The sequence below is a fragment of the Pseudomonas sp. PF05 genome (assembly GCF_056521845.1).
The window spans coordinates 1-55,961 of the sequence record NZ_JBWLPW010000017.1 but is presented as its reverse complement, the minus strand read 5'-3'; the positions used below and the strand labels follow the sequence as shown (position 1 = coordinate 55,961).

Sequence of the window (55,961 nt, the reverse complement as noted above, 5' to 3'; positions counted from 1 at the left end):
TTACCACCAAACCCTTCGATCGGCGCGCACCTGCATCAGGGGAAACCCTATTCCTGGTCCAAACAATCGAGTCTGGTTCCAAGGTTGTATTCCAGTCTGACCAAGGCGACAGCTCTATCTCAATGCTTTGCTCTGAAACGCCCGTACTAGAGCCTTCTGTAGGAAAAAATTCAATGGTGCAAATTGGCCATCAGCGGCTATGCTAGGGATGGATCCAACTCATAACAGGTAATGCCGGTTTTACGTCTACTCAGGGAATGGGGGGCTTCCTGACTCAACCGGACAGGCCGCGCTGGGGCTTAAATGCGCTATTTGCTGATGTTGTTGTTGTGCTTGTCCCCTCTGGCAAGTGCCCTTGAATTCGATGAATTCACCCAAAACCTGCCGTTGGGCCATGCCCTGCAGGTGTTCGAAGATGCGGACGGCACGGCCACCATTGACGATGTCCTGGCCCAGGCTGGCGCCGGTGCTTTCAAGCCCCACGACCAAGGCACGCTGAACGCCGGTTACTCGCGATCCGCCTTCTGGTTGAAAATCGACCTGCACTATCGCCCTGCCAACCCGGACACCCAGCGCACCTGGCTGCTGGAACTGGCGTACCCGCCGCTGGATCACCTCGATTTGTACCTGCCCGATGCGACGGGGGCCTATCGCCTGGTTCGCCAGACCGGTGATGCGTTGCCGTTTGCCAGTCGCGAGGTCCGCCAGAACAACTACCTCTTCAGCCTGGCTTTCAAACCCGAACAACAGCAGACCCTCTACCTGCGCCTGCAAAGCCAGGGGTCGATCCAGGCGCCACTGACGCTGTGGTCGAGCACCGCTTATCTGGAACAACAGCCGGTGCGCTTGTATGTACTGGGGATCATCTATGGCGTGCTGCTGGGGATGCTGGTCTACAACCTGTTCATCTACCTGAGCGTGCGCGATACCAGCTACCTCTATTACATCTTCTACATTGCCTCGTTCGGCCTGTATCAGTTGTCGGTCAACGGTGCCGCCGTGGAGTACTTCTGGCCGGATAACCCCTGGTGGGCCAACGCCGCGACGCCGTTCTTCATCGGCTGCGCAGGCCTGTTTGGCAGCCAGTTCGCCCGCAGCTTCCTGCAAACCGCCCAGCATAGTCGTTGGCTGGACCGCTTGCTGCTGGCGCTGATCGCCTACAGCGCCGTGGTAGTCGGCCTGTCGCTGATGACCAGTTATGCCCTGGCGCTGCGCCTGGCGACGGCATTGGCGCTGCTGTTCACGGTGACGATCTTTGCCGCCGGGCTGTTTGCCTGGTGGCGTGGCCTGCGGGTGGCGCGTTATTTCATCATTGCCTGGTCGGCGTTTCTGCTGGGGGGCATCGTCAATACGTTGATGGTGCTCGGTTACCTGCCGAACGTTTTCCTGACCATGTACGCCAGCCAGATCGGCTCGGCCATTGAAGTGGCGCTGCTGTCCCTGGCCCTGGCCGACCGCATCAACGCCATGCGCGAACAGCAGGCCCAGACCCTCTTGGATGCCGGGCAGAAGCTCGAAGTACTCAACCAGCAACTGGCCCATGGCAATAAGCTCAAGGATGAATTCCTCGCCACCTTGACTCATGAGCTGCGCACGCCGATGAATGGCGTGATCGGTTCCCTGGAGTTGATGGAAACCGTCGAGATGGACGAGGAACTGACCCAGTATCAACAGACCGCCGCCGGTTCGGCGCGGGACATGATGCGCATGGTCAACGGCATCCTCACCCTGACCGAGTTGCAGGCCGGCAAACTCAAGGTCTATCCGGCACCGTTCAGCCTGCGTGGGATGGTCGATGCGCTGCAGGTGCAGTTCGGCGCCAATGCCGCGGCCAAGGGCCTGGACTTCAAGGTCGACGTGTCCCCAGGCCTGACGGACCGGTTGCTCGGCGACAGCGGCAAGCTGGCCCAGAGCCTGGAATGCCTGCTGGACAACGCCATCAAGTTCACCCGGGTTGGCGGCCTGGCCCTGCGCGTCAGCGGCAGGCCGACAGCGCTCGATCGGCTGATGCTGTCCTTTGCCGTCATTGACACCGGGATCGGTTTTACCGACCTGGGAGAGGCGACCTTGTACCAACGCTTCTTCCAACTCGACGGCTCGATGACCCGCGAATACGGCGGCCTCGGCGTGGGCCTGGCCATCTGCCGGCAACTGGTGGAACTGCTGGGCGGACGCCTGACCCACACCTCCGAACCCGGTCGTGGCAGCCGTTTTCAGTTGGACGTGGAGTTTGACGTGGCCTTGCCGGCGGCGGTCCCGACGCCGTTTTCCTTCGGTGGCCGCCAGGGCTCGCGCCAACCGCAGGATTGCACGGTGCTACTGGCCGATGACAGCAGCATCGATCAGTTGGTCATGCGGGGCATGTTGCTCAAGCTCGGGTATCGGGTGCGCACCGCCGACAGTGGCCGCGCCGCGCTGGATCTGCTGCACGGCGAGCGCTTTGATGCGGTGCTGCTCGATTGCCAGTTGCCGCCGCTGGACGGCGTGTCGCTCTGCTGCCAGATCCACACCTTGTCCGGTTGCGAGCAATTGCCGGTGCTGGTGGTCAGCCCGAACGTGGGGCGCGAGTGCTGTCCCTCGGGCGCGCAGATCGATTACTTGAGCAAACCAGTGAAATTCGAGGCGCTGCAGGCGATGCTCCAGCGTCGGGTGCTTTGTCCAAGGCAGGGTGAAAGCGCCGACATTTAGGCGCATATGACACTTTGTTCGGCCTGGAGGCGGTGCTTAACTGAATCCCTGGCCGATCGAGGAGCCCTGTCATGAACCTGCACCAGTTCGCTGAAACCCACGACGTCACCAACCAGCCGCCGTCCCTGGATGGTGCCAACCTGTACCGGATCGACCTGCCGCTGCAGCAGTGGTCGCAGCGTTTTGGGGCGGGTTGGGCACAGGCGCGGATCGATGCGTATGGGGCGCTGGCCGGCGGGCCGTTGATGGAAGCGGGCTTCCTGGCCAACCAGAACAAACCGGTGTTCTGCAGCCATGATCGTTATGGCCATCGCATCGACCTGGTGGAATTCCATCCCGCTTATCACCAGTTGATGCGCACCGCCGTCGAGCACGGCCTGCCCAGTTTGCCCTGGGCCCATCCGCAACCCGGCGCGCATGTCGCCCGGGCGTCGATGACCTACCTGCACAGCCAGGCCGAAGCCGGCACTGGCTGCCCCCTGACCATGACCTTCGCCAGCGTGCCGGCGCTGCGCTTGCAGCCGGACCTGGCCGAGCGCTGGCTGCCAAAGGTGCTGGCTACCGAGTACGACCCGCGTAACGTCGGCATGGCCCACAAGGCTGGGGTGACCCTGGGCATGGCGATGACCGAAAAACAGGGCGGCACCGATGTGCGGGCCAACACCACCAAGGCTTATCCAGTGGGCGCCAGCGGCCCGGGCCAAGCCTATGAGTTGGTGGGCCACAAATGGTTCTGTTCGGCGCCGATGTGCGACGCCTTCCTCACCTTGGCCCAGACCGACAAGGGCTTGACCTGTTTCCTGCTGCCGCGCCATCGCCCCGACGACACCCGCAATCAGTTCTATATCCAACGGCTGAAGAACAAACTGGGCAACTGCTCCAACGCCTCCAGCGAAGTCGAGTTCCGTGGCGCACTGGCCTGGATGGTAGGTGAAGAAGGGCGGGGCGTGCCGACGATCATCGAGATGGTCGCCATGACCCGTTTCGATTGCATGGTCGGCTCCAGCGCCCTGATGCGCCAGGCGCTGACCCAGGCCAGTCATCACTGCGCGCACCGCAAGGTCGGTGGCAAGTTGTTGAGTGAACAGCCGCTGATGCAAAACGTGCTGGCTGACCTGGCGCTGGAAAGCGAGTCCGCACTGGCCCTGAGCCTGCGCATGGGCCGGGCGCTGGATCACTTGAATGACGAGCACGAGGCCAAGTTCGCCCGGCTGGTGACGGCGGTGGGCAAGTACTGGATCTGCAAGCGCGCCCCCGCGATGATCAACGAAGCCGCCGAATGCATGGGTGGTGCCGGCTACGTCGAAGACAGCATCCTGCCGCGCCTGTACCGCGAAGCGCCGGTCAACTCGACCTGGGAAGGCTCCGGCAACGTGCAATGCCTGGATGTGCTGCGCGCCTTGTCCAAGGAGCCCGGCGTGCTGGAGGTACTGTTCAATGAGTTGGGCGACGGCCACGGCGACAAGCGCCTGGCCGGCCACATCAACCAATTGCACGCCGCATTCAAGGACACCGACGACATCCAGTACCGCGCCCGGCAATTGACCGAAGACATCGCCGTGGGCCTGCAAGCCAGGCTCTTGCTCGAGGCGGGGAACAGCGATGTCAGCGATGCCTTCATCGCCAGTCGCCTGGGTTCGGCCGGCCGGGTGTACGGTGCCTTGCCCCGGGGCTTGAATGTCGAGGCAATCGTTGCCCGCTCGACCCCACACGGCTTTTAGACACATCACATACCCCTGTGGGAGCGGGCTTGCTCGCGAAGGCGTCGGCACATCCAGCTTCTGGGGTGACTGACCCACCGCCATCGCGAGCAAGCTCAGCTCCCACAGAGCATCCCAGAGTCCATGTGGGGGCAGGGAATCGATCGAGTCCACTACGCCACTGTTCCCGTCGGGCGGCGATGCAGGCAAGATGAAGACCTGCAAGTCAGAACACAGGAAGCTGATCGTGACCGAAGCGTTTATTGTCGTTCAAACCGCCGAACAAGCCGTGGATCGGCTGGCGGCCCTGCACGAGCGTGCGACCACCGCGTTGAACCAGGCGCTGATGCGTTATCTCAAGGACCGCGTCGAGCCGGATGCCGAGCAGCGTGCATTGTTTCGCTATCCCGCCTTGCGCCTGACCTACCACTGCCACGGCGAAGTTCCGCAAACCACGCGTGCCTATGCCAAGGTCCAGTTGCCCGGTACCTACAGCGTCACCGTCACCCATCCCGCCGCCTTCCGTAAATACCTGCTGGAACAGTTGGTCCCGCTGATGCACGACTTTACCGTCACCGTGGAAGTGGGCGTCAGCGAGCAGAACATTCCGTACCCGTACGTGGTGGAGCAGGGCGACGAACTGGCCGGCTCCGGTGTGACTGCCGCCGTGCTGGCGCGGGTTTTCCCCAGCACCGACCTGTCGGCCGCCACCGATGGCATCGCCGACGGCCTCTATGACTGGGAAAACACCGACCCGCTGCCCCTGGCGCTGTTCGACGCCGCGCGGGTGGATTTTTCCCTGCGCCGGCTGGTGCATTACACCGGCAGCGACTGGCGCCATGTGCAGCCATGGATCCTGCTGACCAACTACCACCGCTATGTCGACCAGTTCATCGTCCACGGCCTGGAGCAACTGCGCAGCGACCCGCGCTTTATACGCATGGTCCTGCCGGGCAACGTGATCATCGACAAGAACATGGAGCACAGCGAAGCGTCGGCCATCGCCGCCGGCGTGGTCTGGCACCGCTACCAGATGCCGGCCTATCACCTGCAGACCAATGATGGTCATGGCGTGACCCTGGTGAACATCGGTGTCGGCCCTTCCAACGCCAAGAACATCACCGACCACCTGGCCGTGCTGCGCCCGCATTGCTGGCTGATGATCGGCCACTGCGGCGGGCTGCGGCAGTCCCAGACCATCGGTGACTACGTGCTGGCCCACGCCTACATGCGCCGCGACGGCATTCTCGACCGGGTGGTGCCGCCGAACATTCCGATTCCAGCCCTGGCCGAAGTGCAGATGGCGCTTCAACAGGCCGCGGCGAACATCACCGGCGAAAAGGGCGACGAGCTGAAAAAGCGCCTGCGCACCGGCACCGTGCTGACTTATGACGACCGCAACTGGGAGCTGCGCTGGGCCCAGGAACGTCCGCTGATCAACCTGTCCCGCGCAGTGGCGGTGGACATGGAAAGCGGCACCATCGCCGCCCAGGGTTATCGCCTGCGGGTGCCTTATGGCACGTTGCTTTGTGTTTCGGACAAACCGCTGCACAGCGAAATCAAGCTGCCGGGCTCGGCCAACGCGTTCTATGAGCGAGCGGTCAACCAGCACCTGAAGATCGGCATCGAGGCGTTGGACCTGTTGCGCACCGAACTCAACTCGTTGCATTCGCGCAAGCTGCGCAGCTTCGACGAGCCGCCGTTCCGCTGATGCCCCGTTGAAGGGGATGGTGGTTATTTAACGGTCGGGCCACTAGCATGGTCGGCCCTGACCGTTAGATATTGTATTCGCCATGCCCCGTCCTCCACGCCCTGCTTCCCGTCGCCCTGGCGCGAAGCTTCCAGCCTGCGCCCCGCGCCGTGTGGCCAAGGCCCCGCCAGCCGAGCCGAAGCTGATCCTGTTCAACAAACCCTTCGATGTACTGACGCAATTCAGTGACGGTGAAGGGCGGGCGACGCTCAAGGATTTTATCGACGTACCGGGTATCTACCCGGCCGGACGGCTGGACCGTGACAGCGAAGGGTTGCTGTTGCTGACCAACGATGGGCAGTTGCAGGCGCGGATTGCCGACCCCAAGCACAAGCTGGCCAAGACCTATTGGGTACAAGTCGAGGGTGAGCCGAGTGCTGAGCAATTGCAGCGTTTGCGCGAAGGGGTGGAATTGAACGACGGCATGACGTTGCCGGCCGAGGCGCGCTCATTGGACGAACCGCAACTGTGGCCGCGCAACCCGCCGGTGCGCTTTCGAAAAAGCGTGCCCACGAGCTGGCTGGAGCTGGTGATACGCGAGGGGCGCAACCGCCAGGTGCGCCGCATGACCGCTGCGGTAGGCTTGCCGACATTGCGCCTGGTGCGGGTCAGGATCGGCGACTGGACGATCGATGGGCTCGACCAGGGCCAGTGGAAAGAAGTGCCGGCGCGCTTATAACGTCCCGGATTCGATCAGGCCGATCACCACGCTCTTGATGACGAACGCCGCCACGCCGAGGCCCAGTACAAAAAACAGGATGAACGAGCCAAAACGCCCGGCCTTGGACTTCTTCGCCAGGTCCCAGACGATGAAACCCATGAAAATGATCAGGATGCTGACCAGACCGGTCATCATCCACTCTTCGAAAACAGCAGGATCCATCAGGGCACTCCGGCGTGGGCGGGGTTGAAAAGGCGCGGCGAGTATAAGGCATGAGGCACGGACGCGGGATTGGCCTGCGGCGGTGTGTCGCAGCTATTCATCGGCTGGGCTGACGCCATCGTCGGATCGCCGCCCGGAGCAAGCTCGCTCCCACTCGACGCTGTAGGAGCTGTAGGAGCTGTAGGAACTGTAGGAGCTGTCGAGTGCAACGAGGCTGCGATCTTTCCCCAGACGCTTAAATCTCAAGCGAAAGATCAAAAGATCAAAAGATCGCAGCCTTCGGCAGCTCCTACACGCCACCCAGCGGGAGCAGCCCCTCGCCACAAAAGCGGTCAGCTACGCAGATGAGTCAACGGCAGTTCGGTGCTGTTGAGTACCTGGTTCAGCACAAAACTCGAACGCACGCTGGTGACGCCATCGATCCGGGTCAGGTGCCCCAACAGCAGCTTCTGGTAATGATCCATGTCCGGCACCACCACCTTGAGCTGGTAGTCGGCGTCCATGCCCGTGACCAGGCTGCACTCCAGCACTTGCGGCAGGTTACGGATGGCGGCTTCGAAGTTCTCGAAACGCTCGGGTGTGTGACGGTCCATGCCGATCAGCACATAAGCCGTCAGGCTCAGGCCCAGCAGCTTGCGGTCGAGCAGGGCAACCTGGCGGGAGATGTAGCCGTCATCTTCCAACTGCTTGACCCGTCGCGAGCAGGGGGAGGGCGACAGGCCGATGCGTTCGGCCAGTTCCTGGTTGGAGATGCGCGCGTCGCGCTGCAATTCCGCCAGAATGCTCAGGTCGTAACGGTCGAGTTTGCTCATCGGTCGGGCCTTTATCTTGATAATTGCGGCAGATTATCTGTCCGAGGTTAAAAATTGCGCAAGTGGTGTTTATTTCCGCAATCTTCGCAATCATCCGTCGGCACCCCAGGCTTATGCTTACCACCAAGATCACTGCTCGGACAAACAGTCCAGTGCAGCCCGCCCAATCAGGCCGGCTGCGGTCGCAGTACCCACCGGTACTGGCAGACCCCCGAGCTGCACACCGTCCAGAAGACGGCGTGAGGTGGGCCGACGTCATAAGCGTCGAGCACGGACGAAATTCTCAAGGGGAGGCCGACGGGTCTCCCTTTTTTAATGCCTGCGAAATAAACCCCGCGGCTGATAACCTGTCGCAGAACCGGCCTGGGCTTTTCCAGTCTTACCATCAGGTCCTGAACCGTTGTGAGGAATTTCATGAAGTCGCGCATCTGGCGTTTGGCAGGTGTTGGTCTGTTGTGGGCAAGTGTCAGTGCGCAGGGAATGGCCGACGATCAGCAAAACCGTGGCGGCCCCGACGACGGTCGTGGGCAGGATGGGCGCGGTGGCAACGGCCAGGGTTATTCGGGCCAACCGCGGCCGCAGAGCAACGAAATCATTCGCGGCGACAACAGTCGTCAGTTCGAGGTCAAGCCGCAGCCTGGCGGTCAGCACTATGACCGTCCACCTCAAGACCCCAACGCTCAAGGTCGCCCGCCGCAGCAGCCTGGCAACCACCTGCCGATCCAGGGCCGGCCCGACAGCGTGACCCAGACCCGCGAACCGCAACCGGGGTATTACCGCGATGTCCCGCGTCGCAACGACGGTTATCCAAACGGCGGGCCCCGTCCAGGCCATGACAACCGTCCCGGGCAGCATTGGCCCGGTCGGCCGGACGGTCATGGCAATGGCTGGGGCCCGGGGCCGCAATACCGCCCGGGTTATGTGATCGACCGTTTCCCGGACCGCAACTACCGCGTGCCTTATCGCGGCCAGGATTATTTCTACTCGGGCGGCTACTGGTATCGCCCTCAAGGGCCGCGTTACATCGTGGTCGAGCCGCCGCGGGGCATCCGTACTCGTTACCTGCCCGATTACGCCAGGGAAGTGTGGATCGGCAGCTCACTGTTCTTTCTCGCTGCCGGCGCCTATTACATCTACGAGGCCAGCACCCAGGACTACGTCGTGGTCGAACCGCCCGTGGCCAACCCGCAGCCTCAACCGCAAGGCAACAGCTTTGACGTGGTGGCCTACCCGGCCAACGGCCAGTCGCCCGAGCAGGTCAATCAGGATGGCTATGACTGCTATCGCTGGGCAGTGCAGCAGAGCGGTTTCGACCCGCGCAACTACACCTACCCACCGGCACCGGAAGTGGTGCAGACCTATCGCCAGGCCCAGGGCAGTTGCTTGAGCAGTCGTGGGTATCAGGTGACGTACTGAGGCTGGTAGCACACATGCTCTTGTGGCGAGGGGATTTAGCCCCGTAAGTCTCTGTAGGAGCTGGCGAAGCCTGCGATTTTTTGATCTTGATCTTTCGCTTGCGATTCAATAGCCAGGGACAAGATCGCAGCCTCGTTGCACTCGACAGCTCCTACAGGGCCCGGCGGGCGGCGCGACGTTTCGCTAAATCCCCTTGCCACAGGTTATGCGCTGACGCCTTTGACCACTTCCGACGGATCGGCATGCACCAGCACTTCGGCCTTCGGATAAGCATGATGGATCGCATCGGCGGCCTGGTCGCTGATGCCGTGGGCCACTGACAGGGTCAGTTCCCCCGGCAACTCCAGGTGCAGTTGCACGAACCAGTGGTTGCCGGAGATCCGCGTACGCAGGTCATGGGCGCCGAGCACGCCGGGCACCGCGCAGGCCAGTTCCAGCATGTGCTGGCTGACGTTGGGCGGCAGTTCCTGATCCATCAGCACCGCGAAGCTTTCCCGGGCGATCTGGACCGCGCTCCACAGAATGTAAATGGCGATCCCCAGGCCGAACCAGGCGTCGAGCTGATACCAGCCAAGCCCGGCCAGCACCAGCGCCACCAGGATGCTGCCGTTGAGCAACAAGTCGGAGCGATAGTGCAGCGAGTCGGCACGCACGGCGTTGGAGCCGGTGGCGCGGATAACTCGGTACTGCAATGCCAGCAAGGCCAGGGTCAGCGCGAGGGAAAACACGATCACGCCGACGCTGAGCCAGGGTGCCTCCACCGGCACTGGGTTTTTCAGGCGCTCGAAAGCCTGCAAGGCAATCAATACCGCACTGCCGCCGATAAACAGCGCCTGGGCCATGCCGGCCAAAGATTCGGCCTTGCCATGACCGTAGCGATGATCATCGTCGGCGGGGCGCAGCGCGTAATGCACCGCCAGCAGATTGAGCAGCGAGGTGACGCCGTCCAGTGCCGAGTCGGTCAGGCCGGCAAGCATGCTCACCGAGCCGCTCAGCCACCAGGCCAGCGCCTTGGCGACGACCAGTGTGAGCGCCACCGCCACCGAAGCGCGGGTGGCCAGGCGTAGCAGACGAGCATGTTCGGTGCTGGTGGTCATGTCGCGGTCATTCCTTGCGTGGTGTCCGTCAGGCGGCGGGTTTGAGACCGAGGGCGGCCAGTTGTTGCGCGCTGCCCTTGTGTTGGATCAACCGAGGATCGTCCAGCGGGAAGCTGCGGCCCAGCTCGCGTTCCAGGATCGCCTGCAATTTTTGGTTATTGACGGTGCCATCGGGGTTGATGGCCGGCTTGAGTTTCTCTGGCTCGATCTGGACGCTGCGGCCCGGTTCGAAATAAATGGCGCCAGTGGCAAAGTCCACGGCGAACGCGATCAGGCCGGGGATGATGTAGAACAGCAGGCCGACGGCGTCGAGCGCGGCAATCGCCGGGTCGATCTTGCCATCGATCTGGCCGCGACGGTCCGGGTAGAAGATCGAGCCGCAGGCGCTGATTTGGGTCAGCAGGGCGGCGACCAGGACGCCACCGATCACGCGAAAGGGAATACGCATAGCAATCTCCTGAACAGGTAAAGGCGTTGCTGGTTGGAGTCCAGACCACGCTAAACAGTTCGCCGTTATACTCGGCCCTCTGTTTTGGAGCCAGCATGATTTCTTTGCCGATTGATGAAGTTTTACCCACGCTGCGTCAAGCCTTGGCGTCGCGCCACGAAGCCGTGCTCGAAGCGCCGCCCGGTGCTGGTAAAACCACCCGTGTTCCCCTGGCCTTGCTCAACGAGCCCTGGCTGGCCGGGCAGACCATCCTGATGCTCGAACCCCGGCGCCTGGCGGCACGGGCGGCGGCCGAGCGACTGGCCAGTGAACTGGGGGAAAAGGTCGGTGAAACCGTCGGCTACCGGATTCGCCTCGACAGCAAGGTCGGGCCCAAGACCCGCATTGAAGTGGTCACCGAGGGCATCCTCACCCGGCGCTTGCAGGACGACCCGGCGCTGGAAGGCGTGGGGCTGCTGATTTTCGATGAGTTTCATGAGCGCAGTCTCGACGCCGACCTGGCCCTGGCCCTGAGCCTCAACGGTCGGGAGCTGTTTCGCGACGACCAGCCGCTGAAGATCCTGCTGATGTCCGCCACTTTGGAGGGTGAACGCCTGGCCGGGTTGCTGGACAACGCGCCGATCCTGCGCAGTGAAGGCCGCATGTTCCCGGTGACGGTGCGCTGGGGTCGGCCGTTTCAGCCTGGCGAGTTCATCGAGCCGCGACTGGTGCAGACCGTGCTCGAAGCCCTGCACGATGAAACTGGCAGCGTGCTGGTGTTCTTGCCGGGGCAGGCGGAGATCCGCCGGGTTCATCAGCAACTGGCGGAGGCCTTGGGCGAGGGTGGCAATGTGTTGCTCTGTCCGCTGCACGGTGAACTGGACCTCGCTGCCCAACGCGCTGCCATCGATCCCGCGCCGCCCGGCCAGCGCAAAGTGGTGCTGGCCACCAACATCGCCGAAACCAGCCTGACCATCAATGGCGTACGCGTGGTGATCGACGCCGGACTGGCCCGGGTGCCGCGTTTCGATCCGGGCAGCGGCATGACCCGGCTCGACACCCAGCGCATTTCCCGCGCCAGCGCCACCCAGCGGGCTGGTCGGGCCGGGCGCCTGGAACCGGGGGTGTGCTACCGGTTGTGGTCCGAAGACCAACATGAACAATTGGCCGCCTACGCCAGCGCGGAGATTCTGTCGGCGGACCTGGCCGGTTTGGCCCTGCAGTTGGGACGCTGGGGCGTGACGCCGCAGCAACTGGTCTGGCTCGACATGCCGCCCATTGCCGCCTATGCCCAGGCCCAGGATCTGCTGCAACGCCTGGGCGCGCTGGAGGGTGAGCAACTGACCCGCCACGGCCAGGCCATGGCCGAACTGCCGGCCCACCCACGTATTGCGCATCTGCTGTTGCGCGGCCAGGCGTTGGGGCTGGCGGACATGGCCTGCAACGTCGCCGCGCTGTTGGGCGAGCGCGACATTCTGCGGGGCGCCGGCGCGGACCTGCACAGTCGCCTGGCCTTGCTGTCCGGCGAAGAGCGAGCAGCGCGCGGCGCCCAGGGCGGGGTGCAGCGGGCACGGCAACTGGCCCGGCAATACCGCAGTTACCTGCGGGGCAAGGCCGAAGACGCCGTGGCCGATCCCGAACATCCGCGCTGGCTCGGCGCGTTGCTGGCGCTGGCCTACCCGGACCGCGTCGCCCAGCAGCGCCGGCCCGGCGGCGCCGAATATCGTTTGGCCAACGGCCGTGCGGCGCTGTTTGCCGAGGCTGACAGCCTGATGAAGCAAGCGTGGCTGGTGATCGCCGACCTGGGCAGCCGCCAGGGCCAGCGCGAAGAACGGATCTACCTGGCGACGGATTTCGACCCGGCGCTGTTCGATTCGGTGCTGGCCGAACAAGTACGCGTTGTGGATCAACTGGATTGGGATGAGCGCGAAGGCGTGCTGCGGGCCGAGCGCCAGCGCAAGGTCGGCGAACTGGTGCTCAGCCGCGAACCGTTGACCGGCCTGGATGAGTCGGCTCGTAGCCAGGCCCTGGTGAACCTGGTGCGGCGCAAGGGCCTGGAATTATTGCCCTGGACTCCGGAACTGCGGCAATGGCAGGCGCGGGTGGCGCTGCTGCGACGCCTGGACCTGGACGCCAAGGGCGAGAGCGAATGGCCGGATGTCAGCGACGACGCCTTGCTGGGCAATCTCGAACAGTGGTTGATGCCGTATCTGGGCCGCGTCTCGCGTCTCAGCCATTTTGCCAACCTGGACGTGGCGAGCTTCGTTCACAACCTGTTGCCCTGGCCCTTGCCGCAACGCTTGGATGAACTGGCGCCGCACCATCTGAGCGTGCCCTCGGGGTCGTCGATCCGCCTGGACTACAGCGAGCATCCACCGATCCTGGCGGTGCGCTTGCAGGAACTCTTCGGCCTGGCCGACACCCCGCGCATCGCTGGCGGGCGGCAGGTGGTCAAGTTGCACCTGTTGTCACCGGCGCGCCGGCCGGTGCAGGTCACCCAGGACCTGGCGAACTTCTGGCGCAGCACTTACGCCGAGGTGAAGAAGGACCTCAAGGGGCGCTATCCCAAGCATTACTGGCCGGACGATCCGCTGGTGGCGCAGGCGACGGCGCGGGTCAAGCCGCGTAAGGCCTAGTGTCCCGTATCAAAAATACTATTTCAGATGCCTCGAGACGATATCTGCAATCAAGAGGCCTATCTTTTCGGAGAAGGCCACTGATGCCTGGCCATTGGCATACTGGATTCGCGCCGGTGCGAGGGATTCGTCGCTTTCGGTCACGCCCTTTACAACGGCATATCCATTGACCGATACGGTCAGGCGAACTCTCTTGACCGGCAGGCCATGGCCAAAGTCCTTTTGCAGGACGTCCGCTGGGACGATGCCTGAAATTCTGGGGTCCGATAGCGGCGAGCTTGCATCTCTATCGTAGTGGTTGAAGAACCGCTCGATGAGTACCCCATCGACCTGCTCGAATGTGAACGCCAGGTTGTCGAAAAGTCGATGTGGGTCAAATTCTTGTGTTCTCAGGCAGAACGTCAAGACCTTCAAGATGAGTTGCGACCCTTTGAAGTCGGCGTCATCCGCAGGTGGGTGGGTGCTTTCGGAGAAATGGAGCCGAGTCAGATACAGGGCATCGTTCTTGACCAGAATATTCAAGTCGATTCTGGGAGGTGTGGGTTTTATCCCGACAGGTTTAATGCCATACCATTCATAGAATCCGCCGAACCGGTCATGAATGGGTGTATTGGGTTTGCGCCCGTTGTTGATGTCGGATTCGTAATACAGCATGTTGGAACACAAGGATTCCGCCAGTTCTTCAGTCGGCGAGATATGCGCCCAAGACCACTCCTCGATTGAAGTGAAGCGTTCGTCTTCCGTTTCGATCTGACGCTTGAGATGGTGTGTCCCTGAACCGGCGAGATAGCAGGTTCCAAAGTTCTCGGTGGTCATCGTGTCCTCGGGGCGGTGGATATAGGCGCGCTTACCACCTTTCCCATCCAATAAAACGCCCAGCATGTGGAATGCACCCGCAGTCCCGCCCATGCCCATTAGAACCTGGTCGATTGTGTCGGCATCTATCAGGGCATCCGGTTGATAGCCGAGCTTTATATCGACCGACTTGGCGAGCGCCACCCAGAATTCATAAGCCGATCGGCAATCTCCTGCAAAGGCGAGCATGCCGCTGTTGTTCGGCAGGATGTAGGTTTTTCGACCCATGCGCGCGATATGAAACGGTCCGTCGGCGTCACTCCAATCAGTGGGTATAAGCCCCAGCGAAGGAACCCACACGGACATCGACTGGCGTTTGTCTGGACCGTCCGCGCTGATCAAACAGTCGGCGATCAAGTGCGGGTCATTCTCGGGGTTGACCAGGGCGATTACAGTCATGGGTGAAATTCCTTTTAAGGCATTGCCGGTAACAAGAACCGCGCAATCACCGGCAAATGATCGGAGATGCGCAAGGTGTCGTCCTGCCTTACCTGGGCTTCGACCCGTTTGATTCTTGGGCTGTAGAACAGGTAGTCGACGGTGCGGTCGGGGCCGTTGAGGCCGGGGTCGTTCGGGTAGTGGGTCAGCCAGTGCGCGCGGTCGATGCCGCTGGCCTCGTTGTTGGTGGGGATCATCGGGTATTTGTCCCACAGCAGGTGCAGGGGGCTGTCGGCGGAGTAGGGCGTGCGTTGCTCGGCCGGCAGGCGCCGGTATTGGCCCAGGGGTAGCAGGTTGAAGTCGCCGCCGATCAGCCAGGGTGTGCCAGCGGATTCGAATTTATCCAGGGCCTTGGCCACGGCGATGACTTGTTTGGGCAGGGTTTCGCCCGGCTCGGTGGCCCGTTCCAGGTGGGTGTTGAGCACCGCCAGTTGGCCACCGCCGCTCAGCGCCAGATAACTTACCAACAAGGCGTTCTTCGGCTGGAACTGACGGCTGATGACATTGGTGTCGGCCACCGGCAGTTGTATCCGTTCGGCATGGTCGATGCGGTAGCGGCTCAGGGTCGCCAGTTGTCGGCCGACGCTGCCGAAGATGTGCGGGTCAGGGATGAAATCGGCCTTCCAGTCGAAGGCACTGGTGCCGCACGGATAGAGGTCGGCCAGCCGTTCCTGCAACAGCTTGAGCTGGTCCTGGTAATCGCTGGCCTTGGCGCCCTTGTCCAGTTCCTGGAGCAGCACGACGTCTGGCTGCTCGTCGCGGATGACCCGTGCCACTTCGTCGAGGCTGAAGGCCATGTCCTCCAGGGTCGGGCGTTCATCGTCGCCCTGGGCCAGGTCGTGCCAGAACACATAGCGCTTGCCGGCGAGGAACTGCACGTTCCAGGTCATCACCTTCAAGGCCTGGCCGGGCACCAGCGGTGCTGCGTTGGCGGTGCAACTGACTGGCAAGGTTTCCCGGGGCTGTGGCCGCCAGGTCAGGCCGTAGATCGACAGGACGGCCAGGCTGAGGATCAACAGCAGGCCCAGCAAGGTGTAGCGCAATAGACGGGTCATGGCTCGGCTTATGGGCGAAACGCGAAAGTGATCCCGAGCATAACCGAGAGCGCTTCTCAAGCCCAAGGCCCAGGGTCGTCGTTGTGTTCGGTCAGCGCCTGTCAGGCTTGGCTTCGATCAACATGAACAGGCGGAACAGTACCACGCTGGTGAACAGTTGCAGGAAACTGTGGACGCTGTCGATCAGCAGGCTGAGCACAGGGTTCTGAGGCGACGGATACACCGAGACGCTGACGCCCTTGAGCAGCCACAATGGGCCCATCACACAGAGAATGCACAGCAGGACCCGCCAGAAGTTGCCCCGGGACATGTTCAGGCTTTCCTTCATCGCCGCCAGGGGTGTCAGGCCCCTGAGGACCACCAGGTATTCACTGAAGGCCAGGGTCACCATCAGCCACAGGCCCGGCAGGATGTACAGCGAAATACCCACCAGGATCAACAGCGTGTTGAGAGCCGTCAGCAGGGCAAAGCGTGGCCACAGGGTCAGGGCCGTTGCGAGCAAGTCACGGGTGCGTGGTGCTTCACCGCGGCTGCGGGCGTCGAGAAACAGGATCAACGCGGCGGTGTACAAAGGGTACACCAACAGCCCGACGATCACGCTGTAGCCGGGGAAGCCCTCGGGGCCGAGGGCAGTGTCCACGCCTTGCTGCAGCAAAGCCTCGAGTATGACCAGCGGCAGGCACAGCTGGGCGATCCGGCCCAGATGGCGCTTGAAAAAATACAAAGAGTCACGCAGTACTTCTAACGGATTCATGGGTCGGTATCGCAGTTCAAAAAAGCGGTCCGACACTTTACCCATCAGGTGACCGCATAAACAAACGTAAACATCAGGTAAAGACCGTTGAAACCTTTGCGGCGAGCCCCATTACTGGTGGGCACCGGTCTTCAGGATCGGAATGGTTTCTACCCGGCAATCTGATGAGGTCGCCATGAACAGCGAAGAACAAACCCTGATCGATGGACTGTTTTCACGGCTGCAACAGGCCGAGAAGGATTCAGCCCCGCGCGACGCCCAGGCCGAGGCGCGGATCAAGGAACACCTGGCCAGCCAGCCAGCAGCGGGCTATTTCATGGCCCAGGCGATTCTGGTACAGGAGGCCGCGATCAAGCGCCTCGATGAACAGAACAGGCAACTCACCCAGCAACTCGAGCAACTGCAGGCTGAGCTGCAACGGGCCCGCACCCAGCCATCGGCACCCAGCGGTGGCGGAGGCTTTCTGTCGAGTATTTTTGGTGGCAGCGCGCGGGATTCACGTCCGGCAAGCGCGCCGCCTGCCAGCGGCGGTGGCTGGCGCGAACCGGCACAGCCGTCCTTCAATGCCCAGCCCCAACAGGGCTTCGGTGCGTCACCCGGCAATTATGCTGCGCCGCAGCAGCAGGCCCCGGCCGCGGGCAGCTTCCTCGGTGGCGCGCTGAAAACCGCGGCGGGCGTGGCCGGCGGCGTGATGCTGGCCCAAGGCATCAGCAGCCTGTTCCACAGCAATCAGCAACCGCAGGAAATCGTCGAGGTCATCAAGGAGGAGCCGGCGCAACCGGTCAACGACACCGCCAACAGCGGCGACAACGGCTGGGGCGATGACCAGCGTGTGGCCGATAACGACAGCTACGGCAACGACCCGGGCGGTTTCAGCGACGCGGACTACAGCGACGATTCTTCTTTCTTCGGCGACGACGACTCCTTCGTCTGACCTGCCATTCGTCCGGGGCGCTCTGGCGCCTCGGGCCGATTATTCGCGGAACAATCCTTCTGGCTGGCATACTGGGCGACTTTTCGGCCCTGGTGGTCAGCGTGCGTGTGCATCCAAGAGGAAACGCGGTGAAAAAAATTGCAGTGTTCGCCGATGTCCAGAACCTCTACTACACCGTGCGCCAGGCCTACGGTTGCCATTTCAACTACGCCGCGCTGTGGGCCGATGTCAGCAAACAGGGGCAGATCGTCGAGGCCTACGCCTACGCGATCGATCGCGGTGACAGCAAGCAGCAGCAATTCCAGCAGATCCTGCGCAACCTGGGTTTTGTCGTGAAGCTCAAGCCCTACATCCAGCGCAGCGACGGCTCGGCCAAGGGCGACTGGGACGTGGGCATCACGCTGGACATCATGGACGCCGCCGACCACGTCGACGAAGTGGTGCTGGCCTCCGGCGATGGCGATTTCGACATGTTGCTCGAGCGCATCATCCAAAAACACGGTGTACAAGCCGTGGCCTATGGCGTGCCGGGGTTGACCGCCAACTCGCTGATCCGCGCTGCCAGCCGCTACGTGCCCATCGAAGGCGCGTTGTTGCTCAAGAATTGATTTTCACGGAGTTCAAAAGGTTTGGAACGCATCGCAGTCATCGACTTTGAAACCACCGGGATCACCCCGAGCAGCAGTTGCCGCGCCACTGAAATCGCGGTGGTGATGCTTGAGCAAGGCCGGATCGTCGACCGCTACCAGAGCCTGATGAATGCCGGTGTGCGCGTCCCTGCGTTTATCGAGCAACTGACCGGCATCAGCAATGCCATGCTGCGCAGCGCCCCGTCGGCGGAAAAAGTGATGAACGAGGTCAACGAGTTCGTCGGCATCACGCCACTGCTGGCACACAACGCCGCGTTCGACCAGAAGTTCTGGGATTTCGAACTGGGGCGAATCAAGCGCACCCGCCTGCAGAATTTCGCCTGCTCACTGTTGCTGGCCCGACGCCTGATGCCGGCGGCGCCGAACCACAAGCTCGGCACGCTCAACACGTTTGCCGGCCTGCCCCACACCGGCCAGGCTCACCGGGCCATGGCCGACGCCGAAATGGCCGCCAACCTCACCGCGCACCTGGCTTCGGAACTGCGGCAAAAGCACGGGCTGCGGGAGTTGTCCCATGATTTGCTGTGCAGTTTGCAGAAAGTGCCAGCGGCGAAGATCAACGAGCACCTCAAGCGGCATCGCGGGTTCTGAATACACCACAAGACAACTGTGGGAGCGGGCTCGCTCCCACAGGGTTGGTCGGTGTTGAGCAGATTATTTCCCGTTACCTTCCAACTGCCCCAACGGCACGCGCTTTTCAATGGCGCTGGACAGCACGATCGAGGTCTTGCTGAAGCCGAACTTGGCAATGCGGTTGATCAACTCTTCCAGTTCCGGCATTGAGCCGACCGCCGCTTGCATGATCACGCACGGGTCGCCGGTGACCCGGTGGCACTCGGTCAGTTGTGGGATCTTGCACAGTTCGTCGTAGGTCTTCTGGTTGCCGTGCTGGTTCATGCGCAGTTCGATGACGCACTGCACCGGCAGGCCGATCTTCGCCATGTCGACTTTGGCTTGATAACCGGTGATGACGCCGCTGGCTTCCAGTTTGCTGACCCGCTCGGCCACGGCCGGGGCTGACAGGTTCACTTTGCGGGCCAGTTCGGCGTAGGACGCACGACCGTTTTCCAACAGGGCGCCGAGCAACATGCGGTCGTATTTGTCCACAGGAGAGGTTCCAAATGACGTGGCTTTCGAAAGCTTGGTTTATAGCGCTGATCTCCGTGTTTTGAAAAGTGTATGGCTCGGATAAACAGGTTTTGTAACTTATTTTCCGTCTGTCGCCTTTCTAGAATAGCGTCTCTCCTTGTCCTGACTTCGAGCTGAACATGCCTGGCCCACGCCGCTTTCCCCTGCCATTGATCGCTGCCTTTTTTGCCTTGTACGTCATCTGGGGTTCGACCTACCTGGTGATTCGCATCGGTGTGGAGCATTGGCCGCCGCTGTTGCTGGCCGGGATTCGTTTTGTGCTGGCCGGTTCGCTGATGTATGGCTTCCTGCGCTGGCGCGGGGCACCGGCGCCGACCTGGGCGCAATGGAAGGCCGGGGCCATCATCGGCGTGCTGTTGCTCAGTTTCGGTAACGGCGCGGTCAGTGTCGCCGAACACACGGGCGTGGCGTCCGGGGTGGCGGCGTTGGCGGTGGCGACGGTGCCTTTGTTTACCTTGCTCTGTGGCTATTTCTGGGGCGCGCGTAATACCCGTCTGGAATGGGCGGGGATTGTGCTGGGGTTGATCGGCATCGCGATGCTCAACCTGGGCTCGAACCTGCAGTCCAGCCCGTTGGGTGCGACCTTGCTGGTATTCGCGGCGGCGTCCTGGGCCTTCGGTTCGGTGCTGAGCAAACATTTGCCTTTGCCGGCGGGGGCGATGGCCAGTGCCGTGGAGATGCTGGTGGGCGGCGTGGTGCTGTTGATCGGCAGCGTGGCCAGCGGCGAGCACCTGGACAGCATGCCGCCGCTGGAAGGTTGGCTTGCCTTGGCTTACCTGACCTGCTTCGGCTCGATCATCGCCTTCAACGCCTACATGTACCTGCTCAAGCACGTGCGTCCGGCGGCGGCCACCAGTTATGCCTACGTCAACCCGGCCGTGGCGGTGTTGCTGGGCATTGTGTTCGCCGGTGAAACCATCGGCATCGAGGAGGCCTTGGCGATGCTGGTGATCATCAGTGCCGTGGTGTTGATCGGGTTGCCGCAGTGGCGCAAACCCAAGCCTGCGCCGGCCGTATCCTGATTTAGGGTAAACTGCCGCGCATTGCACACCTTGCGCTGATTTTTCCTACGGTACTCCCATGACTTTCGCCACCCTTGGCCTGATCGAACCCTTGCTGCGCGCCCTCGAGACGCTCGGCTACCAGACCCCGACCCCGGTGCAGGCCCAAGCCATGCCGGCGGTGCTGGCCGGTCGTGACCTGATGGCCGCGGCCCAGACCGGCACCGGCAAGACCGCCGGTTTCGCCGTGCCGCTGTTACAGTTGCTGACCACCGAAGGGCCGAAGGTCGCGGCCAACTCGGTGCGCGCGCTGATCCTGGTGCCGACCCGTGAATTGGCCGAGCAGGTCCATGAAAGCGTGCGCCAGTACGCGCAAAACCTGCCGCTGAGCACCTACGCCGTGTACGGCGGCGTCAGCATCAACCCGCAGATGATGAAATTGCGCAAAGGCGTCGACCTGTTGGTCGCCACGCCGGGGCGTCTGCTCGATTTGTTCCGCCAGAACGCACTGAAGTTCAATCAGTTGCAGACCCTGGTGCTGGACGAAGCCGATCGCATGCTCGACCTGGGTTTCTCCGAGGAGCTGGCGAATATCTATAAGGCACTGCCGAAGAAGCGCCAGACCCTGCTGTTCTCGGCGACCTTCTCCGACGCGATCCGCCTGCTGGCCGGGCAGATGCTCAACGATCCGCTGAGCATTGAAGTGAGCCCGCGCAACGTCGCCGCCAACACCGTCAAGCAATGGGTGGTGACGGTGGACAAGAAGCGCAAGCCGGAATTGTTCGTGCACCTGATGCGCAAGAACAAGTGGAAGCAGGTGCTGGTCTTTGCCAAGACCCGCAACGGCGTCGATGCGCTGGTGGAAAAACTCCAGGGCCTGGGCGTCAACGCCGACGGCATCCACGGTGACAAACCCCAGGCCACCCGCCAGCGCGCGCTGGACCGCTTCAAGGCCAGCGAGGTGCAGATCCTGGTGGCCACCGACGTCGCCGCCCGTGGCTTGGATATCGAGGATTTGCCGTTGGTGGTGAACTTCGACCTGCCGATCGTCGCCGAGGACTACATCCACCGCATTGGCCGTACCGGTCGGGCGGGCTCGACCGGGGAAGCGATTTCCCTGGTCTGCGCCGACGAAGTGAACCTGCTGTCGGCCATCGAAATGCTGACGCGCCAGACGCTGACTCGTCAGATGGAACAGGACTTCGAGCCTGAACATCGGGTACCGGACACCGATGCCAGCGGCCAGGTGATCAAGAAACCGAAAAAGCCGAAGAAACCGAAAACCTCCGGCGGTGGCGGCAAGCGCAACCTGGGCAAGTGGGTGGACAGCGGCGATGCCGCGCCTGTGGAGCCTTCGGTCAAGCCTGTGCGCAAAGTACCGGTGTTCAATACCGGGCCGCGCAAGCGTAAGCCTTGATACCCAAGGTCACTTGGGCGCTGTAGGAGCTGTCGAGCGAAGCGAGGCTGCGATCTTTTGATCTTTCGCTTGAGACTCAACTGCTTGGGGAAAGATCGCAGCCTCGTTTCACTCGTCAGCTCCTACGGGTTCAACCGTTCAAGAATTCCAGGATTCCTAAACCCGCTGCGCGGCCACTGGCAAAACACGCCGTGAGCAGGTAGCCGCCGGTCGGTGCTTCCCAGTCGAGCATTTCTCCGGCGCAGAAAACGCCAGGCAATTGCTTGAGCATCAGGCGTTCATCCAGGGCTTCGAAGGTCACGCCACCGGCGCTGCTGATGGCTTCGTCCAAGGGGCGGGTCTTCACCAGGGTGAGCGGCAGGGCCTTGATCGCCTGGGCCAACCGCGCCGGGTCAGTGAAACACTCGGCCGGCGTGAGCTCGCGCAACAGCGCAGCCTTGACGCCATCGATTCCCAACTGGCTGTGCAAGTGCTTGGCCATCGAGCGTGAGCCGCGAGGCTTGTTCAGGGCCTGGAGGATTTTATCCACAGGCCGGCCCGGCAGCAGGTCCAGATGGAGGGTCGCGCTGCCATGTTGGTTGATGGCTTCGCGAATCGCTGCCGACAGGGCGTAGATCAGGCTGCCTTCGATGCCGGTGGTGGTGATCACGCATTCGCCGAGGCGCGGCACGTCGTCGTTCAGGCCGATGGCGATGTTTTTCAGCGGGGCGCCAGCGAATTTGCTGAGCATCAGGTCGCTCCAGGCCTCTACCTCAAACCCGCAGTTGCTCGGTTGCAATGGCGCCAGGGCCACGCCGCGCTGTTCCAGTGGCAGCATCCAGGCGCCATCAGAGCCCAGGCGCGACCAGCTGCCACCGCCCAGCGCCAGCAAGGTGGCCTTGGGTCGCAGGTTTTTTTCGCCCTCCGGCGAAGCTATTCGCAAGCTGCCGTCGGGGTTCCAGCCGAGCCAGCGATGGCGCGTGTGGATCGCCACGCCGGCATCACGCAGGCGCTTGAGCCAGGCGCGCAACAGCGGGGCGGCCTTCATGTCGGTAGGAAATACCCGACCGGAGCTGCCGACAAAGGTGTCGATGCCCAGCCCGTGAATCCATTCGCACAATTGCCCTGCGCCGAATGCCCGCAGCAGCGGGGCAATGTTTGGTGCACGTTCGCCGTAGCGGGAGAGGAAGGCCGGGAAGGCTTCGGAGTGGGTGATGTTCATGCCGCCCACGCCGGCCAGCAGGAATTTGCGCCCCACCGAGGGCATGCCGTCGTACAGGTCGACCCGCAGGCCCGCCCGGCTCAACACCTCGGCTGCCATCAGGCCAGCGGGGCCGCCGCCGATGATGGCGATGTTTGAGGGAGAGGGCTTGGAAGCTTGAGTCATGGCGAGCGATGTCTGGAGGATCAAGGCGGGCATTCTATCAGCTTGGTCCACATGATCTGAGGCCGGAATCCGTGCAGGAGCTGTCGAGCGAAGCGAGGCTGCGATCTTGCCCCAGACAATTGAGTCGCGAGCGAAAGATCAAGATCAAAAGATCGCAGCCTTCGGCAGCTCCTACGGGTTATCCACAGGCCGTAAAGCCCAGGTTTCAGTGACAACCTGATGACGTCCAGACCCGTTGCGCGCTGTGGTGCAGGATCCCGTGGCGGCGGGCCAGGGCCTTGCGGTCCTTGCTGTAGCCGCCCCCGATCACGCCGACCACCGGGATGTCGCGTCCCAGGCAGTGGCGCATGACGCTCTCGTCCCGGGCGGCGAGGCCTTCGTCGGTCAGCTTCAGGTAGCCGAGGGCGTCATCCTTGTGGACATCGACACCGGCGTCATACAGCACCAGGTCTGGCTGATAGAGCGGCAGCAAGTAGTTGAGCGCATCATCCACCACCTTCAAATAAGCCGCGTCTTCCATGCCCATCGGCAGGGGGATGTCCCAGTCGCTTTGCGCCTTGCGTGCAGGAAAATTCTTTTCGCAGTGCAAGGAAACTGTCACCGCGTCCGGGGTGTCATGGAGTATTCGGGCGGTGCCGTCGCCCTGGTGCACATCGCAATCGAAAATAAGCACCCGTGAGACCCGGCCGCTGGCCAGGAAATAGCGGCTGATCACCGCCAGGTCGTTGAAAATGCAGAACCCGGCCGGGTGGTCGTAGTGAGCGTGATGGGTGCCGCCGGCCAAGTGGCATGCCAGCCCGTGCTCAAGGGCTTGTTCGGCGGCCAGGAGCGAACCACCCACGGCGCGCACCGTTCGGCGGGCCAGGGCCTCGCTCCAAGGCAAGCCAAGTCGCCGTTGGTCTTCGCGGGACAACTCGCCGCCCATGTAGCGTTCGATATACGCACGGTCGTGGGCCAGGGCGAGAATGTCCGGCGGACACAGCGACGGGCGCAACAGGTCGGCGTCGCGGGTCAGGCCGCTCTCCACCAGGTGATCGCGCAGCAGGCGAAACTTGTCCATGGGGAAACGGTGTTCCGCCGGGAAGTCGGGGCTGTAGTCTTCGTGATAGATCAGTGGCAGCGACATGGTGTTTTCAGTGACGATTGAGTGACGGATCCTACCAGCGATGTAGACTCTGGGGCATGGAAAGGGAGTGAAGATGGAGCCGATACTGGAACTGGAAAGCGCACGGCTGCTGTTGCGGCAGTGGCGCGATGATGACTTGCCGGAATTTGCCGCCATGTGCGCAGACCCGCAGGTGATGCGTTATTTTCCGGCGCGCCTGAGCCGTCTGGAAAGCGCTGCCCTGATCGGTCGTGTGCGGGGGCATTTCGCCGAGCATGGTTTTGGTTTGTGGGCCCTGGAACGCAAGGACACCGGCGCCTTCATTGGTTTCACTGGGCTGGGTGTGGTCGGGTTCGACGCGCCGTTCACGCCGGCCATCGAGATTGGCTGGCGCCTGGCCCGCGAGCACTGGGGCCTGGGGTACGCCAGCGAAGCGGCGTGGACCGCCCTGCGTTGTGCCTTCGACCAGTTGGCGCTGGACGAAGTGGTGGCGTTCACCGCCGTCGATAACCTGCCATCGCAAAAGGTCATGCAGGCCATTGGCATGCAGCACGACCCGGCTGACGACTTCGAACACCCGACACTCGCCGTCGGTCATCCATTGCGTCACCATGTGCTCTATCGCATCAATCGTGAGCAGTGGTTGCAGACCCTGCACGGTTAGCCGACACGGACGTTTACAATGCCCGCCCAAATGGCCCGGGCCAACAATCGATCCACCGCCCAGCGTAGACTGCGCGGTATTGCGCTGTGTGAGGAAAGTCTGAATGAGCCACGTGTTGGAAGATCTGGTCGACCTGCTGACCCTGGAACCGATCGAAGAAAACCTGTTTCGCGGGCGTAGCCAGGACCTGGGGTTTCGCCAGTTGTTCGGCGGCCAGGTACTGGGCCAGTCGTTGTCGGCGGCCAGCCAGACCGTGGAAGAGGCGCGCCATGTGCATTCGATGCACGGTTATTTCCTGCGTCCAGGCGACGCCGCATTGCCGGTGGTCTACCAGGTGGACCGGGTGCGCGACGGTGGCAGCTTCAGCACTCGCCGGGTGACGGCGATCCAGAAGGGCAATCCGATTTTTACCTGCAGTGCGTCGTTCCAGTACGACGAACAGGGTTTCGAGCACCAGAGCAGCATGCCGCAAGTCGTCGGGCCGGAAAACCTGCCGTCCGAGCTGGAACTGACCCAACAGCGCGCGCACCTGCTGCCCGAGCACATGCGCGAAAAACTGCTGTGCGCCAAGCCGATCGAGGTACGCCCGGTCACCGAAAAAGACCCTTACAACCCGCAACCGGCCGATCCGGTCAAATACGTGTGGTTCCGCGCCGATGGCGCCCTGGCGGATTCGCCCGCCTTGCACAAATACCTGCTGGCCTACGCGTCGGACTTCGGCCTGTTGACCACTTCGCTGCTGCCCCACGGCAAATCGGTGTGGCACAAGGATATGCAGGTCGCCAGCCTCGACCACGCCTTGTGGTTCCATGCCGACCTGCGTGCCGATGACTGGTTGCTCTACGCCATGGACAGCCCATGGGCCGGCAACTCCCGCGGGTTCTCCCGTGGCAGCGTGTTCAATCGCGCCGGGCAACTGGTGGCGTCGGTGACCCAGGAAGGCCTGATTCGCCATCGCAAGGACTGGGCATGAGCCTGGCCGATGTCCGCCACTGGGTGTTCGACATGGATGGCACGCTGACCATCGCCGTGCATGATTTCGCGGCGATCCGCGTGGCCCTGGCAATTCCGGCCGAAGACGACATCCTCACGCATCTGGCCGGGTTGCCCGCTGAGGAAGCGGCGGCCAAGCACGCCTGGCTGCTGGAACACGAAAGGGACCTGGCGCTGGGCTCCAGGCCCGCGCCGGGGGCGGTTGAACTGGTGCGAGAGCTGGCCGGGTGCGGTTATCGCCTGGGCATCCTCACCCGCAACGCCCGCGAGCTGGCCCACGTGACCCTCGAAGCCATCGGCCTGGCGGACTGTTTCGCCATGGAGGATGTGCTGGGTCGCGACGAAGCGCCGCCCAAGCCGCATCCCGGTGGCCTGTTGAAATTGGCCGAGGCCTGGAACGTGGCGCCCGAGGCGATGGTGATGGTGGGCGATTACCGCTTTGACCTGGACTGCGGGCGTGCGGCGGGGGCGCGGACGGTGCTGGTGAACCTGCCGGACAATCCATGGCCGGAGCTGACGGATTGGCATGCGCGCGATTGTGGGGAATTGCGGCGGATGCTGTTGGCTTGAGCGCTGGGTTGACTGATCGATCGCTATCGCGAGCAAGCTCGCGATAGGTCCCTGTCATTCACTACAAAACTCACTGACCAAACAACACCTTCAACCCTTCAGGCGAAGTCAACATCCCATCCCCATCATGCCCGACCCCAGGCACTTCGATCAGCCGCTGGTTCAACCCCACGGGATGGCGCCGGGTCAGGTAGTCAAAAAAGAAATGCCCGCGCAATAACCGATACGGCCCCTGGGTTTGTGCTTCGCAGCCTTTATCCAGTGCTGGATGTTCCGGGTTGGTGTCTTGCTGCCCGAGCAAATAGACGATGTCGCGCTTGACGTAGTTATCTTCCAGTTGCGCAGGCGTTTGCCCCGCCGCATAGGCTGGCAAGTTCTGCAGGCCGTACTTCCAATGATTGAAGCCAGGGCAACTGGCAGGGTCGAACGCCATGGGCCGTTGCGCATCGAAGTAGGCATAGGACGACGGATTGGCGATGACAAAGCGCGGGTTGATCCGGTATTGGCCGTGGGCGAGCAGGGCATAGCGCTGCACGACCTGGGCGCCGCCGGAATGGCCGGCGATGACGATTTCTTTCACTTCGGGAAACTGCTGCCGGTCACTGACTCGCGCAATGATGTCATCCAGTACCTGGAAGGAACTGACTGGACTCGGCCCTGTGGATAAACCACCGGCCATCCAGTCGTTGCCTTGCCAGCGCAGGAGGTCATTGGGCAATTGATGGCGCGCCACGTCCTGTTCGTTGAGAAACTGCGGGGCGATGATCAGGGTGGTGCCCAGTTGCCCGGCCTGCCCGGCAGCCTTTTCGGCGCTGTGCAGGTAGGTATCGGCATTGCGCAGCCGGCCGTGGAGGATGATTAGCACGCGCTGGATGGACGCCGGCGGTGGGCTTACGCCGACGGCCATGGCGCCGCCCTTGAACTGTAGTCGCCCTTGGGCGACCACGTTGACGCCGTGTTCATCGGCCTGGGCGACGGCGCAGCACAGCACCAGCCCGATCAACGCCCCCCACTTCATCTACAGGGCTTTCGCCGCGAACGTGTCGCACTGGTTGACCTGGCCCTGGGCGAACCCGGTCTTGAACCAGCGCACGCGCTGCGCCGAAGTGCCGTGGGTGAAGGAGTCCGGTACCACGCGGCCCTGGCCTTGTTGCTGCAAGCGGTCATCGCCGATGGCATTGGCGGCGTTCAAGGCCTCCTCGACGTCTCCCGGCTCCAGCCAGTTCAGGCGTTTTTGCGCATGGTTGGCCCACACACCAGCCAGGCAATCGGCCTGCAACTCCTGGCGTACCAACAAGCCGCCATCGCCCTCCATCTGCCGGCCTTGCTGGCGCGCTTCCTGGATTTTCGCCGACACGCCGAGCAGCGTCTGCACATGGTGTCCGACTTCGTGGGCAATGACATAGGCCTGGGCGAAGTCCCCGGCGGCAGCGAAGCGTTGGGACATTTCCTTGAAGAAACTCATGTCCAGGTAGACTTGTCGGTCTGCCGGGCAATAGAACGGACCGGTCGCCGATGAGGCAAGGCCGCAGGCCGAGTTGACCCGACCGCTGAACAACACCAGTTTGGGTTGCTGGTATTGGCGTCCGGCCTGCTGGAAGACCTGGCCCCAGGTGTCTTCGGTGTCGCCGAGGATCGAGCGCACGAACTCGGCCTGTTCATCGTTGGCCGGCGGTGCCTGGCGGGTTTGTGAAGTGGCAGGCGCGGACGAGTCCATCTGCCCGGCCAGTTGTCCGAGAATCTGCATCGGGTCCTGGCCGGTGATCCAGCCGATGCCGACGATCAGGAGGACGGCCGTCAGGCTCAATCCCTTGCCGCCGCCGAAACGCATCCCGCCACCACCCCCACCCCCACCGTCACCGCGAGCGTCCACCACGTTGTCACTGCGGCGACCTTTTTTCCATAACATGTGGAAGTCCTCTGAATGACCCTGCAAAAAATGACTGCTGTGGCGGTGAGTCTAGCTTTCAGGCGCCCAAGGCGCGCGCCGCGTTTGATGAGTTGTCAGGCAACGGACACGGGTTTTGGTTCAGCGGTGAGCCAATCCTGCCTGGCTGCGCAATTTTCATTACACTGCGGATTCAGAACTTATCGGTATTCTCGCTGGCCCAAAAACTGCACCGTGCGCCACGGCCCTTATATCAAGCAACGCAGGTTTCCCTCATGACCGTCAGCACTCCGCTCTCCGGCGTCAATCAGCCTTTCAAGGGCATCGTGCTTATTCTGGTCGCAACGTTCCTGTTCTCCAGTCATGACGCCTTGGCCAAATATCTTTCGGGTTTTTATCCGATCATCATGGTGGTCTGGGCGCGTTACCTGGTGCATACCTTATTGATGGCGGGCATTTTCCTGCCGCGCTCGGGGCTGCGGGTCCTGCGTACCAAGCGTCCTTTGTGGCAACTGGCCCGGGCGCTGTGCCTGCTGGGCACCAGCCTGTTCTTCACCACCGCGTTGTTGTATATCCCGCTGGCCGAGGCGACGGCGGTCAACTTCCTCGCGCCTGTGCTGGTCACCGCGTTGTCGGTGCCATTGCTGGGCGAACACGTGACACGCGGCCAATGGATCGCGGTGATCTTCGGCTTTATCGGGGTGTTGATCATCGTCCATCCGGGCGGGGACCTGTTCACCCCGGCGGTAATATTGCCGTTCTGTTCGGCGCTGTTCTTCTGTTTCTACCAGTTGCTCACGCGCAAGCTCAGCGAGATCGACAGCCCGACCACCAGCAACTTCTTTGCCGGCCTGTGCAACACCTTGGTGATGAGCGCGCTGGTGCCGTTCTTCTGGCAAGTGCCGAGCCTGTTGCACGGTGCGATGATGCTGGCGCTGGGAGCTTGCGGGATGACCGCGCACCTGATGTTGACCCAGGCCTTCCGCTTTGCCGCCCCGGCGCTGCTCGCGCCGTTCGGGTACTGCCAGATCGTGTTTGCCGGGTTGCTGGGCTGGTTGCTGTTCAACCATACGCCGACGCTGACCACCGTGGTGGGCATCACCTTGATCTGCTTGAGTGGGTTGGCGGCGGCGTGGCAACAGCGGCGGGCGTAATACGGATTGGGAAGGGATCAATTGTGGAAGCAAGATCAGTTGTGGGAGCAAGGCTTGCCCGCGATGAAGACGATGCGGTCCCAAGTGAACCGAGGCGCCTGCATCGCGGGCAAGCCTTGCTCCCACAGACTGGAATCAGTTTTCCAGCGTAGGCACCTTGCGCGGTGCCATGAAGTACAGCCAGGTCAGGGCAATGAAGTACATCGCCGGGATCAGGGTGAACAGCACGGTGTAGTTGTTGTGGGTGATCGTGAGGATGTGGCCCACCAGTTGGGTCATGAACATCCCGCCGATGGCCGCGCACATGCCGCCGAAACCGAACACCGTACTCATCATGTGCTTGGGCGTGTAGTCCATGACCAGGCTCCAGATGTTGGCGGTCCAGGCTTGATGCGCGCCGATGGCAAGCGAAATGGCAAACACCGCCACCCACAGGTCGCTTGCGCCTGCGGCCATGATCACGCCGATGATGCAGCAGGCGAACAGCAGCATGGACATCAGTCGCGCCTTGATCGGGTTGAGACCACGGCCGATCAGGAACGAAGACAGGATGCCGCCGCCCACGCTGCCGAAGTCGGCGGTGAGGTAGATGATGATCAGTGGGATGCCCATCTGGGTCACGTTGATGCCCAGGTTGTATTGCTGGTTCAAAAACGGCGGCAGCCAATAGAGGTAGAACCAGAACACCGGGGCGGTGATCGAGTAGGCCAGGGCGAACGCCCAGGTGCCGCGCATGCGCAGGATGCGTGAGAACGGCACGCGGACCTGGTCCGGTTCGTCCTGGGCCTGGATGTAGTCCAGTTCCGATTGCTTGACGCTGGGATGGTCTTCGGGGTTGAAGTATTTCAGGCCCCAGAACAGCAGCCAGATCCCGCCCAGCGCAGCCATGCACAGGAACGCGGCCTGCCAGCCCCACACGTGCAGGACCAACGGCAGCAGCATCGGGGTGAACATCGCGCCGACGTTGGTCCCGGCGTTGAAGATACCGGTGGCCACGGCTCGCTCGCCCGCCGGGAACCACAGCCGGGTGGTCTTCACGCAAGCGGGGTAGTTGGCGGCTTCGGTGAGGCCGAGGATGAAGCGGCAGACCATGAAGCCCACCGCCGAAGTGGCCAGGCCATGGGCACCGGTCGCCAGGCTCCAGAGCAGCACGGCGCAGAAGAACACGCGCTTGACGCCGATCCGGTCGATCAGCCGCCCTTGCAAAACGAAACCGACGGCATAACCGACCTGGAACCAGAAGTTGATGTTGGCGTAGTCCATCGCCGTCCAGCTCATTTCCTTGGCCAGGATAGGCTGCATGACGCCCAGGGCAGCGCGGTCGATGTAGTTCAGGGTCGTGGCAAAAAACACCAGGGCGAGCATGCTCCAACGGGTCTTGCCCACGGCCATGGCGCCGCGGATCTTGTCACCGATGCTGCCGGTGGCGGCTCCCAGGCCGGGGGCCAGGCGGGAACTTTGGGAAGGGATCATAGCGTGTACCCGTTTTGAAATTCTTATGGTTGGTCTGGGTCTGTCCATCGAGGTCGGCAGGGCCGGCATCAATGTGGAAGCGATGGTGCGCAGTGAGCAAAAAATCGTCAATTCGGCAATCGGCATTTTGTTCGATAATCGCCCAAAAAACTAACCGAATGGTACATATTAAATTGCTGAAAAAAACCTGCAGCACAATAATCGGCTCACTCTTTCAAGAGCATTTCTCAAAAACGGCGCAGCTTCTGTAGCCGATGCCTGTCCCGGGAGCCGAAGTCATGCAGCGTTCCATTGCCACCGTATCCTTGAGCGGTACCCTGCCGGAAAAACTCGAAGCCATTGCCGCCGCCGGTTTTGACGGGGTGGAAATCTTCGAGAACGACCTTCTCTACTACGATGGCAGCCCTCGGGAAATCAGGCAGATGTGCGCCGACCTGGGCGTCGCCATCACCTTATTCCAACCGTTTCGCGACTTCGAAGGCTGCCGCCGCGATCGCCTGTCGCGCAACCTGGAACGGGCCGAGCGCAAGTTCGACTTGATGCAGGAACTGGGCACCGACCTGGTGCTGGTGTGCAGCAACGCCTCGGCCGACAGCGTCGGTGACGAACAGATGCTCATCGATGACCTGCGCCTGCTGGCCGAACGGGCCGGTGCGCGGGGCTTGCGTATCGGTTATGAAGCGCTGGCCTGGGGCCGGCACGTCAATACTTATCAACAGGTCTGGAACATCGTGCGCCAGGCCGACCACCCCAGCCTCGGCGTGTTGCTCGACAGCTTTCATACTTTGTCCCTCAAGGGCGATCCAAGCGCGATCGCCGAGATTCCCGGCGACAAGATCTTCTTCGTGCAAATGGCCGACGCGCCGATCCTGGCCATGGACGTCCTGGAATGGAGCCGGCATTTCCGTTGTTTCCCGGGGCAGGGCGAGTTCGACTTGCCGGGTTTCCTGGCGCCGATCATCAAGAGTGGCTACACCGGGCCGCTGTCGCTGGAAATCTTCAACGACGGTTTCCGCGCCGCGCCGCCACGGGCCAACGCCGCCGACGGCCTGCGCTCGCTGCTGTACCTGGAAGAAAAGACCCGCCAGCGCCTGGCCGAAGAGGCGTGCGCCATAAGCAATGCCGATATCCTGTTCGCCACACCGCCGGCCAGCGAGTACGAAGGCATCGAATTCCTCGAGTTCGCCGTGGACGATAACCTCGGCGCCAAGCTTTGCCATTGGCTGGAACGGCTGGGGTTCGTCAAGGCTGGCCAGCATCGTTCGAAGAATGTGAGCCTGCTGCGCCAGGGCGATATCAACCTGATCCTCAACAGCGAACCGTACTCGTTCGCCCACAGTTTTTTCGAAGCCCACGGACCTTCGTTGTGCGCCACCGCCGTGCGCGTGAAAAACAGCGCCAGCGCCCTGGAGCGGGCCGTTGCCTACAAGGGCCAGCCTTATCGTGGGTTGGTGGGGCCCAATGAGCTGGAGCTGGCGGCGGTGCGCGCACCGGACGGCAGCCTGATCTACCTGGTGGACCAGCAGGCCGATGTCTATGGCACCGATTTCAATCTGCAACCGGGGGCGGTCATTGGGGCCGGGCTCAAGCGCATCGACCACATGGCGATGGCGCTGCCGGCCGACAGCCTCGACAGTTGGGTGCTGTTCTACAAGAGCCTGCTGGATTTCGAGGCCGATGACGAAGTGGTCTTGCCCGACCCTTACGGCCTGGTAAAAAGCCGTGCGCTGCGCAGCCGCTGCAGTTCGATCCGCTTGCCGCTGAACATTTCCGAGAACCGCAACACCGCGATCTCACACGCGCTGTCGAGTTATCGTGGCTCCGGCGTGCATCACATCGCCTTCGATTGCGATGACATCTTCGCCCAGGTCAGTCGTGCCAAAGAGGCCGGTGTGCCGTTGCTGGACATTCCGCTCAACTACTACGACGACCTGGCCGCGCGTTTTGATTTCGACGACGAGTTCCTCAGCGAATTGGCTTATTTCAACGTGTTGTACGACCGTGATGCCCAGGGTGGCGAGCTGTTCCACGTCTACACCGAGCCGTTCGAGGGGCGGTTTTTCTTCGAGATCATCCAGCGCAAGAATGGTTACGCGGGCTACGGCGCCGCCAACGTCGCGGTGCGCCTGGCGGCCATGGCCAAGTCGCGCAGCGGTGGCCTGCGGCACGCCAAGTTGTAGGGAAATCGTAAACGCTGCGGTAAAGGGCAGTGCCGTGGCTTCCTTCACTGCGCGGTGCGGCCCATAATCGCCGATCTGTGCAGTGATGGCCGTGAGCCCCGCAATGACTATGAATTCAGAACTTTCCGCTGCCCTCGACGAACCCGTCGCCACGCCGCGCAAGAGTCGCAAGAACAACCCGGAGAAAACCCGGGAGAACATTCTTCAGGAAGCCATCGTCGAGTTCGTCCAGCAGGGCCTGTCCGGAGCCCGGGTCGACGCCATCGCCGAGCGCATCCACACCTCCAAGCGCATGATCTACTACTACTTCGGCAGCAAGGAGCAGTTGTACGTCGAGGTGCTGGAAAAACTCTATGGGGATATCCGCACCACCGAGAGCCGCCTGCACCTGGCGGAACTGGCCCCGGTCGATGCGATCCGGCGCCTGGTGGAGTTCACCTTCGACCACCACGACCGCAACGTGGATTTCGTGCGCATCGTCTGCATCGAGAACATCCACAACGCCGAGTACGTGAAGCAGTCAGGCGCGATCAAGGCGATGACCAATACCATCCTCGATTCCCTGGGCGTGATCCTGCTTCGCGGCGCTGAAGAGGGCGTGTTCCGTGCCGGCCTCGAGCCGCTGGATGTGCATCTGTTGATCAGTTCGTTCTGTTTTTACCGCGTGTCCAATCGCCAGACGTTCGGTGAGATTTTTCAGATCGACCTGTCGGATGAAACGGTCAAGCAGCGGCATCGGCAGATGGTCTGTGAATCGGTGTTGCGATACTTGCAGGCCTGATTCTGGAACCCCTGTGGGAGCGAGCAGGCTCGCTCCCACAGGGGGAATATCACCTGGATTTTAATGATTCATGCTTTGGAAATGCGCCAGCATCCGCTGCGCATCGGGCGCCACGCCGCTGAACAGTTCGAACGCCTTCACGGCCTGGAACACCGCCATGTTGCCGCCATCCAGGGTGCGGCAGCCGACTGCGCGGGCGTTGCGCAGCAGTTCGGTTTCCAGCGGGAAGTAGACGATTTCCGCGACCCACAATGCGCCGCGCAACAGCTCGACCGGCACTGGCATGCCCGGTAGTTTTGCCATGCCCATGGGCGTGGTGTTCACCAGGCCGTCGGCCTCGGTCATGGCGGTGGGCAGGTCATGCCCGGGGCGGGCGCGGCCAGTGCCGAAGTGTTGATTCAAGTTGTTGGCCAGCGCCTCGGCACGGCTGACCTCGACGTCAAAAATGCTCAGGGTTTCTACGCCTTCCATCAACAACGCATGGGCCACCGCCGCGCCGGCACCACCGGCGCCCATCTGGACCACGCGCCTGCGCGCCACATCCCCAAGGCCGCGCCGAAAACCTTCGGCGAATCCCAGGCAGTCGGTGTTGTGGCCGATGCGCTTGCCGTCCTTGAGCACCACGGTATTGACCGCGCCGATACCACGGGCCTCGGGTGACAACTCATCGAGCAGCGGGATGATCGCCTGCTTGCAGGGGAAGGTGATGTTCAGGCCGGTGAAGTCCATGCGTTCGGCGGCCACCAGTAGATCGGCCAGGGCGCCGCTGTCGAGTTTCAGCGCATCGAGGTCGATCAGCCGATAGAGATAACGCATGCCTTGGGCATCGCCCTCATGTTCATGCAGCGCAGGCGTGCGAGAGGCCTGGATGCCCGCGCCGATCAGGCCGGCCAGCACAGTGATATTCGACATGCTCATCAACCCTTCAACCGCTGACTGAAATGTTCAAGGGCCAGGCGATAACCATGGCTGCCAAACCCGCACATCACGCCAATGGCGACGGATGAGACGAAGGAGTGATGACGGAAGGTTTCCCGGGCGTGAACGTTGGACAGGTGGACTTCGATGACCGGTACCTCGCTGGCCACCAAGGCATCGCGGATCGCCACGCTGGTGTGGGTCCAGGCCGCCGGGTTGATGACGATACCGGCGCATCGGCCACGGGCGCCGTGAATCCAGTCCAGCAGCTCACCTTCCTGGTTGGTCTGGCGAAACTCCACCGCCAGGCCGAATTCTTCAGCGGCGCGACCGCACAGTGCCGAAATGTCAGCCAGGGTTTCATGGCCATAGGTCGCCGGCTCGCGGGTGCCGAGCAGGTTCAGGTTCGGGCCGTTGAGCACCAGAACGATCGGAGGCATCGCAATTTCTCCACATTTTTATTGTTGGTGTCGGCGAGGTTTCAGCCGCTGGAGATAAATTGTACTAGATGGTTAATTTGGTCAAATAAAGCCGCCGACATCGGCCAATAAGTGTTCGATGATCGAACATGACCTTGCCAAGAGAGGAGGGAGGGCAATTGTGGCGAGGGGATTTATCCCCATGTAGGAGCTGCCGAAGGCTGCGATCTTTTTGATCTTCGCTTGAGACTCAAGTGTCTGGAGAAAGATCGCAGCCTCGTTACACTCGTCAGCTCCTACCGCCGAGTCAGCAACACCCCGGACTCCATGTGATGGGTCCAGGGAAATTGATCGAACAACGCGCAGCGCGTGATGCGATGGGTATCGTTCAGTTGCGCGATATTCGCGGCGAGGGTGTCAGGGTTGCAGGAGATGTACAGGATGTTGTCGAAACGCCGGGTCAGTTCGCAGGTGTCCGGGTCCATACCGGCGCGAGGCGGGTCGACGAAGACGCTGCCGAATTCGTAGCTTTTCAGGTCGATGCCCTGCAGGCGACGGAACGGCCGGACTTCGTTCAGGGCTTCGGTCAGTTCTTCGGCGGACAGGCGTACCAGCGTGACGTTATCCACCGCGTTTTCGCTGAGGTTGCTCAGCGCGGCGTTCACCGAGGTCTTGCTGATCTCGGTAGCCAGCACTTTGCGCACGCGGGTGGCCAGGGGCAGGGTAAAGTTGCCGTTGCCGCAGTACAACTCCAGCAGATCGTCATTGCGATCGCCCAGTGCGTCATAAGCCCAGTTGAGCATCTTCTGGTTCACCGTGCCGTTGGGCTGGGTGAAGGCGCCTTCGGGTTGGCGATAGCTGAAGGTGCGCGCGCCGACCTCGAGTTTCTCCACCACGTAGTCATGGCCGATCACCTCGCGCTTGCCCTTGGAGCGGCCAATGATGCTCACGCCCAGGTCAGCCGCCAGTTTCGAGGCGGCAGCGTGCCAGTGCTCGTCCAGCGGGCGGTGATAACACAGGGTGATCATCGCATCACCCGCCAGGGTGGTCAGGAACTCCACCTGGAACAGCTTATGGCTCAGGGGCGCGCTGGCTTGCCAGGCGGCCTTGAGTTGCGGCATCAACTGGTTGATGCGCAGGCTGGCGATGGGAAACTCCTCGATGAGGATCGGTGTGCGCTTGTCGTCCTGGGAGAACATTGCGTAGTGCCGTTCACCGGCCTCGCGCCACAGACGGAACTCGGCGCGCAGGCGGAAGTTCTTCAGGGGCGAGTCGAACACCGCAGGTTCTGGCGCATCGAACGGCGCCAACAGGTCACGCAAGCGGGTGACCTTGTCCTGGAGCTGGGCGGCGTAGCCTTGGGAATCAAAAGTCATGCGTTGAACCAACCCAACTTGATCACGAACAGGATCGACAGAATGACCAGCGCCGGGTTCAGCTCACGGCCACGGCCGGACACCAGTTTGATGGCGGTCCAGGCGATGAAGCCGAAAGCGATGCCGTTGGCGATGGAATAAGTGAACGGCATCGCCAGGGCGGTCACCACCACTGGCGCGGCGACGGTGATGTCGTCCCAGTCGATTTCCGCCAGGCCCGAGGTCATCAGCACGGCGACGAACAACAGGGCTGGGGCGGTGGCGAAGGGTGGGACGCTGGCGGCCAGTGGCGAGAAAAACAGCGCCAGCAGGAACAGGATCGCCACGACAACGGCGGTCAAGCCGGTGCGGCCGCCGGCGCTGACGCCCGCCGCCGACTCGATGTAGCTGGTGGTGGTGGAGGTGCCCAGCAGCGAGCCGGCCATGGCGGCGGTGCTGTCGGCGATCAGCGCACGGCCCATCTTCGGCATGTGGCCGTCCTTGCCCATCAGCCCGGCGCGCTTGGCGACGCCGATCAGGGTGCCGGAGTTGTCGAACAGGTCGACGAACAGGAAGGCGAAAATCACGCTCACCAGGCCGATGTCCAGGGCGCCCTTGATGTCCAGTTGCAGGAAGGTCGGGGCCAGGGACGGCGGCATGGACATCACGCCGCCGAACGGCGTGAAGCCCATCAGGATCGAGACGAGGGTGACCGCCAGGATGCCGATCAACACTGCGCCGCGTACTTTCAAGGCTTCCAGGGCAACGATCAGGACAAAGCCGAGGGTCGCGAGGATCGGCGCCGGTTGTTTCAAATCGCCGAGGCCGACCATGGTCGCCGGGTTTTTCACCACGATGCCGGCGTTATTCAAGGCGATCAGCGCCAGGAACAGGCCGATACCGGCGGCAATGGCTGAACGCAGCGGCAGCGGGATGCTGTTGATGATCCATTCGCGGATGCGAAAGATCGACAACATGAAGAACAGCACGGCGGAGATGAATACCGCGCCCAGCGCCACTTGCCAGGTGTGGCCCATGTGCAGGACCACGGTGTAGGTAAAGAAGGCATTCAGGCCCATGCCCGGCGCGAGGGCGATCGGGTAGTTGGCGATCAGGCCCATGACCGTGGAGCCGATGGCCGCTGCCAGGCAGGTGGCGACGAACACCGCGCCCTTGTCCATGCCGGTTTCGCCGAGGATGCTCGGGTTGACGAACAGAATGTAGGCCATGGCCAGGAACGTTGTGACGCCCGCCAGGATCTCGGTCCGCACGTTGGTGTTATGTGCCTTGAGTTGAAACAGCCTTTCCAGCATGTCTGCTCCCCGTGGCGCGCCCGGCGCCGTGAATGTATCGACCTCAACAGCAAAGCACAGGTCGCCAGCGGCGCCCGGGAATTTTCTGTGGGTCGGAAAAAGCCGCGCATCATACCAGCAGCGTAGCGTTGTGGCTGCGATCGTCGTCGATGTTTTGCCAACGCGCCAAGTGGGCCATACTGCGCGCGGTCCCGGGAGGTCTCTATGTATTGCATGAATAAAATGCTGATGGCGGCGATGGGCTGCATGCTGGGCCTGTGGTTGCCCGGGCAGGCGGCGGATGCCGCGTCGGCGCCACCCCTGAGCGAGGTCAAGGTGCTCAAGGTCGAGTCGCCGGGCTGTGGCTTCGAGGACATCGTCCCAGGGCAGGCGCAGACGCGTTGCGATCACAGTGGCCCGAATATCAAGGTCTACGTGCTGGAGGTCGGTTACGGCCGCCAGCCCCATGTCACCCTGGACGGCTTTGAAGTCGACGGCACCCGCTCGCCCGTGTGTGCGTACAGTAATGGCAACCTCAACGACTGTTCCGTGCGGACCAAAGTTGTCGGCTATGTGTACATCCTCGACCTGAAGGGCAAGCAGGAAGGCACCTTCAGCTTCAGCAACATCTCGATCAACGCACCGGGCAACCGGATGTCGACCCAGCTGTACATCAAATAACCGCTGTGCCCGTTAGGCGCCGTGTAGGAGCTGTCGAGCGCAGCGAGGCTGCGATCTTTCCCCCGGACGCTTGAATCTCAAGCGCATATCAAAAGATCGCAGCCTTCGGCAGCTCCTACACTACAAGCATCACCCAGCGGAGAGCGCCCATGATTCCTGGAACCAAGATCCCCCGAGCCCTGATTGTCGTCGCCGAGGGTGTCGACGATTTGCAGACGGTCACCCTGATCGATGTGCTGCGTCGAGCGCAGATCGAAACCGTGGTGGCGAGCATCGAAGGGCGGCGGATGCTCACCTGCGCCCGCGGCACGCGCCTGACGGCCGATGGCATGCTGGTGGACGTGCTCGTGCAGGACTTCGACCTGGTCGTCCTGCCGGGCGGCATCATCGGCGCCCAACACTTGGCTGCCCATCAGCCGCTGCAACAACTGATCAAGGGCCAGGCCGCCACCGGACGGTTTTTCGCCGCCATCGCCGAAGCCCCGGCCCTGGCGCTGCAGGCATTCGGCGTCCTGCGCCAGCGGCGCATGACCTGCCTGCCGGCGGTGAGCCAGCAACTGTCCGGTTGCAGCTTCGTGGATCAACCCGTGGTGGTGGATGGCAACTGCATCACGGCCCAGGGTTCGGCCGCCGCCCTGGCGTTTGCCTTGACGCTGGTGGAACAACTCAGTGGCAAGGGCGTGAGAGGCGTGTTGGCGGCGGAATTGCTGGCCTGACATTCTTCAGCGGGCATCGGTCTGTGGCGAGGGCGCTTGCTCGCGATGGCGTCAGCGCATTCAACCTTGATGCGAGCGGACCCACTGAAGGCGCTGGCTTCCAACGTCAATCATTTGCCTTGAACGCTTCGCCTCACCCTGAAGTCGTACCCCTTATGACGGCGGTTTCCCAAAACGCCGCGAGTACGACCAACCGTGAGGTGTTCCATGAGCGCGACCCTGTCCGAAGCGACGCCGGCGTCCTTCGTCCGTCATCCGATCCGCCTGACTCTCAATGGCCAGGTGCGTGAGTTGCAAGTGCTGGCCTGGACCACATTGCTGGACTTGCTGCGTGAGCAACTGGACCTGGTGGGCAGCAAGAAAGGCTGCGACCACGGCCAGTGCGGCGCCTGTACGGTGCTGCGCGATGGCAAGCGGATCAATGCCTGCCTGACCCTGGCGGTGATGTGCGACGGCGCCGAATTGACCACCATCGAAGGCCTGGCCGGTGATGACGCATTGCATCCCATGCAGCAGGCGTTCATCACCCATGACGCGTTCCAGTGCGGTTACTGCACGCCAGGGCAGATCTGTTCTGCGGTGGGGCTGGCCAACGAGGGCAGGGCGCAAACTCGCGCGCAAATCAGTGAACTGATGAGCGGCAACCTGTGCCGCTGCGGGGCCTACACCCATATTTGTGATGCCATCGAAGAGGCATTGCCGCTCTGCCGGCAACCGGGAGGTGATCAATGAATCCCTTCCAGTACAGCAAGCCCGACACCGTGCAGGCGGCCGTCGACTTGTCGAGCCCGGTTTCCCGCTTCATCGCCGGCGGCACCAACCTGCTGGACCTGATGAAGGAAAACCTCACCCGCCCCGAGCACCTGATCGACATTACCGGGTTGCCCCTGGCGGACCTCAGTGAAACCCCTTCCGGTGGGGTGATGATCGGGGCCTTGGTGAGCAATGCCGACCTGGCCTGGCACCCGTGGATCGAGCGCCGTTATCCGCTGCTGGCCCAGGCCATCCTGGCGGGCGCCTCGCCGCAACTGCGCAACATGGCCAGCACCGGCGGCAACCTGTTGCAACGTACTCGCTGCTATTACTTCTATGACGCGAGCGTACCGTGCAACAAGCGTCGACCCGGCAGCGGTTGTCCGGCCCGGAACGGTCTGAACCGGATCCACGCGATTTTCGGTGCCAGCGATCAATGTGTCGCCACCCATCCCTCCGACATGTGCGTGGCCCTGGCGGCCCTGGAGGCGGTGGTCCATGTCCTGGGGCGGGGCGGGGCGCGGACCATCGAGTTCGCCGACTTCCACCGCCTGCCCGGCGACGCCCCGGAGCGCGATAATCAACTGGCTGACGATGAGTTGATCACCGCCATCGAGTTGCCTGCCGCCGGTTTTGCCGACCATAGCCACTACCTGAAGATCCGTGACCGCGCCTCCTACGCCTTCGCGCTGGTCTCGGTGGCGGCGGCGCTGGAACTGGATGGGCCGGTGATTCGCCGAGCGCGCCTGGCCCTGGGGGGCGTGGCGCACAAACCGTGGCGCGACCGGGCCGTGGAGAGCTGGCTGGTCGGACAGACCGTCAGTCGCGAAACTTTCACCGTCGCCGCCGATGCATTGCTGCAACACGCCGAGCCGTTGGCGCACAACGGCTTCAAGGTCCGATTGGCGCGCCGGGCAATTGTCCGCGCCTTGAGCGATGCCGCGTTGGGTGGCGCACCGCAGGGAGGACAAGCCTGATGAACGCTCCGAGCAAATCCATAGGGCAACCACTCGACCGGGTCGATGGCCTGCTCAAGGTGACGGGCCAGGCCCGTTACGCCGCTGAATACCCCGAGGACGGCCTGCTGCACGGCAGCGTCGTGTCCGGCACTATCGCCCGTGGCCGTGTGCTGCGCATCGATGCTGCCCGCGCCCTGGCGCTGCCTGGCGTGGTCGCGGTCATCGACCACACCAACCGGCCGAGGATCGCCAGCTACGACGAGCCCTACCAGGATGCCGATGCGGCGGACGGCTCACCGTTCCGTCCCCTATACGACGATCAGGTGCTCTACAACGGTCAGCCACTGGCCTTGGTGGTGGCGGAAAATCTTGAGTTGGCCCGGTATGCCGGTTCGTTGATAGACATCGAATACGCGGCCGAGGATCATCAGACCGATCTGATAACCCTGCAAAACGACGCCCATCCGGCACCGGCAGAATTACCCAAGCCCCGTGGGAATTTTCAGGGCGAGTACGCCAGCTCCGCGCTCAGCGTGGACGTGTCCTATAGCACGCCGATTGAACACCACAACCCGATGGAGCCGCACGCCTCCACCGTGCTGTATCAGCCTGACGGCAGCCTGCACATCCACGACAAGACCCAAGGCACGCAAAACGGCCAGGCCTATGTGCAAAAAGTCTTCGGGCTCGAAAAAGAGCAAGTGCGAGTGTTTGCCGCGTTTGTCGGCGGCGCCTTCGGTTCCGGGCTGCGCCCGCAATATCAATTGCCATTGGCCGTGATGGCGGCACTGGCCCTCAAACGCTCGGTGCGGGTCAGCCTGACGCGCCAGCAGATGTTTACCTTTGGCTATCGGCCGCGAACCCTCCAGCGCGTGCAACTGGGGGCAGCGGCCAACGGTCGCCTGCTGGCCGTGGCGCACACCGCCGTCGGCCAGACCTCGCGTTTCGAGGATTTCACCGAGCATGTGGTGGAGTGGAGCGGCATGCTCTATCACTGCGACAACGTCGAGTTGACCTACAAACTGGTGCCCCTGGACGTCTACACGCCTTTGGACATGCGCGCACCCGGTGCCGCCCTTGGTTTGATTGGCCTGGAGTGCGCCATGGATGAACTGGCCTGTGCCCTGGCGATCGATCCGGTGCAATTGCGCTTGATCAACTACGCCGAACGCAACGAGAACGAAGGCAAGCCGTATTCCAGCAAGGAGTTGCGTGAGTGCTATGCCCAAGGTGCCCGTCGTTTCGGCTGGGACAAGCGCAACCCGGAACCGCGCAGCATGCGTGAAGGCCGGCAACTGGTGGGCTGGGGCATGGCCGGCGGCGTGTGGGAGGCCATGCAGCAGAAGGCTAGCGCCAGGGCGTCGCTGGATACCCATGGCAAGCTGACCGTCAGCAGCGCCACCACTGACATCGGCACCGGGACCTACACGGTCATGACCCAGATCGCCGCCGAGGCGTCAGGCGTTTCCCTTGGGGACGTTACGTTTGTCCTGGGGGATTCGTCGCTGCCCACCGCGCCGCTGCAGGGCGGCTCGTTCACTGTCTCGTCGGTGGGCACCGCCGTGCAGCAGGCCTGTGAAGCGCTGAAGGAAAAACTCCTGGCCGTGGCCCGTCAGGCGTGTCCGGCCTTCAGCGGCGCGACCCTTGAGCAAGTGATGTTTGTCGATGGTCAGCTGCTGCTGGGCGAAGCGAGTGTTGCATTGGCGCAGCTGGCGCAGAAAAGCGGCGAGACGCCGTTGCAGGCCCAGGTCACCGCCGAGCCGGACGCAAAACGCCAGGCCTGCGCCACGGCCACTCACTCGGCGGTGTTCGTCGAAGTGCTGGTGGACGAAGACCTGGGCACGGTGAAGGTCAATCGCGTGGTCAGCGCCATCGCCGCTGGCCGGGTCGTCAACCCGAAAACCGCCCGCAGCCAGATTCTCGGTGGCGTGGTGTGGGGCGTCGGCATGGCCTTGCACGAAGAAACCCTGACGGACCACGCCTTGGGTCGCCACATGAACCACAACCTGGCCGAGTATCACATGCCGGTCAACGCCGACATCGGTGACATCGAGGTGATTTTCGTCGAAGAACATGACGAGATCGTCAATGCGCTCGGGTCCAAGGGCGTGGGTGAAATCGGCGTCGTCGGGGTGGCAGCGGCGGTGGCCAATGCGATTTACCATGCCACCGGCAAGCGGGTGCGGGACTTGCCCATCACCCTCGACAAGTTGCTCTAGGCTTTGGCTTCATCCATTGCTTCGTGCATTCGGTCGCGGTTGGCCAGGGTCGGGAACAATTTGATCCAGACCCCGGTCACCAGCAGCGTACCGATGCCGCCCATGACCACCGCCGGTACGGTGCCGAACCAGTGGGCAGTGAGGCCGGACTCGAACTCGCCCAACTGGTTCGAGGCGCCGATGAACAGCCCGTTCACCGCGCTGACCCGGCCGCGCATTTCATCGGGTGTTTCCAGTTGCACGAAGGAGGCGCGGATCACCATGCTGATCATGTCCGCCGCGCCCAGCACCACCAGCACCGCCAGGGAAAACCAGAACGAGGTGGAAAGGCCGAACGCAATGGTGGCGACGCCGAACACGCCCACCGCGGTGAACATCACCCGGCCGACCTTGCGCTCCACGGCAAACCGCGCCAGCCACAGCGACATCAGCAAGGCCCCGACCGCCGGCGCCGACCGCAACAGGCCCAGGCCCCAGGGACCGGTGAGCAGGATGTCCTTGGCAAACACCGGCAGCAGCGCCGTCGCGCCGCCGAGCAACACCGCGAACAGGTCCAGGGAAATCGCCCCGAGAATGTCCGGGCGGCTGCGAATGAAGCGAATCCCGGCCAGCAGCGAATCCAGCGTCGCCTTGCCTTTGTTCAGCGGCGTCTGCCGGGCGGGTAGGTTGAGCATCAGGCAGCAGGCAATGAGGTAAAGCACTACGGTCGGCCCATAGACCCAGACGCTGCCGAAGGCGTAGAGCAAGCCGCCGAGCGCCGGGGCGACGATGGTGGCCGACTGTTGGGCCGATTGCGCGGCGGCCACGGCACGGGGAAACAGGCCGGCCGGCACGATGCTCGGCAGCAGCGCCTGGGTGGTCGGCATTTCGAAGGAGCGGGCGGCGCCCAGCAGGAAGGCGAGGATGAAGATCATCTCCCGCGTGACATGGTCGGTGGCGCTGCCGATCACCAGCGCCAGGGCAATCATCGCCTGCAATGACTGGCAGATGGCCGCGACTTTACGGCGGTCATAGCGGTCGGCCACATGCCCGGTGTGGAGCATGAACAGCACGCGCGGGGCAAACTCGACCAACCCCACCAGGCCGAGGTCCAGGACGTTGCCGGTCAGTTGATAGAGGTTCCAGCCGATGGCCACGGTGAGCATCTGGAAACCGCTGGCGGTGAATATCCGGGCCAGCCAGAAGGCGATGAAGGGACGGTGGTGACGGAGCAGCAGCGGCGCTTGGCTGGGCATCTATGACGGGTCCGGTGATGAAGGCATCGAGATTATCACCGAGCTGTAGCTGGAAGTTGCGGTGTCGGGAAAAATAGTTAGCCAAGCATCGATCTTTCACATCGCACCGTTTTTGTGGCGAGGGGATTTATCTGTGGGAGCAAGGCTTGCCCGCGATGGACGCGACTCGATTTCTGAAAGACCGCATCGCCTTCATCGCGGGCAAGCCTTGCTCCCACATATCCCCTCGCCTCAGTCAGCACTGAGACAACCTGTCACGCGACAAACGACCACGCCGTTCATCGACGAGAATGCGGCTACTCTTTGAGCATTGCTTGATCCAGGTCAATACCTTTCGGGGCGTTGGGCTGGCGGCCATCCGGCCAGAGTCCTGCGTTGTGACGGTTATAAAAAGAACGATTTGAAAAGCATCGCACTCCATATCCCTGGGGATTGTGATGCAGGCCCCACCCGCAGCCGGTTTTACCTGACAGAGGAAGACTTATGTTCGGTTTGGAGGCGCTCGATCTCGCCCGAATCCAGTTCGCGTTCACCATCTCGTTCCACATCCTGTTCCCGGCCATCACCATTGGCCTGGCGAGTTACCTGGCGGTACTCGAAGGCTTGTGGCTCAAGACCCGCGATGACACCTACCGCGACCTGTACCACTTCTGGTCGAAGATATTTGCCGTCAACTTCGGCATGGGGGTGGTGTCCGGGTTGGTCATGGCCTATCAGTTCGGGACCAACTGGAGCCGTTTCTCGGACTTCGCTGGTGCGGTGACCGGGCCGTTGCTGACCTACGAGGTGCTCACGGCGTTTTTCCTCGAGGCCGGTTTCCTGGGTGTGATGCTGTTCGGCTGGAATCGCGTCGGTCGCGGCCTGCATTTCTTTTCCACGGTCATGGTGGCGATCGGCACCCTGATCTCGACCTTCTGGATCCTGTCCTCCAACAGCTGGATGCAAACCCCCCAGGGTTACGAAATCATCGACGGCCGGGTGATCCCGGTGGACTGGCTGGCGGTGGTGTTCAACCCTTCGTTTCCTTATCGATTGCTGCACATGTCCACGGCAGCGTTTGTCGCCACGGCGTTTTTCGTCGGCTCGTCGGCGGCCTGGCATTTGCTGCGCGGTCGCGACAACCCGGCCATCCGCCGGATGCTGTCGATGGCGATGTGGATGGCCTTGCTGGTGGCGCCGATACAGGCGGTCATTGGCGACTTCCATGGCCTGAACACCCTCAAGCATCAACCGGCGAAAATCGCCGCCATCGAGGGCCACTGGGAAAACGTCGGCAATGAACCGACCCCGCTGATCCTGTTCGGCTGGCCCGACATGAAGGCGGAAAAGACCAAATACGCCGTGGAAATTCCTTACCTGGGCAGCCTGATCCTGACCCACAGCCTGGACAAGCAGGTGCCGGCCCTCAAGGAGTTCCCGCCTGAGGACCGACCGAACTCGACCATTGTGTTCTGGTCGTTCCGGGTCATGGTCGGCCTCGGGTTGCTGATGATTTTCACCGGGCTGTGCAGCCTGTGGCTGCGCCGCAACGATCGGATCTATCAATCCCGGCCGTTCCTCTACATGGTGCTGTGGATGGGGCCGTCCGGACTGGTCGCGATCCTGGCCGGCTGGTTTACCACGGAAATCGGTCGCCAGCCGTGGGTGGTCTATGGGCTGATGCGCACGGCCGATGCTTCGTCCGGCCACAGCTTCGCCCAGATGAGCATTACCCTGGTGCTGTTCGTCGTGGTGTATTTCGCGCTGTTCGGCGCCGGCCTGAGCTACATGATGCGTCTGGTGCGCAAGGGGCCGGAGGCCCACGAAACCGAGCCGAGCGATGGTGGCCCGGGCCAGAAACGTACGCCGGCCCGGCCATTGTCGGCCGCCGACGACGGCGACGATATGGACCATAACGAACGCTCGAACAAGGGGAATTGAATCATGGGTATTGATCTTCCGCTGATCTGGGCCGTGGTCATCATCTTCGGCATCATGATGTATGTGGTCATGGACGGCTTCGACCTGGGGATCGGCATTCTCTTCCCCTTCATCAAGGGCGAGCGCGACCGCGACGTGATGATGAACACCGTGGCACCGGTCTGGGACGGTAACGAAACCTGGCTGGTGCTGGGCGGTGCCGGGTTGTTCGGGGCGTTTCCGCTGGCTTATTCGGTGGTGCTCTCGGCGCTGTACCTGCCGTTGATCCTGATGCTCATCGGCTTGATCTTCCGCGGCGTGGCCTTTGAGTTCCGCTTCAAGGCCAAGGCTGAGAAGCGTCATCTCTGGGACAAGGCATTCATTGGCGGTTCGCTGACGGCCACCTTCTTCCAGGGCGTGGCGCTGGGAGCGTTCATCGACGGCTTCGAGGTGGTCAACCGCCAGTTCGCCGGCGGTTCCTTGGACTGGTTCACGCCATTCACCATGTTCTGTGGCCTGGCGTTGATCGCCGCCTACGCGCTGCTCGGTTGCACCTGGCTGATCATGAAGACCGAGGGCAAGTTGCAAGAGCAGATGCATGACCTGGCCCGGCCGCTGGCGATCGTGGTGCTGGCGGTGATCGGCATCGTCAGCATCTGGACACCACTGGCCCATGCGGACATCGCGGCCCGCTGGTTCACCTTGCCGAATCTGTTCTGGTTCTTGCCGGTGCCGATCCTGGTGCTGGTGACCATGTACGGTTTGTTCCGCGCGGTGGCACGCAATGCCAACTACACGCCCTTCATCCTGACCCTGGTACTGATCTTCCTCGGCTACAGCGGCTTGGGCATCAGCCTGTGGCCGAACATCGTGCCGCCGTCCATCTCGATCTGGGACGCCTCGTCACCGCCCCAGAGCCAGGGCTTCATGCTGGTGGGCACGCTGTTCATCATCCCGTTGATCCTGGTGTACACCTTCTGGAGCTACTACGTGTTCCGCGGCAAGGTGACCCACGACGACGGCTACCATTGAGGGCGTCGAGCATGGCCAAACCTGACTTGAAAGACATCGAGGCCGCCGAACGCAAGCCACTCTGGCAGCGGCTCGGCTGGCTGGCGCTGATCTGGACCGGCAGTGTGCTGGCGCTGTTCATCGTCGCCAGCCTGATGCGGATGTTCATGAATGCCGCAGGCCTGACCACTCACTGAAATTTTTGTGGGAGCAAGCGTTTGCTCCCACAAAGGACCCTTTACTTGCGGGCCTTGAGGATCACGAATTTCGGTGTGGCGGCCACTTGCTCGACGCCGCGGAACAGCCGCGCCAATTTGCTGTGGTAACCCAGGTGCCGGTTGCCGACGATGTACAACGCGCCGCCTACCACCAGCGCTTCGCGAGCCTGCTGGAACATCCGCCAGGCGAGGAAATCGCCCACCACCTGCTGCTGGTGGAAGGGCGGATTGCACAACACCACGTCCAGTGACTGCGCCTCTTGCCCAGCCAGGCCATCACCGGCTCGGATGATCACTTCGCGTTCGCCCAGGGCCGCACGCCAATTCTCGGCGGCCGATTGCACGGCCATATAGGACTCGTCCACCAGGGTGTAGAGGGCCTCGGGGTTTTGCAGGGCACTGGCGATGGCCAGCACGCCGTTGCCGCATCCCAGGTCCGCGACCCGGGCCGTCCCGAGGTTTTTCGGCAGATGTGGCAGGAACGCGCGGGTGCCGATGTCCAGGCCTTCGCGGCAGAACACATTGGCATGGTTGAGCAGTTCGATCTTCGGCTCGTCCAGCCAGTAGCGCGTGGGATAGGGCGATACGGTCGGTGCACTGCTTTGTGAGGAACTGGCTTGTGGCGTGGCAATCAACAGCCGCGCTTTTTTCACCGCCAGGGAGGCCTGCACCGGGCCGATATACCGCTCCAACAAATCGCCAGCGGCCCGGGGCAGGTGCTTGATCATGGCCCCGGCAATCACTTGGGCGCCTGGCGCGAGTTGGCCTTGCAGGCGAATCAGTTGTTCTTCCAGCAAGGCCAGGGTTTTCGGAACTTTGACCAGGACGCGATCGAACGGGCCAGTCAGCGGTTCGCTGGCAGGCAATGTCGGCACCGCATCGAAGGGGCGGCCGTTGCGCACCAGGTTTTTCTCCAGCGCCTGCAATGCCAGGAAGGAATCGCCGCTGCTGGTCACCAGGACGTTGCCCGCCAGGCTGGCCGCCAGGGCGCCAAAGCCGTCATTGAGCACCAGGACCCGAGTCTGCACGCTCGGCTGTTGTTCGGCCAGGTACGCGAGCAGGTATTCATCGGCCGCATCGAAGGCTTGCAGCGGTTCGTTCTGCTGTTCGGGTTGGCGGATCAGGTCGAGTTGGGCGAAGGGACTGTCGAGCAGGGGCATGGCTGGGGACTCTGGAGATCAACGAATGTCCCGCTGCCTGGAGGTAGGTGTCTGTGCGGGACCGCCTGAATGAACTGCGTCGCGTGCAAGAAGCGGCATCATCCAAGTGGAGCCGTAAATGGTACGTTTTTTTGTTGCACATTACTCGCGGGTTTTTTTGCCCGGCACTGTCACTCCACTGTTCAGATCACATGGATCTGGGCGGCTTTTGCCACCGCTGAAATTTTATTGCTGACGTTCAGTTTTCGCATGCAACTGCACACATGGAAATTCACGGTCCGTTCGGAAAGACAGAGAATCCTGCCCACTTCCGACGCCGTCTTGCCTTCGGCAGACCATCTCAGCACTTCGATTTCTCTCGGTGACAAGTGATAGTTCTGCTTGACCACGATGGCGTCGGACAGTTTTTTGCTGGCAAGTGCATGCAGCCGCTGACTGGCAAAAATGGCGTAGCCGAGATTTGCATAGTGCTCCTCGATATCGATGGGACAATGGGTTCGTGCGAGACTGAACAGACTGCACTGCATCCCTTGTTCGTCATGAACGGACTGGGTCCAGCCGTGCTTGAGTCCCTGTCTATTAAGTTCTCGCCACAACTTGGGGGCCTGGGCAAAGACAGTCTCATTCCACAGGATTGGAAGCGATGATTGATTGCAATGTGCTACTAAGGGGTCGTTCGAGACATAACCATTTTGTTCATAAAGTCTATCCCATCCATAAGGGTAGTTATTGAGGCTCACCTTGCTGGTGTGCTTGTCGGGATTTCCGAGATAGGCTGCGAATGCGCAATATTCAAATCCTTGATTGTTAAAGAAATTAAGTACCAGACGATAGGCCGTCTGAAGGTCTTTTTCACAGGATAACTTTCTCAGTGTCAAGTCTTTCCACTTGTCCATCGCTGTCTCCTGGGTTGATTAATCCTTGTGGATCCAATCCGTAATGCGAAATTTTAGTGTAGGACTTTTCTTACTTTGTAGTGAGATTTTTTTGTTTTCTTACAGTTGAAATGTTTAAGCAAATAAGTTTTTTTAGTCGATTTTTTTACAGAATTTTGCAGTTTGTATAAGTTAGGAAAAAGTTTTTATTGAGCAAGCGCGGTTTGCGGTCAAAGTGCCATTATTCGTCATCGGTGGTGAAGACGCTCGCTTTGCGGGACACTGCAAGTCTCGACCCATTGGAGTGACTCATGACCGATAGCGCAGAGAAGTTCACCCGCCAAACCCTGCTCGATGTCCAGCCGTTGACGCCTCATTTGTTTACTTTGCGCGTGACCCGGGACCGCGGCTTTCGCTTCCGGGCCGGTCAGTTTGCCCGGCTGGGGGTCGTCAAGGCGGACGGGACCACCGTCTGGCGGGCGTATTCCATGGTGTCTTCGCCGTTCGACGAGTTCCTCGAGTTCTTTTCCATCGTGGTTCCCGATGGCGAGTTCACCAGTGAGCTTAGCCGCCTGCAGCCAGGTGACGAACTGTTGGTCGATCGTCAGGCTTTCGGCTATCTGACACTGGATCGCTTTGTCGATGGTCGGGATTTGTGGCTGTTGTCTACGGGAACAGGTGTGGCGCCGTTTCTTTCCATCCTCCAGGATTTTGAGGCCTGGGAAAAATTCGAGCGGATCATCCTGGTATATAGCGTGCGCGAGGCGCGGGAACTGGCGTATCAGGAGCTGATCAAGGAACTGCCCCAGCGCGACTACCTGGCCGAGTACGCTCATAAGTTCCGTTTCATTGCGACCGTCACCCGTGAGCAGCATCCGGGGGCGCTCAGTGGGCGCATCACCACGCTGATCGAAAATGGCGAGCTGGAGCGGGCAGCTGGCGTGGCACTGACGCCGGAACATTCGCGAGTGATGCTGTGCGGCAATCCGCAAATGATCGATGACACGCGCAAGTTGCTCAAGGCCAGAGGGCTACAACTGAGCCTGACCCGCCGGCCAGGCCAGGTGGCGGTGGAAAACTACTGGTAGGAAAAGACGGGTTGCCCCATGCATGTAGGCGCAGTGTAGGAGCGGTCTAGGAGCGGTCTAGGAGCTGTGTAGGAGCTGTGTAGGAGCTGTCGAGTGCAACGAGGCTGCGATCTTTCCCCTGGCGCTTGAATCTCAAGCGAAAGATCAAGATCAAGATCAAGATCAAGATCAAGATCAAGATCAAAAGATCGCAGCCTGCGGCAGCTCCTACACCCGGCGGGAGCAAGAGGTGTCAGTGACTGACTGCCTCAGGGCCGCTCGTTCTGGGCCTTGAGCAGATCGCGAATCTCACTGAGCAGCAGTTCTTCCTTGGTTGGAACCGGAGGCGCGCTGGGGGCTACGGCTTCTTCGCGCTTGAGGCGGTTGATGGCCTTGACGCCCATGAAAATGGCAAACGCCACGATGATGAAGTCGATGGTGCTCTGGATGAATTTACCGTAGGCCAGGAGCACGGCGGGCGCATCACCCTGGGCGGCCTTGAGGGTGATGGCCAGGTCACTGAAGTCCACCCCACCGATCAGCAGGCCGAGGGGGGGCATGATCACATCGCCAACGAATGACGAAACGATTTTGCCGAAAGCGGCACCGATGATGATCCCGACGGCCATGTCGACGACATTGCCTTTGACCGCGAAGGCCTTGAACTCGCTTAGCACGCCCATGAGCTATTCCTTGTGACAGATGAAAGATGAGTGGCAGTGTAAATCAGCCCAACGAGTCCTGCTCGAAACGCCAGCTTACAAAGCTTCAGTTATCGACCCGGTCCCGGGTGAAAAGTTTTCAAAGTGCCATCAATCGCGCGTGATACGCGGTTTCAGCCTGGCGCCCCTCAACGTTTTTTCTATCGGCGCGGTACGGTATTTCTATTTAGGTTTTCCTTTTTCGAGCACTAGCCTCTGGATGGCGCACATGGATGCGCTCTATAACATCAGAGGAACACGCCTATGAACACTTCCCTTGGCCACGGGGCTTATTCCCATTGCCGCGCTTTTTTTGTGCTGACCGCGAGCCTTTTGTCCTTGTCTGTCAACGCGGCCACCCTGACCCGGGACAACGGTGCGGCTGTCGGCGACAACCAGAACTCGCAAACGGCAGGCCCCAACGGCCCGACCCTGTTGCAAGACGTGCAGTTGATCCAGAAGCTCCAGCGCTTTGACCGTGAACGCATCCCCGAGCGCGTGGTGCATGCCCGCGGCACCGGCGCCCACGGCACCTTCACGGTTTCCGACGATCTCAGCGACCTGACCAAGGCCAAGGTCTTTGCCGCAGGCCAGGTCACGCCAGTGTTCGTGCGTTTTTCTGCCGTGGTGCACGGCAATCATTCGCCGGAAACCCTGCGCGACCCCCGTGGTTTCGCCACGAAGTTCTACACCGCCGACGGTAATTGGGACTTGGTAGGTAACAACTTCCCGACCTTCTTCATCCGCGACGCCATCAAGTTTCCAGACATGGTCCACGCCTTCAAACCTGACCCACGGACTAATCTGGACGATGATTCACGCCGATTCGATTTCTTCTCCCATGTTCCAGAATCGACCCGTACCCTGACCGAGTTGTATTCCAACTCCGGGACACCGGCCAGTTATCGTGAGATGGACGGTAATGGTGTGCATGCCTACAAACTGGTTAACGCCAAGGGTGAAGTTCATTACGTTAAGTTTCATTGGAAAAGTTTGCAGGGCTTGAAAAATCTCGATCCGAAAGAAGTTATGAAAGTTCAGGGTCAAGATTACAGCCATATGACAAATGATCTGGTGAGTCATATTGATAAGGGCGACTTCCCGAAGTGGGACTTGTACGTCCAGGTACTCGATCCACAGGACCTTGCCAAGTTCGACTTCGACCCACTGGATGCGACCAAAATATGGCCGGGCGTGCCTGAGCGAAAAGTCGGGCAAATGGTCTTGAACCGCAACCCGGCGAATGTCTTCCAGGAAACCGAGCAGGTGGCCATGGCGCCGGCCAATCTTGTACCGGGTATCGAACCTTCCGAGGATCGTTTGCTCCAGGGGCGAGTATTTTCCTACGCTGACACGCAGATGTACCGGATAGGCGCCAATGCCCTGCAATTGCCGATCAACGCCCCCAAGGTGGCGGTGAACAACGGTAACCAGGACGGTGCGATGAACCCAGGCAGCACCAGCACCGGGGTGAATTATCAGCCGAGTCGCCTGATGTCGCGTGAAGAACCACAAGCGGCACGCTACAGCCAGGCCGCGCTGAGCGGTAGCACTCAGCAGGCGAAGATCCAGCGTGAGCAGAACTTCAAGCAGGCTGGTGATTTGTATCGTTCATTCAGCAAGAAAGAGCGCGATGACCTGATCGACAGCTTCGGCGGCTCTCTGGCGACCACCGATGACGAGAGCAAGCACATCATCCTGTCGTTCCTCTACAAGGCTGACCCCGAGTACGGCACTGGCGTGGCCCGTGTCGCCAAAGGCGACTTGGCCCGGGTCAAGGCCCTGGCGGAAAAACTGACCGACTGATCCACCGCCGGGCAGGGGCATGACCTGTGGGAGCAAAGCTTGCTCGCGAGACAGGTGCTGGGGACTGAAACCAGACCGAGTTGTCGGCATCGCGGGCAAGCCTTGCTCCCACAACCATGCCCCCACAGTCATCTGCCAGAGGAGACGTCATGATGCGCAGATTTCTTTTATCGATGTTCGCGACCTGGTCACTGAGCGTACTGGCCGATCAGCCAATACCCACCGAACCGGCCGCCGTACAAGAACAGTTGCACAACTATTACTTCGACGCCGCTCGCCGCGGCGATATGCCGATGCTCGAGACCTTTATCGAGGCCGGTTATTCGCTCGATACCCGGGATGAGAAAGGCTACACCGCGTTGATTCTGGCGGCCTATCACGGCCACGGCCCGGCGGTGGAGCGGCTGCTGGCCGCCGGCGCCGATGCCTGTGCCCAGGACAAACGCGGTAACACGGCGTTGATGGGCGCCATTTTCAAGGGCGAAGTGCAGATTGCGCGGCGTTTGTTGTCCACCGATTGCAGCCCGGACCAACGCAATGGTGCCGGACAGACCGCGGCGATGTACGCCGGTCTGTTCAAACGTGATGAATTGCTCGATGCCTTGAAGGCCAAGGGCGCCGATCTGCAGGCCCAGGACCCGTTGGGCAACACCGCGGTGGATCTGGCCAAGGGTGAAATCAGAATGCCGGCCCCTCAGTGAACCTTGGCTGGGCTATCATCGCGGTTTTTATCCCGGAGTTCAGATGGCCAAGGCAAAGCGCATGTACGGCTGCACCGAGTGCGGCTCGACCTTTCCCAAATGGGCCGGCCAGTGCAGCGAATGCGGGGCCTGGAACACCCTGACTGAAACCATGGTGGAAAGCGGCGGAGCGGCGGCACCCACCGGTCGCACGGGCTGGGCTGGTCAGCAGGCGCAGATCAAGACCCTGGCCGAAGTCAGCGTTGAAGAAATTCCGCGTTTCTCCACCGCCTCCGGTGAGCTGGACCGCGTGCTGGGCGGCGGCCTGGTGGACGGTTCGGTGGTGCTGATCGGCGGCGATCCGGGCATCGGCAAATCCACCATCTTGTTGCAAACCTTGTGCAACCTCGCCACCCGCATGCCGGCACTGTATGTCACTGGCGAAGAGTCCCAGCAGCAAGTCGCCATGCGCGCCCGACGCCTGGGCTTGCCCCAGGACCAGTTGCGGGTCATGACCGAAACCTGCATCGAGACCATCATCGCCACGGCGCGCCTGGAAAAACCCAAGGTGATGGTGATCGACTCGATCCAGACCATTTTCACCGAACAGCTGCAATCGGCCCCGGGCGGCGTGTCCCAGGTGCGCGAAAGCGCGGCGTTGCTGGTGCGCTACGCCAAGCAGAGTGGCACGGCGATTTTCCTGGTGGGCCACGTCACCAAGGAGGGCGCACTGGCGGGGCCGCGGGTGCTGGAACACATGGTCGATACGGTGTTGTATTTCGAGGGCGAATCCGACGGACGCCTGCGTTTGCTGCGGGCGGTGAAGAACCGCTTTGGCGCCGTCAACGAGTTGGGTGTGTTCGGCATGACCGACAGAGGCTTGAAAGAAGTCTCAAACCCTTCGGCGATCTTTCTGACGCGTGCCCAGGAAGAAGTCCCCGGCAGCGTGGTCATGGCAACATGGGAAGGCACCCGGCCGATGTTGGTCGAAGTGCAAGCGCTGGTGGACGACAGCCATCTGGCGAACCCGCGCCGGGTCACCCTGGGCCTGGATCAGAATCGGTTGGCCATGTTGCTGGCGGTGTTGCATCGACACGGCGGGATTCCGACGCACGACCAGGATGTTTTCCTCAACGTCGTGGGCGGGGTCAAGGTGCTGGAAACCGCATCCGACCTGGCGTTGATGGCCGCGGTCATGTCCAGCCTGCGCAACCGGCCGTTGCCCCACGATCTGTTGGTGTTCGGCGAAGTGGGGCTGTCGGGGGAAGTGCGGCCGGTGCCCAGTGGCCAGGAGCGGCTCAAGGAAGCGGCCAAGCATGGCTTCAAACGCGCCATCGTGCCCAAGGGCAATGCGCCGAAGGAAGCGCCGGCGGGGTTGCAGATCATTGCCGTGACGCGCCTGGAACAGGCGCTGGATGCGTTGTTCGAATAGCGCTGGCAATTGCGCAAGGAATGTATGTGGGAGCAAAGCTTGCTCGCGATGCAGGCGACTCGATTTTGAAGGACCGCATCGCAGCCATCGCGGGCAAGCCTTGCTCCCACATGGAACCCCTCGCCAAAGAGGCGGGGTAGCTCAAATCTGGATCAACGCCGCCAATTCCCGCTCCAGCTCATCATGATCGGCCAGGTTCAGCTCCACCAGCCGGCGCAGATGGGCGATGGAATCCAGGTCGATATGCTCGCAGACGAAGCCCAGGTGGCCGTGGTCGTCGTGGGCCAGGCGAACTTCCATCTTCACTTCCACCTCATTGCTCAGGTGAATGTCGGCGATAAAGGTTTTCTCGGGATTGCCCAGCCAGGGCTCGGGTTTTTTGATCAGCAGCCCCTTGAGGGACAGGTCCAGCAGTTCAACCGGCCATTTGAATGGAGCCTGGATCAGCTCGGTCTTGGCATGGAATTCTATTCGTACGAAGCGGCGACGTTCGCTCATTACGTGTTCCCTCTGGAGATTCACTGACTATAGACCCAACTGAGCGAGCATCGTCACCGTTCGGCAACACAGAGACAAATGTCGAGTATGGCCTTTGTCCGGGTTAAGGCTAGACTCCAGTGGCTATCTTTCTTGTCCACCCTGGCTGGAATATAAAAATGAAAAACAACAATAGCCTGCTACGCCATCTACCCTGGCTACTGCTGGCCGTCCTGGGAGCGTGCGCCCTGG

The 55,961-nt window shown here is 61.8% G+C and carries 51 protein-coding genes and 1 pseudogene; 30 read left to right on the top strand and 22 right to left on the bottom strand.

The genetic code is table 11. The annotated features are described in order from the left end of the window. The first annotated feature begins 303 nt into the window (after nucleotides 1-303). From AC09SL_RS23945 to AC09SL_RS23930, 4 genes are all read left to right on the top strand, one after another. Complete coding sequence (locus tag AC09SL_RS23945) at nucleotides 304-2,688, top strand: hybrid sensor histidine kinase/response regulator (RefSeq protein WP_058546739.1); 2,385 nt, start codon at nucleotides 304-306, stop codon at nucleotides 2,686-2,688. 71 nt (nucleotides 2,689-2,759) lie between these two features. Further along, nucleotides 2,760-4,409 (top strand): acyl-CoA dehydrogenase family protein, encoded by a 1,650-nt coding sequence (locus AC09SL_RS23940; protein ID WP_058546740.1) that lies wholly within the window; start codon nucleotides 2,760-2,762, stop codon nucleotides 4,407-4,409. 190 nt (nucleotides 4,410-4,599) lie between these two features. Continuing rightward, nucleotides 4,600-6,099, top strand: a complete 1,500-nt coding sequence (amn, locus tag AC09SL_RS23935) for an AMP nucleosidase (protein ID WP_165826004.1) — start codon at nucleotides 4,600-4,602, stop codon at nucleotides 6,097-6,099. A gap of 151 nt (nucleotides 6,100-6,250) precedes the next feature. After that, entirely contained in the window at nucleotides 6,251-6,817 is a 567-nt protein-coding gene (locus AC09SL_RS23930) for a pseudouridine synthase (RefSeq protein ID WP_165826064.1), read from the top strand. On the opposite strand, the gene AC09SL_RS23925 is transcribed toward AC09SL_RS23930, so the two are convergent. Further along, on the bottom strand, nucleotides 6,812-7,021 hold the full coding sequence (locus tag AC09SL_RS23925) for a DUF2788 domain-containing protein (RefSeq protein WP_007937369.1): 210 nt from the start codon (nucleotides 7,019-7,021) through the stop codon (nucleotides 6,812-6,814). The two genes, AC09SL_RS23930 and AC09SL_RS23925, sit on opposite strands and share 6 nt — an antisense overlap. Before the next feature lie 332 nt (nucleotides 7,022-7,353). Then, complete coding sequence (locus AC09SL_RS23920; protein ID WP_057451850.1) at nucleotides 7,354-7,833, bottom strand: Lrp/AsnC family transcriptional regulator; 480 nt, start codon at nucleotides 7,831-7,833, stop codon at nucleotides 7,354-7,356. A gap of 414 nt (nucleotides 7,834-8,247) precedes the next feature. On the opposite strand from AC09SL_RS23920, the gene AC09SL_RS23915 reads away from it, so the two are divergent. After that, nucleotides 8,248-9,249, top strand: a complete 1,002-nt coding sequence (locus tag AC09SL_RS23915; RefSeq protein WP_058546743.1) for a DUF6515 family protein — start codon at nucleotides 8,248-8,250, stop codon at nucleotides 9,247-9,249. Between the two features lie 203 nt (nucleotides 9,250-9,452). On the opposite strand, the gene AC09SL_RS23910 is transcribed toward AC09SL_RS23915, so the two are convergent. After that, nucleotides 9,453-10,346, bottom strand: a complete 894-nt coding sequence (locus tag AC09SL_RS23910) for a cation diffusion facilitator family transporter (RefSeq protein WP_058546744.1) — start codon at nucleotides 10,344-10,346, stop codon at nucleotides 9,453-9,455. Between the two features lie 28 nt (nucleotides 10,347-10,374). Then, the gene (locus AC09SL_RS23905) at nucleotides 10,375-10,794 is read right to left on the bottom strand and encodes a hypothetical protein (RefSeq protein WP_058546745.1); all 420 of its coding nucleotides are present in this window, start codon (nucleotides 10,792-10,794) and stop codon (nucleotides 10,375-10,377) included. A 95-nt stretch (nucleotides 10,795-10,889) separates the two neighbouring features. On the opposite strand from AC09SL_RS23905, the gene hrpB reads away from it, so the two are divergent. Further along, nucleotides 10,890-13,409 carry an ATP-dependent helicase HrpB gene (hrpB, locus tag AC09SL_RS23900; RefSeq protein WP_058546746.1) on the top strand — a complete coding sequence of 840 codons (2,520 nt, stop codon included), beginning with the start codon at nucleotides 10,890-10,892 and terminating at the stop codon, nucleotides 13,407-13,409. An 18-nt stretch (nucleotides 13,410-13,427) separates the two neighbouring features. On the opposite strand, the gene AC09SL_RS23895 is transcribed toward hrpB, so the two are convergent. The 3 genes from AC09SL_RS23895 to AC09SL_RS23885 all read right to left on the bottom strand — a co-directional run bounded on the left by AC09SL_RS23895 (nucleotide 13,428) and on the right by AC09SL_RS23885 (nucleotide 16,511). Continuing rightward, nucleotides 13,428-14,663: a hypothetical protein gene (locus AC09SL_RS23895; RefSeq protein ID WP_058546747.1), complete on the bottom strand. Its 1,236-nt coding sequence runs from the start codon at nucleotides 14,661-14,663 to the stop codon at nucleotides 13,428-13,430. Between the two features lie 14 nt (nucleotides 14,664-14,677). Further along, nucleotides 14,678-15,757: an endonuclease/exonuclease/phosphatase family protein gene (locus AC09SL_RS23890; RefSeq protein WP_058546748.1), complete on the bottom strand. Its 1,080-nt coding sequence runs from the start codon at nucleotides 15,755-15,757 to the stop codon at nucleotides 14,678-14,680. Between the two features lie 91 nt (nucleotides 15,758-15,848). Beyond that, complete coding sequence (locus AC09SL_RS23885; protein ID WP_058546766.1) at nucleotides 15,849-16,511, bottom strand: YciC family protein; 663 nt, start codon at nucleotides 16,509-16,511, stop codon at nucleotides 15,849-15,851. A 175-nt stretch (nucleotides 16,512-16,686) separates the two neighbouring features. Between AC09SL_RS23885 and AC09SL_RS23880 the strand changes: the two genes are divergently transcribed. From AC09SL_RS23880 to AC09SL_RS23870, 3 genes are all read left to right on the top strand, one after another. Next, nucleotides 16,687-17,445 carry a DUF2076 domain-containing protein gene (locus tag AC09SL_RS23880; protein ID WP_058546749.1) on the top strand — a complete coding sequence of 253 codons (759 nt, stop codon included), beginning with the start codon at nucleotides 16,687-16,689 and terminating at the stop codon, nucleotides 17,443-17,445. A gap of 128 nt (nucleotides 17,446-17,573) precedes the next feature. Further along, entirely contained in the window at nucleotides 17,574-18,053 is a 480-nt protein-coding gene (locus AC09SL_RS23875) for a LabA-like NYN domain-containing protein (protein WP_053182045.1), read from the top strand. A gap of 21 nt (nucleotides 18,054-18,074) precedes the next feature. Beyond that, on the top strand, nucleotides 18,075-18,686 hold the full coding sequence (locus tag AC09SL_RS23870; RefSeq protein ID WP_018604948.1) for a 3'-5' exonuclease: 612 nt from the start codon (nucleotides 18,075-18,077) through the stop codon (nucleotides 18,684-18,686). A gap of 63 nt (nucleotides 18,687-18,749) precedes the next feature. On the opposite strand, the gene AC09SL_RS23865 is transcribed toward AC09SL_RS23870, so the two are convergent. Continuing rightward, entirely contained in the window at nucleotides 18,750-19,202 is a 453-nt protein-coding gene (locus AC09SL_RS23865) for an Lrp/AsnC family transcriptional regulator (protein WP_058546750.1), read from the bottom strand. A 161-nt stretch (nucleotides 19,203-19,363) separates the two neighbouring features. Here AC09SL_RS23865 and yedA point away from each other — a divergent pair, with 161 nt between their 5' ends. Both yedA and AC09SL_RS23855 read left to right on the top strand, forming a co-directional pair. Further along, nucleotides 19,364-20,266, top strand: a complete 903-nt coding sequence (gene yedA, locus AC09SL_RS23860) for a drug/metabolite exporter YedA (protein ID WP_058546751.1) — start codon at nucleotides 19,364-19,366, stop codon at nucleotides 20,264-20,266. A 58-nt stretch (nucleotides 20,267-20,324) separates the two neighbouring features. Continuing rightward, nucleotides 20,325-21,662: an RNA helicase RhlE1 gene (locus AC09SL_RS23855; RefSeq protein WP_058546752.1), complete on the top strand. Its 1,338-nt coding sequence runs from the start codon at nucleotides 20,325-20,327 to the stop codon at nucleotides 21,660-21,662. A gap of 130 nt (nucleotides 21,663-21,792) precedes the next feature. On the opposite strand, the gene AC09SL_RS23850 is transcribed toward AC09SL_RS23855, so the two are convergent. Both AC09SL_RS23850 and AC09SL_RS23845 read right to left on the bottom strand, forming a co-directional pair. Next, entirely contained in the window at nucleotides 21,793-23,028 is a 1,236-nt protein-coding gene (locus AC09SL_RS23850; RefSeq protein WP_116643724.1) for a TIGR03862 family flavoprotein, read from the bottom strand. 205 nt (nucleotides 23,029-23,233) lie between these two features. After that, entirely contained in the window at nucleotides 23,234-24,154 is a 921-nt protein-coding gene (locus tag AC09SL_RS23845; protein WP_058546754.1) for a histone deacetylase family protein, read from the bottom strand. Nucleotides 24,155-24,227: 73 nt separating this feature from the next. On the opposite strand from AC09SL_RS23845, the gene AC09SL_RS23840 reads away from it, so the two are divergent. From AC09SL_RS23840 to AC09SL_RS23830, 3 genes are all read left to right on the top strand, one after another. Continuing rightward, a complete protein-coding gene (locus tag AC09SL_RS23840) occupies nucleotides 24,228-24,797 on the top strand; it encodes a GNAT family N-acetyltransferase (RefSeq protein ID WP_058546755.1) in 570 nt (189 codons plus the stop codon). Nucleotides 24,798-24,900: 103 nt separating this feature from the next. Continuing rightward, nucleotides 24,901-25,770, top strand: coding sequence for an acyl-CoA thioesterase II (gene tesB, locus AC09SL_RS23835; RefSeq protein WP_058546756.1), 870 nt, complete (start codon nucleotides 24,901-24,903; stop codon nucleotides 25,768-25,770). Next, nucleotides 25,767-26,360: an HAD family hydrolase gene (locus tag AC09SL_RS23830; RefSeq protein ID WP_058546757.1), complete on the top strand. Its 594-nt coding sequence runs from the start codon at nucleotides 25,767-25,769 to the stop codon at nucleotides 26,358-26,360. Before tesB ends, AC09SL_RS23830 begins: the two co-directional genes overlap by 4 nt. A 70-nt stretch (nucleotides 26,361-26,430) precedes the next feature. On the opposite strand, the gene AC09SL_RS23825 is transcribed toward AC09SL_RS23830, so the two are convergent. Both AC09SL_RS23825 and ypfJ read right to left on the bottom strand, forming a co-directional pair. Then, entirely contained in the window at nucleotides 26,431-27,378 is a 948-nt protein-coding gene (locus tag AC09SL_RS23825; protein WP_058546758.1) for a hypothetical protein, read from the bottom strand. Next, nucleotides 27,379-28,269 (bottom strand): KPN_02809 family neutral zinc metallopeptidase, encoded by an 891-nt coding sequence (ypfJ, locus tag AC09SL_RS23820; RefSeq protein WP_058546759.1) that lies wholly within the window; start codon nucleotides 28,267-28,269, stop codon nucleotides 27,379-27,381. Nucleotides 28,270-28,523: 254 nt separating this feature from the next. On the opposite strand from ypfJ, the gene AC09SL_RS23815 reads away from it, so the two are divergent. After that, on the top strand, nucleotides 28,524-29,402 hold the full coding sequence (locus AC09SL_RS23815) for a DMT family transporter (protein ID WP_058546760.1): 879 nt from the start codon (nucleotides 28,524-28,526) through the stop codon (nucleotides 29,400-29,402). A 135-nt stretch (nucleotides 29,403-29,537) separates the two neighbouring features. On the opposite strand, the gene AC09SL_RS23810 is transcribed toward AC09SL_RS23815, so the two are convergent. Continuing rightward, nucleotides 29,538-30,875: an MFS transporter gene (locus tag AC09SL_RS23810; RefSeq protein WP_058546761.1), complete on the bottom strand. Its 1,338-nt coding sequence runs from the start codon at nucleotides 30,873-30,875 to the stop codon at nucleotides 29,538-29,540. 278 nt (nucleotides 30,876-31,153) lie between these two features. Between AC09SL_RS23810 and quiC the strand changes: the two genes are divergently transcribed. Together quiC and AC09SL_RS23800 are read left to right on the top strand one after the other, a co-directional pair. After that, nucleotides 31,154-33,055, top strand: coding sequence for a 3-dehydroshikimate dehydratase QuiC (quiC, locus tag AC09SL_RS23805; RefSeq protein ID WP_058546762.1), 1,902 nt, complete (start codon nucleotides 31,154-31,156; stop codon nucleotides 33,053-33,055). 103 nt (nucleotides 33,056-33,158) lie between these two features. Next, nucleotides 33,159-33,836 (top strand): TetR/AcrR family transcriptional regulator, encoded by a 678-nt coding sequence (locus AC09SL_RS23800; RefSeq protein WP_064107077.1) that lies wholly within the window; start codon nucleotides 33,159-33,161, stop codon nucleotides 33,834-33,836. A 60-nt stretch (nucleotides 33,837-33,896) separates the two neighbouring features. On the opposite strand, the gene AC09SL_RS23795 is transcribed toward AC09SL_RS23800, so the two are convergent. The 4 genes from AC09SL_RS23795 to AC09SL_RS23780 all read right to left on the bottom strand — a co-directional run bounded on the left by AC09SL_RS23795 (nucleotide 33,897) and on the right by AC09SL_RS23780 (nucleotide 37,841). Then, nucleotides 33,897-34,748 carry a shikimate dehydrogenase gene (locus AC09SL_RS23795; RefSeq protein ID WP_419555166.1) on the bottom strand — a complete coding sequence of 284 codons (852 nt, stop codon included), beginning with the start codon at nucleotides 34,746-34,748 and terminating at the stop codon, nucleotides 33,897-33,899. 5 nt (nucleotides 34,749-34,753) lie between these two features. Then, nucleotides 34,754-35,194 (bottom strand): type II 3-dehydroquinate dehydratase, encoded by a 441-nt coding sequence (gene aroQ / locus AC09SL_RS23790; RefSeq protein WP_003205806.1) that lies wholly within the window; start codon nucleotides 35,192-35,194, stop codon nucleotides 34,754-34,756. A 275-nt stretch (nucleotides 35,195-35,469) separates the two neighbouring features. Next, a complete protein-coding gene (trmA, locus tag AC09SL_RS23785) occupies nucleotides 35,470-36,549 on the bottom strand; it encodes a tRNA (uridine(54)-C5)-methyltransferase TrmA (protein WP_058543681.1) in 1,080 nt (359 codons plus the stop codon). Further along, nucleotides 36,546-37,841 carry an NCS2 family permease gene (locus AC09SL_RS23780; RefSeq protein WP_058543680.1) on the bottom strand — a complete coding sequence of 432 codons (1,296 nt, stop codon included), beginning with the start codon at nucleotides 37,839-37,841 and terminating at the stop codon, nucleotides 36,546-36,548. Before AC09SL_RS23780 ends, trmA begins: the two co-directional genes overlap by 4 nt. A gap of 204 nt (nucleotides 37,842-38,045) precedes the next feature. On the opposite strand from AC09SL_RS23780, the gene AC09SL_RS23775 reads away from it, so the two are divergent. From AC09SL_RS23775 to AC09SL_RS23755, 5 genes are all read left to right on the top strand, one after another. Beyond that, on the top strand, nucleotides 38,046-38,501 hold the full coding sequence (locus AC09SL_RS23775; RefSeq protein ID WP_058543679.1) for a DUF4879 domain-containing protein: 456 nt from the start codon (nucleotides 38,046-38,048) through the stop codon (nucleotides 38,499-38,501). 149 nt (nucleotides 38,502-38,650) lie between these two features. Further along, on the top strand, nucleotides 38,651-39,217 hold the full coding sequence (locus AC09SL_RS23770) for a DJ-1 family glyoxalase III (protein ID WP_058543678.1): 567 nt from the start codon (nucleotides 38,651-38,653) through the stop codon (nucleotides 39,215-39,217). A gap of 207 nt (nucleotides 39,218-39,424) precedes the next feature. Then, nucleotides 39,425-39,949 carry a (2Fe-2S)-binding protein gene (locus AC09SL_RS23765; RefSeq protein WP_057451874.1) on the top strand — a complete coding sequence of 175 codons (525 nt, stop codon included), beginning with the start codon at nucleotides 39,425-39,427 and terminating at the stop codon, nucleotides 39,947-39,949. Then, nucleotides 39,946-40,947 (top strand): FAD binding domain-containing protein, encoded by a 1,002-nt coding sequence (locus AC09SL_RS23760; RefSeq protein WP_058543677.1) that lies wholly within the window; start codon nucleotides 39,946-39,948, stop codon nucleotides 40,945-40,947. The genes AC09SL_RS23765 and AC09SL_RS23760 overlap by 4 nt, the downstream gene beginning before the upstream one ends. Next, a complete protein-coding gene (locus AC09SL_RS23755; protein WP_064107078.1) occupies nucleotides 40,947-43,148 on the top strand; it encodes a xanthine dehydrogenase family protein molybdopterin-binding subunit in 2,202 nt (733 codons plus the stop codon). Before AC09SL_RS23760 ends, AC09SL_RS23755 begins: the two co-directional genes overlap by 1 nt. On the opposite strand, the gene AC09SL_RS23750 is transcribed toward AC09SL_RS23755, so the two are convergent. After that, a complete protein-coding gene (locus AC09SL_RS23750; protein WP_058543635.1) occupies nucleotides 43,145-44,383 on the bottom strand; it encodes an MFS transporter in 1,239 nt (412 codons plus the stop codon). The genes AC09SL_RS23755 and AC09SL_RS23750 overlap by 4 nt on opposite strands. Before the next feature lie 483 nt (nucleotides 44,384-44,866). Here AC09SL_RS23750 and AC09SL_RS23745 point away from each other — a divergent pair, with 483 nt between their 5' ends. Genes AC09SL_RS23745 through AC09SL_RS23735 form a run of 3 tightly spaced genes read left to right on the top strand, consistent with a single transcriptional unit; the run spans nucleotide 44,867 to nucleotide 47,490 of the window. Further along, nucleotides 44,867-46,303 (top strand): cytochrome ubiquinol oxidase subunit I, encoded by a 1,437-nt coding sequence (locus AC09SL_RS23745; RefSeq protein ID WP_058542546.1) that lies wholly within the window; start codon nucleotides 44,867-44,869, stop codon nucleotides 46,301-46,303. A 3-nt stretch (nucleotides 46,304-46,306) separates the two neighbouring features. Continuing rightward, entirely contained in the window at nucleotides 46,307-47,314 is a 1,008-nt protein-coding gene (cydB, locus tag AC09SL_RS23740) for a cytochrome d ubiquinol oxidase subunit II (protein ID WP_058542547.1), read from the top strand. A gap of 11 nt (nucleotides 47,315-47,325) precedes the next feature. Beyond that, nucleotides 47,326-47,490 (top strand): DUF2474 domain-containing protein, encoded by a 165-nt coding sequence (locus tag AC09SL_RS23735; protein WP_064503198.1) that lies wholly within the window; start codon nucleotides 47,326-47,328, stop codon nucleotides 47,488-47,490. A 41-nt stretch (nucleotides 47,491-47,531) separates the two neighbouring features. Here the strand turns inward: AC09SL_RS23735 and AC09SL_RS23730 are convergent, their stop codons facing one another. Continuing rightward, nucleotides 47,532-48,671 carry a methyltransferase gene (locus AC09SL_RS23730; protein WP_058542548.1) on the bottom strand — a complete coding sequence of 380 codons (1,140 nt, stop codon included), beginning with the start codon at nucleotides 48,669-48,671 and terminating at the stop codon, nucleotides 47,532-47,534. A gap of 182 nt (nucleotides 48,672-48,853) precedes the next feature. Continuing rightward, entirely contained in the window at nucleotides 48,854-49,567 is a 714-nt protein-coding gene (locus AC09SL_RS23725) for an autoinducer binding domain-containing protein (RefSeq protein ID WP_058542549.1), read from the bottom strand. Nucleotides 49,568-49,857: 290 nt separating this feature from the next. Here AC09SL_RS23725 and AC09SL_RS23720 point away from each other — a divergent pair, with 290 nt between their 5' ends. Continuing rightward, on the top strand, nucleotides 49,858-50,634 hold the full coding sequence (locus AC09SL_RS23720; protein WP_058542550.1) for a ferredoxin--NADP reductase: 777 nt from the start codon (nucleotides 49,858-49,860) through the stop codon (nucleotides 50,632-50,634). 248 nt (nucleotides 50,635-50,882) lie between these two features. Here AC09SL_RS23720 and mscL read toward each other — a convergent pair whose 3' ends face one another. Next, nucleotides 50,883-51,296: a large-conductance mechanosensitive channel protein MscL gene (gene mscL / locus AC09SL_RS23715; RefSeq protein WP_058542551.1), complete on the bottom strand. Its 414-nt coding sequence runs from the start codon at nucleotides 51,294-51,296 to the stop codon at nucleotides 50,883-50,885. Nucleotides 51,297-51,578: 282 nt separating this feature from the next. On the opposite strand from mscL, the gene katB reads away from it, so the two are divergent. From katB to radA, 3 genes are all read left to right on the top strand, one after another. After that, nucleotides 51,579-53,120, top strand: coding sequence for a catalase KatB (katB, locus tag AC09SL_RS23710; RefSeq protein WP_058542552.1), 1,542 nt, complete (start codon nucleotides 51,579-51,581; stop codon nucleotides 53,118-53,120). 152 nt (nucleotides 53,121-53,272) lie between these two features. After that, nucleotides 53,273-53,821 (top strand): ankyrin repeat domain-containing protein, encoded by a 549-nt coding sequence (locus AC09SL_RS23705; protein ID WP_058542553.1) that lies wholly within the window; start codon nucleotides 53,273-53,275, stop codon nucleotides 53,819-53,821. A 43-nt stretch (nucleotides 53,822-53,864) separates the two neighbouring features. Beyond that, a complete protein-coding gene (gene radA, locus AC09SL_RS23700; RefSeq protein WP_030140305.1) occupies nucleotides 53,865-55,232 on the top strand; it encodes a DNA repair protein RadA in 1,368 nt (455 codons plus the stop codon). Nucleotides 55,233-55,373: 141 nt separating this feature from the next. Here the strand turns inward: radA and AC09SL_RS23695 are convergent, their stop codons facing one another. After that, complete coding sequence (locus AC09SL_RS23695; protein WP_058544500.1) at nucleotides 55,374-55,730, bottom strand: PilZ domain-containing protein; 357 nt, start codon at nucleotides 55,728-55,730, stop codon at nucleotides 55,374-55,376. 158 nt (nucleotides 55,731-55,888) lie between these two features. Here AC09SL_RS23695 and AC09SL_RS23690 point away from each other — a divergent pair. Beyond that, a pseudogene (locus AC09SL_RS23690) lies at nucleotides 55,889-55,961 on the top strand (carbon starvation CstA family protein); the annotation flags it as partial.

Bases quoted from the DNA above. Each gene is read 5' to 3' on its own strand.
- radA (WP_030140305.1), top strand. From the start codon at position 53,865: ATGGCCAAGGCAAAGCGCATGTACGGCTGCACCGAGTGCGGCTCGACC.
- AC09SL_RS23850 (WP_116643724.1), bottom strand. From the start codon at position 23,028: ATGACTCAAGCTTCCAAGCCCTCTCCCTCAAACATCGCCATCATCGGC.
- quiC (WP_058546762.1), top strand. From the start codon at position 31,154: ATGCAGCGTTCCATTGCCACCGTATCCTTGAGCGGTACCCTGCCGGAA.
- AC09SL_RS23705 (WP_058542553.1), top strand. From the start codon at position 53,273: ATGCGCAGATTTCTTTTATCGATGTTCGCGACCTGGTCACTGAGCGTA.
- AC09SL_RS23695 (WP_058544500.1), bottom strand. From the start codon at position 55,730: ATGAGCGAACGTCGCCGCTTCGTACGAATAGAATTCCATGCCAAGACC.
- AC09SL_RS23825 (WP_058546758.1), bottom strand. From the start codon at position 27,378: ATGAAGTGGGGGGCGTTGATCGGGCTGGTGCTGTGCTGCGCCGTCGCC.
- AC09SL_RS23810 (WP_058546761.1), bottom strand. From the start codon at position 30,875: ATGATCCCTTCCCAAAGTTCCCGCCTGGCCCCCGGCCTGGGAGCCGCC.
- tesB (WP_058546756.1), top strand. From the start codon at position 24,901: ATGAGCCACGTGTTGGAAGATCTGGTCGACCTGCTGACCCTGGAACCG.
- AC09SL_RS23915 (WP_058546743.1), top strand. From the start codon at position 8,248: ATGAAGTCGCGCATCTGGCGTTTGGCAGGTGTTGGTCTGTTGTGGGCA.
- AC09SL_RS23795 (WP_419555166.1), bottom strand. From the start codon at position 34,748: ATGTCGAATATCACTGTGCTGGCCGGCCTGATCGGCGCGGGCATCCAG.
- AC09SL_RS23895 (WP_058546747.1), bottom strand. From the start codon at position 14,663: ATGACTGTAATCGCCCTGGTCAACCCCGAGAATGACCCGCACTTGATC.
- AC09SL_RS23940 (WP_058546740.1), top strand. From the start codon at position 2,760: ATGAACCTGCACCAGTTCGCTGAAACCCACGACGTCACCAACCAGCCG.
- amn (WP_165826004.1), top strand. From the start codon at position 4,600: ATGAAGACCTGCAAGTCAGAACACAGGAAGCTGATCGTGACCGAAGCG.
- AC09SL_RS23905 (WP_058546745.1), bottom strand. From the start codon at position 10,794: ATGCGTATTCCCTTTCGCGTGATCGGTGGCGTCCTGGTCGCCGCCCTG.
- AC09SL_RS23765 (WP_057451874.1), top strand. From the start codon at position 39,425: ATGAGCGCGACCCTGTCCGAAGCGACGCCGGCGTCCTTCGTCCGTCAT.
- cydB (WP_058542547.1), top strand. From the start codon at position 46,307: ATGGGTATTGATCTTCCGCTGATCTGGGCCGTGGTCATCATCTTCGGC.
- AC09SL_RS23755 (WP_064107078.1), top strand. From the start codon at position 40,947: ATGAACGCTCCGAGCAAATCCATAGGGCAACCACTCGACCGGGTCGAT.
- AC09SL_RS23920 (WP_057451850.1), bottom strand. From the start codon at position 7,833: ATGAGCAAACTCGACCGTTACGACCTGAGCATTCTGGCGGAATTGCAG.
- katB (WP_058542552.1), top strand. From the start codon at position 51,579: ATGAACACTTCCCTTGGCCACGGGGCTTATTCCCATTGCCGCGCTTTT.
- AC09SL_RS23745 (WP_058542546.1), top strand. From the start codon at position 44,867: ATGTTCGGTTTGGAGGCGCTCGATCTCGCCCGAATCCAGTTCGCGTTC.
- AC09SL_RS23735 (WP_064503198.1), top strand. From the start codon at position 47,326: ATGGCCAAACCTGACTTGAAAGACATCGAGGCCGCCGAACGCAAGCCA.
- AC09SL_RS23800 (WP_064107077.1), top strand. From the start codon at position 33,159: ATGACTATGAATTCAGAACTTTCCGCTGCCCTCGACGAACCCGTCGCC.
- aroQ (WP_003205806.1), bottom strand. From the start codon at position 35,194: ATGCCTCCGATCGTTCTGGTGCTCAACGGCCCGAACCTGAACCTGCTC.
- ypfJ (WP_058546759.1), bottom strand. From the start codon at position 28,269: ATGTTATGGAAAAAAGGTCGCCGCAGTGACAACGTGGTGGACGCTCGC.
- AC09SL_RS23760 (WP_058543677.1), top strand. From the start codon at position 39,946: ATGAATCCCTTCCAGTACAGCAAGCCCGACACCGTGCAGGCGGCCGTC.
- AC09SL_RS23815 (WP_058546760.1), top strand. From the start codon at position 28,524: ATGACCGTCAGCACTCCGCTCTCCGGCGTCAATCAGCCTTTCAAGGGC.
- AC09SL_RS23890 (WP_058546748.1), bottom strand. From the start codon at position 15,757: ATGACCCGTCTATTGCGCTACACCTTGCTGGGCCTGCTGTTGATCCTC.
- AC09SL_RS23925 (WP_007937369.1), bottom strand. From the start codon at position 7,021: ATGGATCCTGCTGTTTTCGAAGAGTGGATGATGACCGGTCTGGTCAGC.
- AC09SL_RS23845 (WP_058546754.1), bottom strand. From the start codon at position 24,154: ATGTCGCTGCCACTGATCTATCACGAAGACTACAGCCCCGACTTCCCG.
- AC09SL_RS23910 (WP_058546744.1), bottom strand. From the start codon at position 10,346: ATGACCACCAGCACCGAACATGCTCGTCTGCTACGCCTGGCCACCCGC.
- AC09SL_RS23885 (WP_058546766.1), bottom strand. From the start codon at position 16,511: ATGAATCCGTTAGAAGTACTGCGTGACTCTTTGTATTTTTTCAAGCGC.
- mscL (WP_058542551.1), bottom strand. From the start codon at position 51,296: ATGGGCGTGCTAAGCGAGTTCAAGGCCTTCGCGGTCAAAGGCAATGTC.
- AC09SL_RS23720 (WP_058542550.1), top strand. From the start codon at position 49,858: ATGACCGATAGCGCAGAGAAGTTCACCCGCCAAACCCTGCTCGATGTC.
- trmA (WP_058543681.1), bottom strand. From the start codon at position 36,549: ATGACTTTTGATTCCCAAGGCTACGCCGCCCAGCTCCAGGACAAGGTC.
- hrpB (WP_058546746.1), top strand. From the start codon at position 10,890: ATGATTTCTTTGCCGATTGATGAAGTTTTACCCACGCTGCGTCAAGCC.
- AC09SL_RS23830 (WP_058546757.1), top strand. From the start codon at position 25,767: ATGAGCCTGGCCGATGTCCGCCACTGGGTGTTCGACATGGATGGCACG.
- AC09SL_RS23725 (WP_058542549.1), bottom strand. From the start codon at position 49,567: ATGGACAAGTGGAAAGACTTGACACTGAGAAAGTTATCCTGTGAAAAA.
- AC09SL_RS23945 (WP_058546739.1), top strand. From the start codon at position 304: ATGCGCTATTTGCTGATGTTGTTGTTGTGCTTGTCCCCTCTGGCAAGT.
- AC09SL_RS23880 (WP_058546749.1), top strand. From the start codon at position 16,687: ATGAACAGCGAAGAACAAACCCTGATCGATGGACTGTTTTCACGGCTG.
- AC09SL_RS23770 (WP_058543678.1), top strand. From the start codon at position 38,651: ATGATTCCTGGAACCAAGATCCCCCGAGCCCTGATTGTCGTCGCCGAG.
- AC09SL_RS23775 (WP_058543679.1), top strand. From the start codon at position 38,046: ATGTATTGCATGAATAAAATGCTGATGGCGGCGATGGGCTGCATGCTG.
- AC09SL_RS23780 (WP_058543680.1), bottom strand. From the start codon at position 37,841: ATGCTGGAAAGGCTGTTTCAACTCAAGGCACATAACACCAACGTGCGG.
- AC09SL_RS23730 (WP_058542548.1), bottom strand. From the start codon at position 48,671: ATGCCCCTGCTCGACAGTCCCTTCGCCCAACTCGACCTGATCCGCCAA.
- AC09SL_RS23750 (WP_058543635.1), bottom strand. From the start codon at position 44,383: ATGCCCAGCCAAGCGCCGCTGCTGCTCCGTCACCACCGTCCCTTCATC.
- AC09SL_RS23855 (WP_058546752.1), top strand. From the start codon at position 20,325: ATGACTTTCGCCACCCTTGGCCTGATCGAACCCTTGCTGCGCGCCCTC.
- AC09SL_RS23840 (WP_058546755.1), top strand. From the start codon at position 24,228: ATGGAGCCGATACTGGAACTGGAAAGCGCACGGCTGCTGTTGCGGCAG.
- yedA (WP_058546751.1), top strand. From the start codon at position 19,364: ATGCCTGGCCCACGCCGCTTTCCCCTGCCATTGATCGCTGCCTTTTTT.